General features: G+C 73.9%; 29 protein-coding genes. 17 read left to right on the top strand and 12 right to left on the bottom strand.

All coding sequences use genetic code 11. The features are described from left to right. Positions 1–179: 179 nt before the first annotated feature. Positions 180–1,148, bottom strand: coding sequence for an FKBP-type peptidyl-prolyl cis-trans isomerase (locus tag ACFVS0_RS20280; protein ID WP_430552025.1), 969 nt, complete (start codon positions 1,146–1,148; stop codon positions 180–182). 128 nt (positions 1,149–1,276) lie between these two features. On the opposite strand from ACFVS0_RS20280, the gene ACFVS0_RS20275 reads away from it, so the two are divergent. The 3 genes from ACFVS0_RS20275 to ACFVS0_RS20265 all read left to right on the top strand — a co-directional run bounded on the left by ACFVS0_RS20275 (position 1,277) and on the right by ACFVS0_RS20265 (position 3,350). Continuing rightward, on the top strand, positions 1,277–1,576 hold the full coding sequence (locus ACFVS0_RS20275; protein ID WP_430552026.1) for a hypothetical protein: 300 nt from the start codon (positions 1,277–1,279) through the stop codon (positions 1,574–1,576). A 50-nt stretch (positions 1,577–1,626) separates the two neighbouring features. Next, positions 1,627–2,388 carry an alpha/beta hydrolase gene (locus ACFVS0_RS20270; RefSeq protein ID WP_430588973.1) on the top strand — a complete coding sequence of 254 codons (762 nt, stop codon included), beginning with the start codon at positions 1,627–1,629 and terminating at the stop codon, positions 2,386–2,388. A gap of 116 nt (positions 2,389–2,504) precedes the next feature. Then, positions 2,505–3,350: an alpha/beta fold hydrolase gene (locus ACFVS0_RS20265; RefSeq protein WP_430588972.1), complete on the top strand. Its 846-nt coding sequence runs from the start codon at positions 2,505–2,507 to the stop codon at positions 3,348–3,350. Between the two features lie 127 nt (positions 3,351–3,477). Here the strand turns inward: ACFVS0_RS20265 and ACFVS0_RS20260 are convergent, their stop codons facing one another. Beyond that, positions 3,478–4,983: a hypothetical protein gene (locus tag ACFVS0_RS20260; RefSeq protein WP_430588971.1), complete on the bottom strand. Its 1,506-nt coding sequence runs from the start codon at positions 4,981–4,983 to the stop codon at positions 3,478–3,480. Between the two features lie 307 nt (positions 4,984–5,290). Between ACFVS0_RS20260 and ACFVS0_RS20255 the strand changes: the two genes are divergently transcribed. Genes ACFVS0_RS20255 through ACFVS0_RS20245 form a run of 3 tightly spaced genes read left to right on the top strand, consistent with a single transcriptional unit; the run spans position 5,291 to position 8,691 of the window. After that, on the top strand, positions 5,291–6,703 hold the full coding sequence (locus ACFVS0_RS20255; protein ID WP_430588970.1) for a hypothetical protein: 1,413 nt from the start codon (positions 5,291–5,293) through the stop codon (positions 6,701–6,703). Beyond that, a complete protein-coding gene (locus ACFVS0_RS20250; RefSeq protein WP_430552031.1) occupies positions 6,700–7,713 on the top strand; it encodes a hypothetical protein in 1,014 nt (337 codons plus the stop codon). The genes ACFVS0_RS20255 and ACFVS0_RS20250 overlap by 4 nt, the downstream gene beginning before the upstream one ends. A 24-nt stretch (positions 7,714–7,737) precedes the next feature. Then, positions 7,738–8,691 (top strand): co-chaperone YbbN, encoded by a 954-nt coding sequence (locus ACFVS0_RS20245; RefSeq protein ID WP_430552032.1) that lies wholly within the window; start codon positions 7,738–7,740, stop codon positions 8,689–8,691. Positions 8,692–8,713: 22 nt separating this feature from the next. On the opposite strand, the gene glgB is transcribed toward ACFVS0_RS20245, so the two are convergent. Then, positions 8,714–10,933: a 1,4-alpha-glucan branching protein GlgB gene (glgB, locus tag ACFVS0_RS20240; protein WP_430588969.1), complete on the bottom strand. Its 2,220-nt coding sequence runs from the start codon at positions 10,931–10,933 to the stop codon at positions 8,714–8,716. Between the two features lie 103 nt (positions 10,934–11,036). Here glgB and ACFVS0_RS20235 point away from each other — a divergent pair, with 103 nt between their 5' ends. Further along, positions 11,037–12,050 (top strand): LacI family DNA-binding transcriptional regulator, encoded by a 1,014-nt coding sequence (locus ACFVS0_RS20235; RefSeq protein WP_430562805.1) that lies wholly within the window; start codon positions 11,037–11,039, stop codon positions 12,048–12,050. Here ACFVS0_RS20235 and ACFVS0_RS20230 read toward each other — a convergent pair. Beyond that, on the bottom strand, positions 12,047–14,179 hold the full coding sequence (locus ACFVS0_RS20230) for an alpha-galactosidase (protein ID WP_430588968.1): 2,133 nt from the start codon (positions 14,177–14,179) through the stop codon (positions 12,047–12,049). The two genes, ACFVS0_RS20235 and ACFVS0_RS20230, sit on opposite strands and share 4 nt — an antisense overlap. Then, the gene (locus tag ACFVS0_RS20225; protein WP_430562807.1) at positions 14,176–15,444 is read right to left on the bottom strand and encodes an ROK family protein; all 1,269 of its coding nucleotides are present in this window, start codon (positions 15,442–15,444) and stop codon (positions 14,176–14,178) included. Before ACFVS0_RS20225 ends, ACFVS0_RS20230 begins: the two co-directional genes overlap by 4 nt. Positions 15,445–15,573: 129 nt before the next feature. Here ACFVS0_RS20225 and ACFVS0_RS20220 point away from each other — a divergent pair, with 129 nt between their 5' ends. The 7 genes from ACFVS0_RS20220 (at position 15,574) to ACFVS0_RS20190 (ending at position 25,900) form a co-directional block, all read left to right on the top strand. Beyond that, positions 15,574–17,268: an ABC transporter substrate-binding protein gene (locus tag ACFVS0_RS20220; RefSeq protein WP_430562808.1), complete on the top strand. Its 1,695-nt coding sequence runs from the start codon at positions 15,574–15,576 to the stop codon at positions 17,266–17,268. Between the two features lie 39 nt (positions 17,269–17,307). Then, entirely contained in the window at positions 17,308–18,297 is a 990-nt protein-coding gene (locus ACFVS0_RS20215) for an ABC transporter permease (protein ID WP_429735193.1), read from the top strand. A 14-nt stretch (positions 18,298–18,311) separates the two neighbouring features. Then, positions 18,312–19,379 (top strand): ABC transporter permease, encoded by a 1,068-nt coding sequence (locus tag ACFVS0_RS20210; protein ID WP_430562809.1) that lies wholly within the window; start codon positions 18,312–18,314, stop codon positions 19,377–19,379. Continuing rightward, positions 19,376–20,302 carry an ABC transporter ATP-binding protein gene (locus ACFVS0_RS20205; protein WP_430562810.1) on the top strand — a complete coding sequence of 309 codons (927 nt, stop codon included), beginning with the start codon at positions 19,376–19,378 and terminating at the stop codon, positions 20,300–20,302. Before ACFVS0_RS20210 ends, ACFVS0_RS20205 begins: the two co-directional genes overlap by 4 nt. After that, positions 20,299–21,225, top strand: coding sequence for an ABC transporter ATP-binding protein (locus ACFVS0_RS20200; RefSeq protein ID WP_430588967.1), 927 nt, complete (start codon positions 20,299–20,301; stop codon positions 21,223–21,225). Before ACFVS0_RS20205 ends, ACFVS0_RS20200 begins: the two co-directional genes overlap by 4 nt. Then, positions 21,222–23,261 (top strand): beta-galactosidase, encoded by a 2,040-nt coding sequence (locus tag ACFVS0_RS20195; RefSeq protein ID WP_430588966.1) that lies wholly within the window; start codon positions 21,222–21,224, stop codon positions 23,259–23,261. Before ACFVS0_RS20200 ends, ACFVS0_RS20195 begins: the two co-directional genes overlap by 4 nt. A 65-nt stretch (positions 23,262–23,326) precedes the next feature. Continuing rightward, a complete protein-coding gene (locus ACFVS0_RS20190; protein WP_430588965.1) occupies positions 23,327–25,900 on the top strand; it encodes a glycoside hydrolase family 2 protein in 2,574 nt (857 codons plus the stop codon). Here the strand turns inward: ACFVS0_RS20190 and ACFVS0_RS20185 are convergent. The 7 genes from ACFVS0_RS20185 to ACFVS0_RS20155 all read right to left on the bottom strand — a co-directional run bounded on the left by ACFVS0_RS20185 (position 25,884) and on the right by ACFVS0_RS20155 (position 37,247). After that, a complete protein-coding gene (locus ACFVS0_RS20185) occupies positions 25,884–27,284 on the bottom strand; it encodes an aminoglycoside phosphotransferase (RefSeq protein WP_430586082.1) in 1,401 nt (466 codons plus the stop codon). The two genes, ACFVS0_RS20190 and ACFVS0_RS20185, sit on opposite strands and share 17 nt — an antisense overlap. Continuing rightward, positions 27,281–29,056, bottom strand: a complete 1,776-nt coding sequence (gene treS, locus ACFVS0_RS20180; protein WP_430588964.1) for a maltose alpha-D-glucosyltransferase — start codon at positions 29,054–29,056, stop codon at positions 27,281–27,283. Before treS ends, ACFVS0_RS20185 begins: the two co-directional genes overlap by 4 nt. 24 nt (positions 29,057–29,080) lie before the next feature. Then, positions 29,081–31,156, bottom strand: a complete 2,076-nt coding sequence (locus ACFVS0_RS20175; protein WP_430552045.1) for a maltotransferase domain-containing protein — start codon at positions 31,154–31,156, stop codon at positions 29,081–29,083. 83 nt (positions 31,157–31,239) lie between these two features. Next, on the bottom strand, positions 31,240–32,187 hold the full coding sequence (locus ACFVS0_RS20170) for a hypothetical protein (RefSeq protein WP_430562816.1): 948 nt from the start codon (positions 32,185–32,187) through the stop codon (positions 31,240–31,242). 138 nt (positions 32,188–32,325) lie between these two features. Further along, positions 32,326–34,041 carry an FAD-binding dehydrogenase gene (locus ACFVS0_RS20165; protein ID WP_430588963.1) on the bottom strand — a complete coding sequence of 572 codons (1,716 nt, stop codon included), beginning with the start codon at positions 34,039–34,041 and terminating at the stop codon, positions 32,326–32,328. 54 nt (positions 34,042–34,095) lie between these two features. Beyond that, positions 34,096–36,384, bottom strand: a complete 2,289-nt coding sequence (gene glgX / locus ACFVS0_RS20160) for a glycogen debranching protein GlgX (RefSeq protein WP_430588962.1) — start codon at positions 36,382–36,384, stop codon at positions 34,096–34,098. A gap of 68 nt (positions 36,385–36,452) precedes the next feature. After that, on the bottom strand, positions 36,453–37,247 hold the full coding sequence (locus ACFVS0_RS20155; RefSeq protein ID WP_430588961.1) for an SDR family NAD(P)-dependent oxidoreductase: 795 nt from the start codon (positions 37,245–37,247) through the stop codon (positions 36,453–36,455). A gap of 136 nt (positions 37,248–37,383) precedes the next feature. On the opposite strand from ACFVS0_RS20155, the gene ACFVS0_RS20150 reads away from it, so the two are divergent. From ACFVS0_RS20150 to ACFVS0_RS20140, 3 genes are all read left to right on the top strand, one after another. Further along, positions 37,384–38,190, top strand: a complete 807-nt coding sequence (locus tag ACFVS0_RS20150; RefSeq protein ID WP_430588960.1) for an electron transfer flavoprotein subunit beta/FixA family protein — start codon at positions 37,384–37,386, stop codon at positions 38,188–38,190. Positions 38,191–38,202: 12 nt separating this feature from the next. Then, complete coding sequence (locus tag ACFVS0_RS20145; protein ID WP_430588959.1) at positions 38,203–39,216, top strand: electron transfer flavoprotein subunit alpha/FixB family protein; 1,014 nt, start codon at positions 38,203–38,205, stop codon at positions 39,214–39,216. A 213-nt stretch (positions 39,217–39,429) separates the two neighbouring features. After that, positions 39,430–45,504 (top strand): Ig-like domain-containing protein, encoded by a 6,075-nt coding sequence (locus ACFVS0_RS20140; RefSeq protein ID WP_430588958.1) that lies wholly within the window; start codon positions 39,430–39,432, stop codon positions 45,502–45,504. The last annotated feature ends 76 nt before the right edge of the window (positions 45,505–45,580 follow it).

Genomic DNA, 45,580 nt, shown 5'->3' with positions numbered 1-45,580 from the left:
GTTTTGGTGGGGGTGGGTTTTTTACTCGTGGCACCCGAGACACCCCGCGACGGCGGCCCCTTGTGACCGGGGGCCCGCCGTCGTGGTGGGGCCGACCTGCGGCCGACCTGCAGCCGACCTGCGGCCGACCTGCACGGCCGTCGTCGTGACGTGCTCGACGTCACGACGACGGCGGGAGGTCACTGCGCGTCGAGGATGTCCACGACGAAGACCAGCGGCTGGCCGGCGAGCTCGTTGTCGTCGCTCTTCTCGGCGCCGTACGCCTGGTCGGCGGGGATGACGAGCAGCACCTGGCTGCCGACGGTCTGCCCGGCGAGGCCGTCCGTCCAGCCGGCGATGACCTGCTGGAGCGAGAACGAGCTCGGGGTGCCGCGGTCCCACGACGAGTCGAACGACTCGCCGTCGAGCGTCCAGCCCGTGTACTGCGCGGTGACCGTCTGGTCCTTCTCGACCTTGGCGCCGTCGCCCTTGATCAGGGTCTGCGCGACGAGGTCCTTGGGCGCCTCGTAGCCGTCCGGGATCTCCACCGAGGGCTTGCCGGAGTCGTCCAGCGTGACCGCCGGCAGGCCCTTCTCGGGCTCGACGGCCGTGCCCTCGGCGCGCGTCGGGATCTTCGTCGCGTCCGTGATCTCGACGAGGTTGACCATGGTCGCCGTCGAGCCGTCCTGGCCCTGCACGGGGTTGGCCACGAGGAGGCGCGTCCCGACCTTCTGCCCGGTCAGCGGCTCGGTCAGCACGCCGTAGTTCGCGTCGCCGAGGATGAAGCTCTGCGGGGTCTTCTGCTCCCAGGTGGAGCCCTGGGTGGAGCCGTCGGTGCCGAGGAAGGCGACGGTGTCCATGGTGATCTTCATGCCCTCGGTGAGGTCGGCGCCGTCGCCCTCGTCGATCACGCGCGACGTGGGCACCGAGACCTCGAGCGGGGTCTTGAAGGTCACCTTCGGCTCCGCACCGGCCTTGCCCTCGACCTTCACGGTCTCGAGCGCGGCGACGTCCTCCTTCGTCGGCTCCGGAGCCTCGGTGGCCGGGGACGACGACGCGGAGGCGGACGGCGTGGCGCCGTCACCGGAGGAGTCGTCGGCGCAGGCGGTCAGGGTCAGGGCCGCGGCCAGCGCCAGCGCGGCAGCGGCGGCGGACGTGCGGAGCTTCACGGGGAGTCCTTCGGTCGGCGGGGACGAACCGGGCCACTGTAACGGCACGACCTGACCGCGCCGTCCAGGGTCCGCCGGGACCACCGCCGTGCGGACCGGCCGGCCCTCGCCGGGCGACAATGGGTGCCATGCCGTCCCGCCGACCCTCCCGCAAGCGCCCCTGGGGCGCCGAGACCCCGCCGCTCGACCTCGACCGTGCCCTCGGCGGCGTGCGGCGGGAGAGCGCGGCGGACGGCGAGTGGACGGTGCGGCGGCTGCGCGGCGGGGACAAGGCGTACCGGTGCCCCGCGTGCCGGCAGGAGATCCCGGCGGGCACCCCGCACGTCGTCGCGTGGCAGCGCGACGCGGTCGGGGGAGAGGCCGCGGGCCTCGAGGACCGCCGGCACTGGCACTCCTCCTGCTGGGAGCGGCGCGCCCGGCTGCGCTGAACGCCCCGCAGGACCGGCCTGGAACGCCCGGCCGAACTACGCTGGAGGCGATGAACGACGACGCCACCGGCCACCAGATCCGCTCCCTCACGATGCTCCCCGCCCGCCGTGAGGACGTCGAGCTGCACACCGCGGACGGGCTCACGCTCGTCGGCGAGCTCGCCCTCCCGGCCGACCGGGACCCGGTCGCGACCCTCCTCACGTTCCACCCCCTGCCCACGCACGGCGGTTACATGGACTCGCACGTGTACCGCAAGGCGGCCTGGCGGCTCCCCGCGCTCGCGGACCTCGCCGTCCTGCGCTTCAACACCCGTGGCACGTCCTCGCCGCGCGGCACGTCCGACGGCGCGTTCGACGGCGGCGAGGCGGAGCGCTACGACGTCGCCGCCGCGATCGAGCTCGCAGAGTTCCGCGAGCTGCCGCGGCCGTGGCTCGTCGGGTGGTCGTTCGGCACGGAGCTGGTGCTCAAGCACGGCACCGACCCGGCCGTCGAGGGCGCGATCCTGCTGTCGCCGCCGCTGCACCGCGCCACGGACGCCGACCTCGACCGCTGGGCCTCCTTCGGCCGCCCGCTGGTCGTGCTGGTGCCCGAGCACGACGACTACCTGCGTCCCGACGAGGCCCGCCGGCGGTTCGTGCGCGTCCCGCAGGCCGAGGTGATCGGCGTCGACGGCGCGAAGCACCTGTGGGTCGGGGAGCCGGCGGTGCGCCGGGTCCTCGACGAGATCGTCGGGCACGTGCTGCCCGGCCACGCCCCGCTGCCCACGCACTACGACGGCGAGGCGCAGCAGGCAGAGACGGTGCCGCGGTGACACGGCACACCACCCGCAGCGGCCGGCTCGGCCCGCCGAGGTGAACCGCTGACGACACCCCTGACGACACCCCTGACGACATCCCTGACGACACTGCTGACGACGAGGAGTCGACGATGACCACCCCCTCCGCGCTCCTGGCGACCTACCCGCTCCACGACGGGGCGGGCACGCCGGTCCTGCTGCTGCACGGCTTCCCGCTGGACCACCGCATGTGGGCGGCCGCGGCGCAGGCCCTGCCCGAGGGGGTGCGCGCCCTCGGCGTGGACCTGCCCGGTCAGGGGCACTCCGACCTCGGCGGCATCCCGGCGCGGCTCGAGGACGTCGCCGACGCCGTGCACCGCACCATGCGGGAGCAGGGCGAGGGCAACGCGGTCGTGGTCGGTCTGTCGATGGGCGGCTACGTGGCGCTCGCCCTGGCGGAGCGCCATCCGGGGTTCGTCGTCGGGCTCGGGCTCGTCGACACCAAGTCGACCGCCGACCTCGACGCCGCGCGCGCCAACCGGCTGCGGATCGCCGACGCCGTCACCGCGGGGCAGACGCTCGACCCGGTGCTCAGCATGCCCGGCGCGCTGCTCGGGCCGACGAGCGTGGAGCGGCGGCGGAACCTCTTCCCGCTGCTGGAGTCCTGGATCCGTGCGCAGTCGCCGTCGGGCGTCGCCTGGGCGCAGCGCGCGATGGCGGCCCGTCCGGACCGCACCGACGTGCTGCGCACGTTCGACGGCCCCGTCTCCGTGGTGGTCGGGGCGGAGGACCAGGTGACCCCGCTCGTCGAGGCCGAGCACATGGTGCACGCCGCGCGGGACGGCGCGCTCACCGTCGTCCCGGCCGCCGGTCACATGAGCGCGGTCGAGGACCCGGCGACCGTCGCCGCCGCGATCGCGCTGCTGCACCGGCGCGTGGCCGAGCGCACCAACCCGCCCCGCTGGCCCTGGCAGTACCGCCCGGCCCCGACCAGCTGACGCGCCGGGCGGACGAGACGCCGCGGGCCCGCCACCGAACGGGGGGGGGGGCGGGGGGTGGGGGGGGGGCCAACGGGTGCCGCTCGAGGCGAACGGTGGCGGGCCCGCGGCGTCGGGGCGTGGTCGCTCAGGCCTTGGACGGGGCCGGAGACTCCTCCTCGACGTCGGCCTCGGCCTCGGTCGTCGCCTCGGTCTCGGTCTTCGCGGCGGTGTCGTCGCCGTCGGCGGTGTCCTGGGGCGCCGCGTCGTCCGGCTGCGCGTCGAGGGCCTCGGCTCCCTGCTCGTCCGCCTGCTCGTCGGCCTCCGGCTCGACGTCGGCGGTCTCGTCGACCGTCTTCGCCTGCGGGGCCGGGGGTGCCGGGACGGCCTTCTGCACGAGGGCGACGGGCTGGCCCGCGCCGGCCGGGGTCTCGGACTTCTCCGTGCCGAGCAGGCCGCGGAGCTCCTCGAGGTAGGAGTTGATCGAGTCGTGCCGGCGGGTGAGGTCCTCGAGCTGGCGGGTGGCCGTGGAGCGGTGGTTCTCCGCCTCGACGCGCGCGTCGTTGACCATCTGCTCGGTGAACTCCCGCGCCTCGGCGACGATCCCGTCCGCGGTGCGGCGGGCGTCCGCGACCAGGGACTTCACGTACGCGTCGGACTCCGCGCGGACCTTCTCCGCCTGCTGCAGGGCCAGGGCGACGCGCTGCTCGGCCTCCGCCGCGTGCTCCTCGGCGGCGCGGACGAGCAGGTCCGTCTCCTGGCGTGCGGTCTCGTGCCGCGCGGCGGCCTCGTGCTCCACCTGCTCGCGGCGCTGCGCGATCTCGAGCTCGGCGTCGGCCAGCGCGGCACGGGCCTGCTCGCGCAGCTGCTCGAGCTCGGTCGTCACGGCGTCGGACGCCTCGGCGGCCTGGTGCTTGGCCTCGGCGACGATGCGGGCGGCCTCGCGGCGGGTGCGCTCCAGGAGATCGCTCGACTCGCGGTCGGCCTCCTCGCGCTGCGCCGCGGCCTCGGCGGCGGCCTGGGCCCGCTGCTGCGCGGTGTCCCGCTCGGCGGCGACCCGCAGCTCGGTGGTCTCGCGCTCCGCGGTGGAACGCTGGACGCCGATCTCGCGCTCGAGGGTGGCGCGCCGCTCGCTCTCCTCCGCGGACAGGGTGCTGGTGATGAGGGCGGCCTCGCGCTCGGCGGAGCCCACGAGCTCCTCGGCGCGGCGCTGGGCGGCGAGCAGGGTGCCCTCCGCCTCGGCGGCCGTGGTGGACCGGATCTCCTCCGCCTCGCGGCGGGCGCTGCCCAGCAGCTCGGAGGCCTCGGACTCCGCGCGGGCGCGCACCTGGCCCGCGGACAGCTTGGCGCGCGCCATGATGTCGGCGGCCTGCTGGTTCGCCTGCGTGAGGACCTCGGTGGACTGCTCCTCCGCGGACCGCAGGAGCCGCTCGACGCGCGAGCCGAGCCCGGCGTACGAGGGCTTCTCGTTCTCCCGCAGCTGGCGCTGCGCGAGCGCGAGCTCCGAGGAGATCTGCATGGCGCGCGCGTCGGTGCTCTCGACGTTCCGGCGGGCCTCCTCGAGCGCCTGCTCGAGTCGGGCGATGTGACCGTCCACCTGCGGGCGGTCGTAACCGCGCATGGTGATCGGGAAGAGCGTGCGCTCGTCGGACACGTGCAGACCTCCGTACATGGTGGGTGCCCCGGCGTCGCCAGGATAGTGGCGGGGGCAGGGCGCCGATACTCGGGACATTCTGGCCCTCGCGGGACGAGTCGGACATCCTCCCACGCCGGGTCGGTGCGGCGCCACGGCGTCGCCACGGCAGTGTTCCACGGGTCGTGACGACGCGCAGGAGCCCGGGCGCGTCGGTCGTACGCGAGTCGTGAAGGGTTGGTGAACCGCACCCTGCCAGGGCGGTCACGTGGACGGAGCCCGCCGCGCCGTCCCTATGCTGGACTGTCCACGTCGAAGGGAAAGCTCGGTGCTGCAACGCATTCTGGGCGGTGTCCTGGTCCTGGTCGGACTGGCAGCCGCCGCGCTCGGTGTCGCCTCGGCCACGGTCTGGCGCGACACCGACACGGTGGTCGCCACGGCCAAGCCGACCGGTGACGGCACGCTCGTCGTCACCGACCCCGGTGTCCTCGGGCTCGTCGGTGGCGACGTCACCGTGAGCGCGTCCGTCCCCGAGGGTCAGAAGGTCACCCTCGCCGTCGGTCGCGACGTCGACGTCAAGGGGTGGGTCGGCAACGACCCGTACTCGCGCGTGACGGGTCTGAGCGACTGGGAGAACCTCTCCGTCGCGGCGGGCGAGCCGGCCGACGCCGACGCCGAGACCAACGAGGCGCCGGAGTCCGGCCCCGACCCGGCAGGGTCGGACATGTGGGTGGCCGAGGCCTCCGACGAGAACAGCGTCACGCTGCGCTGGAGCGACCGCCCCGGCAGCTGGACGCTCCTCGCCGCCGGCGTCGGCAAGGGCGCGCAGGCGCCGACCCTCGAGCTCAGCTGGCCGCGCACCGTGAGCACGCCCTACCTGTGGCCCGGCGTCGGGGTGGGCGCCGTGCTGGTGCTCGCCGGGGCCCTGCTGCTCGTGCTGGGGGGACGGCGTACCCGCGCCCGCCAGGCCGACCTCGCCGAGCAGGGCGCGGGCGACGAGACCGCCACCGACCTCCACGACGGGCCGTCGGCAGGTGGCCTCGGGGCGCCGTTCGCCCCGGTGCGCCCGTCGACCGAGTCCGCCGGCCCCTGGTCGCCGGCGACACCCGCCGGGCCGTCGGTGGACGACGTCCCGCCCGTCGAGCCCGCGCCGGACGGCGAGAGCGAGGACGACTCCCGGGAGGACGGCACCGCCCGCGACTCGGCCTCCGGCACGGCCGAGGTACCGCTCGCCGGCCGGCTCCTGCGCCGGTCGCGACGCCGCCAGCGCGAGGAGACCGCCGACGCGGCTGTCGACGCACCGGCGTCGTCGGCCGACCCGGCGCCCGAGGCGACGCCGGTCGGCGTCGACGCGGCGGCGCCCGCGCCGTTCGGCAGCCTGCCCGCCCCGGCGGTGCCGGTGCCGGCGGAGGCGTCCGTGCACGAGCCCGTGCCGGCCGAGCCGACGACCGCCACCGGCGCCCTGCGCATGACGCGGCGGGAGCTGCGTGCCCAGGAGGAGGCCCGGCGGGCCGCGGAGCAGGGCGGGATGACCCGCATGCTGCGCGCCATCACGGGCTCGATCCCCACGGTGCGCCCGGCGCAGCCCGACCAGGCGTCCGAGCAGGGCGCACCCCGACCCGACACCTCCACGCCCGCGGGGCGCGCCGCTGCCTGGCGCGCTACCTGGGGCTTCGGCGACGCCACCCGCACCGGGCAGGCCGCCGGCCCGACGACCGACGACGACGGGGAGAACCGATGAACCGCCGTACCACCCGCGGCCTGGCCGTGGCGAGCGCCCTCGTCGTGTCGACGACGCTGCTCGCCGGCTGCGCCGACGAGCTGCCCCAGCCCCAGCCCGGCGAGGCCGTCGGCGGGCCCGTGCTGACCGAGGAGCAGGACACCCAGGTGTTCACCGCGGTCGCGGACACGGTCGCGAAGGCCGACAAGGCCCTCAAGGGCAAGGATCTCAAGGCGCGCGTGACCGGCCCGGCGTACGAGGTGCGCACCAGCCAGCTCGCGGTCGCGAAGAAGCGGGACAACGCGGAGTTCGTCACGGACATCCCGAGCGAGTCCCAGCAGATGATCATCCCCACCACCGAGGGGTGGCCGCGCACGAGCTTCTCCATCACGGCCAGCACCGAGGACCTCGAGACGCCGCGCCTCGTCGCGTTCGAGCAGGGGTCCGCGCGCGCCGACTACAAGATGTGGTCGTGGGTGCAGCTCATCCCGGGGCAGAGCATGCCGTACTTCGCCGACTCGGCCGTGGGCTCGGCCGCCGTCGCGGGGGACGACGACTCCCTGGCGGCGTCCCCGGTCGACGCCCTCGCGCAGTACGCGGACCTCGTCACCCTCGGGGCCAAGAAGTCGTCCTTCGCGAAGGGCTTCGAGCTGCCCGACGGCGACCTGGTCGCGGCCGTCGCGGCCGACGCGGCGGCGTGGAAGGAGGTCGACGGCTTCGAGGAGTCCGGGACCGAGTACACGCAGAAGTACAAGGCGCGCAAGGACGAGGTCCGTGCCGTCCGCACGGCCGACGGCGGGGCGCTCGTCATGGGCGTCCTCGACGGCACGACCACGGTCAAGGCCGAGGACGAGGCCAAGGTGCCCGCCCTCTCCGAGACGCAGAAGGCGCTGCTCGGCGACGCCGCGCAGACCAACGTGCTGAAGACCGAGTACACGGACATGGTCGCGCTGTACGTCCCGGCCAAGGGCTCGGACGAGAAGATCCGGCCGCTCGGGTACTCGCACGTGGCGACGGCGGCCTCGAACTGACGCTCCGCTCGTAGGATGGCGCCCATGACCAACCCCACGCCCGACCCGACCTTCAGCACGCGTGGCGCCGTCGACCTGTCGGCGCTCAACCGCCCGCAGTCGCCGCCCCCGGGGGAGCCCGGTGGGGCGCCGTCGGCGGGCGGCTACGTGCTGGACGTCACTGACGCGAACTTCCAGCAGGTGGTGCAGGACTCGACCACGTACCCCGTGGTCATGCTGCTGTGGATCCCCACCGACAAGGCCAACGCCGACCTCGGCGAGCTGCTGGGTCGGCTCGCGGAGGAGTACGCCGGCAGGTTCCTGCTCGGCCGTCTCGACGCGCAGGCGTACCCCCAGGTGGCCGCGGCCTTCCAGGTGCAGGGCGTGCCGACCGTCGTCGCGGTGCTGCAGGGCCAGCCGCTCCCGCTGTTCCAGGGCGCGGCGCCCGAGGAGCAGGTGCGCGGCGTGCTGGACCAGGTGCTGGCCGCGGCCGAGCAGAACGGCGTCACGGGACGCGCCCCGGCCCAGGGCGCCGAGGGCGAGGAGCCCGCCGAGGCCGCCGACCAGGAGCCGGTCGAGGAGCCGCTGCCGCCGCTGCACCAGGAGGCGTACGACGCGATCGAGCGCGACGACCTCGACACCGCCGTCGCCGCGTACGAGAAGGCGATCAAGCAGGACCCGAAGGATGCCCTCGCGGTGGCCGGGCTCGCGCAGGTGCGCCTGCTGCAGCGCACGCGCGGCGTCGACCTCCAGACGGCCCGGACCGCGGCGGCCGACGCCCCGGCCGACCTCGACGCGCAGCTGGGCGTGGCCGACATGGACATGCTCGGCGGCAAGGTGGAGGACGCCTTCGCCCGGCTGCTCGAGCTGCTCCCCGGTGCCGACGCGGACGCCAAGGAGAAGCTGCGCGTGCGGCTGGTCGAGTACTTCGAGATCGTCGGCCCCACCGACCCCCGCGTGGTCAAGGCCCGTCAGCGCCTGGCGATCAGCCTCTACTGACGGCTCTACCTGACCGGCGGCTCTACCGATCGGCGGGTCGCAGCACCAGCGCGCCGAGCGGCGGCACCCGCAGCGTGACGGAGTGCCGCCGCCCCTTCCACGGCACGTCCTGGGCGTGCACGCGGCCGAGGTTGCCGACGCCGGAGCCGCCGTAGACCTCGGCGTCCGTGTTGAGGACCTCGTCCCAGGCGCCGCCGTCGGGCAGTGCGAGCCGGTAGCCCTCGTGCGGGACGCCCGCGAAGTTCACGACCACGACGACGGGGGCGCCGTCGGCGGACCGGCGCACCCACGAGAGCGTGTCGTGGTCGGCGTCGTCGGCGTCGAGCCACTCGAAGCCGGCGGCGTCGAAGTCCCGCTCCCAGAGGGCGGGCGTGGCGCGGTAGACCGCGTTGAGGTCGCGCACCAGGCGCTGCACGCCGGCGTGGCCCGGGGTCTCGAGCAGCCACCAGTCGAGGCCGGAGCCCTCGTCCCACTCGGCGTCCTGCGCGAACTCCTGCCCCATGAACAGCAGCTGCTTGCCCGGGTGGGTCCACTGGTAGGCGAGGAAGGCGCGCACCCCGGCGAGCTGCTTCCACCGGTCGCCCGGCATGCGGCGCAGCAGCGAGCCCTTGCCGTGCACCACCTCGTCGTGGCTGATCGGCAGCACGTACTGCTCCGAGAACGCGTAGACCAGCGAGAACGTCAGCTCGTGGTGGTGGTAGCGCCGGTACATCGGGTCGTGCGCGACGTATCGCAGGCCGTCGTTCATCCAGCCCATGTTCCACTTCAGCCCGAAACCGAGCCCGCCCGCGTCGGTGGGCCGGGTGACGCCGGGGAAGGCCGTGGACTCCTCGGCGATCATCATGACGCCGGGGGAGCGGCGGTAGGCGGTGGCGTTGGCCTCCTGCAGGAACGCGATGGCCTCGAGGTTCTCCCGCCCGCCGCGGACGTTCGGCTCCCACTCGCCGGGCTTGCGCGAGTAGTCGAGGTAGAGCATCGACGCCACGGCGTCCACGCGCAGGCCGTCGGCGTGGAACTCCTCGAACCAGTACGTCGCGTTGGCGACGAGGAAGTTGCGCACCTCGCGGCGGCCGAAGTCGAAGACGAGCGTGCCCCAGTCGGGCTGCTCCCCGCGGCGGGAGTCCGGGTGCTCGTACAGCGGGCCGCCGTCGAACCGCGCGAGCGCGAACTCGTCACGGGGGAAGTGGCCGGGCACCCAGTCGAGGATGACGCCGACGCCGGCCCGGTGCAGGCGGTCCACGAGGTAGCGGAAGTCGTCGGGGTGCCCGAACCGCGCCGTCGGCGCGTAGTAGCCGGTCACCTGGTAGCCCCACGACCCGCCGAAGGGGTGCTCCGCCACGGGCAGCAGCTCGACGTGGGTGAAGCCCTGCTCGACGACGTACGCGGTGAGCTCCTCCGCGAGCTCCCGGTAGCCGAGACCCGGCCGCCACGAGCCCAGGTGCACCTCGTAGACGCTCACCGGGCCGGAGTGCGGGTCGGTCGCCGCGCGGCGTGCCATCCACTCGCCGTCCGACCACTCGTACGCCGAGTCGACGACGACCGACGCCGTCGCGGGCGGCACCTGGGTGCCCTTGGCGAGCGGGTCGGCCTTGGCCCGCCACACGCGGTCGGCGCCCAGCACCTCGAACTTGTACCGGGTGCCCTCGCCCACGCCGGGCACGAACAGCTCCCAGACCCCGCTCGCGCCGAGCGAGCGCATCGGGTGCACCGTGGTCCAGCGGTTGTGGTCGCCCACCAGCCGCACGCCCCGGGCGTTCGGTGCCCAGACGGCGAACGCCGTCCCGTCGACGTCGCCCAGCGCGCTCGGGAACCGGCGGGGGTTGGCGCCGAGCGCCCGCCACAGCTCCTCGTGCCGGCCCTCGGCGATCAGGTGCAGGTCCACCTCGCCCAGCGTGGGCAGGAAGCGGTACGGGTCGTCGACGGTCTGCACGTCGTCGTCGTACCGCGTGCGGACCCGGTAGTCCGGCGCGTGGCGCCCGCCGCCGGCGTCCACGCCCGCCGGCACCACCGACTCCCACACCCCCGCGGCCACGTGCCCGGCCGGGTGCTCGCCGTCCGTGGTCACGACGGTCACCTCGTCGGCCAGCGGCCGCAGCACGCGCACGACCGCCCAGGCCCGGTCGGCCGGCGTCCCCGGGTCGTCCAGCAGGTGCGGACCGAGCACGGTGTGCGGGTCGTGCAGGGTGCCCTGCGCGAGGGCGGTCAGCACCTCGGGGTCGACGGGCGGTGGCGACGGCGTCATGCGCCCACGATTCCACGGACGTATGTCGGGCGCGTTCCGACGCGCGGCCCGGCGCGGGCAGCGGCCCGGCGAGGCATACCATCCTGCTCGGGAAGGAGAGCGGATGGCTCGGATCACGATCGCGGACATCGCCCGACGGGCCGGTGTGTCCACGGGCGCGGTGTCCTACGCCCTCAACGACCGCCCGGGCGTCTCCGACGAGACCAGGGCACGGATCCTCGGGGTCGCGGCGGAGCTCGGGTGGGTGCCGAGCCAGGCGGCCCGGGCGCTGTCCGGCGCCCGGGTGGAGACGATCGGCCTGGTGCTCGCCCGCGCTCCGGAGACCCTGGGCTTCGAGTCGTTCTACATGCAGTTCATCGCGGGCATCGAGCAGGTGCTCACGGAGCGCTCGTACGGGCTGCTGCTGCAGGTCGTGCCGGACATGGAGGCCGAGACCCAGGCGCACCGGCGCTGGCACGCCGCCCGCCGCGTCGACGGCGTGATCGTGGTCGACCCCCGCAAGGACGACCCCCGGATCGCGGCGCTGTCGGAGCGCGACGCCCTGCCCGCCGTCGTCGTGGGCGACCCCGAGTTCGCGGGGAACCTGCCCGCCGTGTACACCGACGACGCCACGGCCCTCCGCGAGTGCGTGCGCTATCTCGCCGGGCTGGGGCACCGCAGGATCGGCCGCGTGTCCGGCACGGAGGGCTTCGGGCACACGACCATCCGTGACGTGGCGTTCGAGGACGAGGCGAGGCGCGCGGACGTGGACGCCCGGGTGGCGCGGGCGGACTTCACGCCGGACTCCGGCGCGGCCGCCACCCGCTCCCTGCTGGAGGCGGACGACCCCGTGACGGCCGTGATCTACGACAACGACGTCATGGCGTTCGCCGGCCTCGGGGTCGCCCACGGGCTCGGGGCACGTGTGCCCGAGGACGTCTCGCTGGTGGCCTGGGACGACTCGCCGCTGTGCCAGGCGGCCTACCCCCAGCTCACCGCGCTCAGCCACGACGTGACGAGCTACGGGGCGCACGTGGCCCGGCGGCTGTTCGAGCGGATGGCCGGGGCCGAGGCGCGGGCGTACCGCGACTCGACCCCGACGCTCACGGTGCGAGGGAGCACCGGCCCGCCGGCCTAGGCCGGCGCGAGGTGCAGCACGAGCGCCTGGACGGGCCACAGCGTCGGCAGCTGCAGCCCGACCTCGGTGAGCACCCGGCCGGGGAGGGTGACCGGCCCGTCGCCGAGCCAGCCCGGCGTGACCCAGCCCCAGCGCGACTCCCCGACCTCGTCCCGCAGCCGCACCGTGTACCGCCGCTCCGGGTCGAGACCGTCGATCCGCAGCCGCTCCGCGAGCGCCTCCTCGGGCGACGCGACGGTCGCGACGGTGACGACGGCCTCCGACCGGTCCTGGGCGACCACGGTGCGGACCCGGAGGGCGGGGTCGGCGGTGTCGGGGTGCCGCACGGTGCCCGTGTGGAGAAGGCCTCGGAGCTCCTTGTAGAGCGCCGAGAACGCGGTGATCCGGGCGGTCTCCTCCGGGGTGCAGCCGAGGATGTCCCACTCGAATCCGGCCGAGCCCTGCAGCGACGTGGCGATCCGGTACGACAGGTCGGTGGCCCGTCCGGAGGAGTGCGCGGGCGAGGGCCCGACGTGCGCGCCGACAAGCTCGGGGGGCAGCACCAGCTCGGTCCAGCGCTGGATGTCCTGCCGCTCCACCGGGTCGTTGGAGTCGGAGGCCCAGACCCGGTCGGTGCGGGCGAGGATGCCGAGGTCGGTGCGCGCCCCGCCGGAGGAGCAGGACTCGATCTCCAGGGCGGGGTGGTCCTGCCGGAGCCGGTCCAGGAGCCGGTACGCGGCGAGCGTCTGGGCGTGCGTGCCGGGCGCGCCGTCGTGGACCGGCTCGACCAGGTCCCGGTTGTGGTCCCACTTGACGAAGTCGACGCCGAGATCCGTCACGAGCGCGGAGATCTGCCCCCGGACGTGCTCCCACGCGTCGGGGTTCGCCAGGTCGAGCACGTACTGGGTACGGAACGACAGGCCGTCGGGGGACGGCACGGAGGCGGGGTTGGCCAGGATCCACTCGGGATGGCGGCGCGCGAGGTCCGAGTCGAGGTTGACCATCTCCGGCTCGAACCACAGGCCGAGCTGCATCCCCAGGCCGTGCACCAGCTCGGCGAGCGGCTCGAGGCCGTCGGGCCACGCGCCGCGGTCGACCACCCAGTCGCCGAGACCCTTGGTGTCGTCCCGGCGCGCGGGGAACCAGCCGTCGTCGAGGACGAAGCGCTCGACCCCCACCTCCGCCGCCCGCCGGGCGAGCGCGAAGAGGCGCTCGGGGTCGTGGTCGAAGTACACCGCCTCCCAGGTGTTGAGCACGAGCGGCCGGGGCGAGCGCGGGTGCCGGGGGCGGGCGCGCAGCCAGGTGTGGAACCGTGCCGCGACGCCGTCGAGGCCCTCGTCCGACCAGGCGAAGTACGCCGTCGGCGCGCGGTACGACTCGCCGGGCGCCAGGACGAGCTCGCCGGGCCGGAGGAGCTCTCCCGCGCCGAGCAGCGAGACGTGCTCGGTGACCCGGTCGACGCGGTGGCGCACGTCGGCGCTCCAGCCCAGGTGGATGGCCCACACCCGGCCCGTCCCGGCGCGGGGCGCGCCCTCGGAGGCGATCGTCACCCACGGGGCGTCGTGGCCGCCGCGACCCCGGCGGGACTCGCGCACCGTGGTCCCGCGCGGCATCGGGGTCGTGAGCGGAGACTTCTCGCGCGTCCACCGCCCGCCGAACGTGGTGAGGTGGTCGGCCGTCTTCGGCACGGTCAGGGTCGCCTCGAGCCAGGCGACCTCGAGCCGGTCGGCGCCGTCGTTGACGAGCTCGTGGTCGAGCGTGACCAGTCCCCCCGGGCCGACCTCCACGCGGGTGCGCAGGGTGAGGTTGCCGGCCGCGTCGGTGGCCGTGACGACGGCGGTCGTCTCGTCTGGGCGGTCCACGGAGGACTCCCACCGCGGGTACACGGGGAGGCCGGCACGCGTGACGAGCAGGCCGGGGCGGCCGGACCAGCCGTCGGACTCCTGCGGCAGGAGCGGCAGACGCCAGGCGGCGTCGAGGGTGCCGGGCGGCGTCTGGCGGCTGGTGGCCCGGAGGAGGGCCTCGGCGGCGGCGTCGTCGAGCGGACCGAGGTCCGCGCCCCAGTGCACGACGGCGGGCAGGCCGCGCGCGGGCAGATGGAGGACGAGGGCGGTCCCGTCGCGGTGCAGGACGTGGTGGGCGGTGGTCACAGGGCTCCGATCGTGGCGGGCTGGTCGGGTTCGAGGTCGGTCGAGGGTCGGGGTCGGGCGCGCCCCAGGGGCAGGCCCGCGTCGGGTGCGCCGCGCAGCACGGTGAGGGCGCCGCCGACGGCGGCGACGGTGGCGACCTGCCCGGAGAGCGCGACCCGAGGCGGGCTGAGGGTGCGGCTGAGGGCGTGCTCGGACAGCGCCGCGCCGACGACGTGGCGGTACAGGGGGCCGGCCGTCGCGAACGCCGGGCCGGCGAGCAGCACGGTGTCCACGTCGAAGAGGTTGACGAGGACGGTGGCCGCCTGGCCGACCCTGCGGGCGGACCGGGTGAGCAGGTCGGTGGCGTCCGCGTCGCCGTCGCGCGCGGCACGGGCCACGCGCTCGAAGTCGGCGAGCGCGTCCTCGGCGGGTCCCCGCACGCCCCAGCGCTCGGCGACACCGCCGTGGGCCAGGGCCTGGGTGACGACGGCCGCCGGGCCCGCCTCCGCCTGCGTGCACCCACGGTTGCCGCAGACGCAGGCGGACCGCGCGTCCGGGAGGGGGACGTGGCCGATCTCGACCGCGTTCGAGGCGCGCCCCCGGTAGGCGACGCCGTCCACGACGACGGCCCCGCCGATCCCCGAGGCCATGTAGACGAGCCCGAACGTCTCGGTGTCGAGGTCTCGCGTCCACAGCTCGCCCACGGCCGCCGCGGTCGCGTCGTTCTCCAGCAGGACGGGCAGCCCCAGCCCGGCGGCCAGCCGCGCCGTCAGCGGGAACCTCTCCCAGGCTGGCGTGGGCTGTGCGGTGAGCAGCATGCCCCGCTCCCGGTCCTGCGGACCGTGGGTCACGAGGCCGACGCCGAGCACACGGTCGCGCGGGACGCCGGCGCTGGTGAGCAGGTCGCCCACGTGGTCGACGAGCGCCCCCACGGTCCGGTCGGGCGAGCGCCGCCCGGAGCCCCGCAGCCCGGCGCTCGCGACCGTCGCGCCGGCGAAGTCGACGACCACCGCCGTCGTGGTGGTGAGGTCGACCTGGATGCCGACGGCGTACCCGGCGTCCGCCGTGACGCTCAGCAGGCGGCGCGGCTGGCCCCTGCCGCGATGCTGGACACCGGTCTCGTGCACCAGCCCGAGGTCCAGGAGCCCCCGGACCACGTGCGTGACGGTCGGGGAGGTGAGCCCGGAGAGCCGGGCCAGCTCCACGCGGCTGATCGACCCGCGGGTCCGCACGAGATCGAGCAGACGGCGCGACGAGACGACCTGCGCGACGCCGTCCAGCAGCATGTATCGCCTCCTTGCGTGAGTGACCTACGGCACTTGACCGCTTAAGTTAACCATGGCAAGAATACCCACGAGCGCCGACGACGGCGCCGCTGGAGCCGGCTCTGGTGCCGGCACGAGAAAGGACCGCAGATGTTCCTCAGGACAGGAATCCGTCGGCGTGGCGCGGTGCTCGCCGGCGTCGCGGCCCTCGGTCTCGCCCTCGCGGCGTGCTCCGGGGGCGGCTCGGACGGCAGCTCGGGCGGCTCGGGAGGTGGCGCGAGCAGCACGCTCGTCGCGTACACCGGCCAGGCCGGCGACTACCAGATCAACTTCAACCCGTTCTCGCCCTCGAAGATCGGTGGCCTCGGGACCATCTACGAGCCCCTCTTCTTCTACAACAAGGCGGAGGTGCGGGACCCGGTGCCCCTGCTGGGCACCGAGCAGGCATGGAACGACGACGGCACGGAGCTGTCCGTCACGCTGCGCGAGGGTGTCACCTGGAGCGACGGCGAGCCGTTCACCGCCAAGGACGTGGAGTTCACCTTCACCCTCCTCAAGGACAACCCGTCGATCAACAGCGGCGGCTTCGACGGGACGGCGAAGGCCGTCGACGACACGCACGTGACGTTCACGTTCGAGCAGCCGGCGTTCGTCAAGGGGCCGGACGTGATGAACACGCCGATCGTGCCCCAGCACCTGTGGAAGGACATCAACCCCGTCGAGGACGTCATCGAGGAGCCCGTGGGCACCGGCGCCTACCTGCTCGACGACTTCAAGCCGCAGGCCTTCACCTACAAGGCGAACCCCGACTACTGGGGCGGCGAGCCCGAGCTGAAGAACATCCGCTTCCTGGCGCTGTCGGGCAACCAGGCGGGCGCCGACGCGATCGCGGCCGGCACGGTCGACTGGCAGACGGGACCCATCCCCGACATCCAGAACACGAACAAGAACTTCCCCAGCTACGACGCGTTCACGCAGTGGCAGAACCAGATGGTGCTGTCCACCTGCTCGAGCACCGAGATGGGTTGCGAAGGACCGCAGACGGATCCCGCCGTCCGCAAGGCGCTGTACTACGCGATGGACCGCACCCAGCTCAACAAGCTGGCCTTCATGGAGACCGCGAACGAGATGTCCCCGGTCTTCACGCTGACCCCCAGCCAGGACGCGTTCGTCTCGGACGCGGTCACCGAGAAGACCGCCCCGATGTCCGCGGAGCCCGACAAGGCGGCACAGCTGCTCGAGGACGCGGGCTGGGCGAAGGGCTCCGACGGCATCTACGCGAAGGACGGCGAGAAGCTCACGCTGACGGTCGAGGTCGTGACCGGGTGGACGGACTACATCACCGCCCTGGACACGATGGCCTCCCAGGCGAAGGCGGTCGGGATCGACCTGCAGACGGCGCAGTCGTCGTGGAACGAGTGGACGGAGAAGAAGGGGTCGGGCAAGTTCGAGCTCGCCATCGACTCCCTCTGGCAGGGGCCGGCGCCCGACCCGTTCTACCTCTACAACTACTTCTTCGACTCCGGCTCGGGGGCGAAGGTCGGAAAGTCCGCGGGGAACAACTACTCGCGGTACTCGAACCCCGAGGTCGACAAGGCGCTCGACGAGCTGGCGAAGCTCCCGCTCGACGACGCGGCCGCACGGCAGCCGTACTTCGACACGATCCAGGCGCAGATCCTCGAGGACATGCCGTACGTGCCGATCCTCACCGGCGGCACCACCAGCGTGTGGAACACCGCGAAGTTCACCGGTTGGCCCTCCGAGGACGACCTGTACGCGTTCCCGGCCGTGTGGTCCGCGATGGACGCCGCCGAGATCTTCAAGAAGATCCAGCCGGCCGGCTGACATGACCCGAGACGTCGTCCCCGAGGAAAGCACCCTGCCGTGAACTACTTCCTGCGCAAGATGGGCTTCTACGTCGTGGCGCTGTGGGCCGCGCTGACGTTGAACTTCGCGATCCCCCGGCTTCTCCCGGGCAATCCGGTCGACATCCTGCTCGCCAAGCTGCAGCAGCGTGGCGGGACGGTCACGCCCGAGACCCGCGAGGCATACGCGCTCCTCCTCGGGGGCGACGACTCCCAACCGTTGTGGAACCAGTACGTCGACTACCTGAACAACCTCGTCCACGGCGACCTGGGCGTGTCGGTCAGCTACTACCCGGCGCAGGTCACGGACGTCATCGCGCAGTCGCTGCCGTGGACGGTGGTCCTGGTGGGCATCGCCACCGTGATGGCCGCCGTCCTGGGCGTGACGCTCGGGGCGTTCGTCGGGTGGAAGCCCGGCACCTGGCTGGACTCGCTGATCCCGGCGACCACCCTCCTGGCCGCGGTGCCGTACTTCTGGCTGGCGCTGATCCTGGCGTACTTCCTGGCCCGCGTGCTCGGCTGGTTCCCGCTGCAGGGCGGCTACGACGTCGTCCTGGACCCCGGCTGGAACGCCGAGTTCATCCTCTCCGCCATCCACTACGGCGCCCTGCCGGCGCTGACCATCGTGCTCGCCTCCGTGGGCGGCTGGTTGCTCGGGATGCGCAACATGATGGTCTCCACCCTGTCCGAGGACTACGTGCTCACGGCCGAGGCCAAGGGTCTGTCGCCCCGCAAGGTGCTGCGCTCGTACGCGTCGCGCAACGCGGTGCTGCCGTCGGTCGCCGGCTTCGCGATCTCGCTCGGCTTCGTGGTCTCCGGGTCGGTGATCACCGAGCAGGTGTTCTCCTACCCGGGCATCGGCGGCCGGCTGCTGGGGGCCGTGACCAACAACGACTACGCGCTCATGCAGGGGCTGTTCCTCGTCATCACGCTCGCCGTGCTCGGCGCGAACCTCGTGGTCGACCTGCTGTACGGCCTGATCGACCCGCGCACCCGAGCCCGGTCCTGAGAGGAGGCACCGTCATGACGAACCTGAGTCCTGCGAACGAACCGTCCCTCGTGGACGAGGCCGAGGCCGAGGAGGTGGCGCGCGACCGCGCCGGCGGCGCGCCGCGCTCCGGCTGGCGCATGCTCCTGCCCACGATGACGCCCTGGCTGGCCGTCGGCCTGGTGCTGGTCGGCGTCATCACGCTCTTCGGCATCTTCGGCCCGTACCTGGTGGGCGACCCGCGGCAGATCCGCGACATCGGGCTGACGCCGCCGTCGGCCGACTTCCTGCTCGGCACCACGCAGACCGGCCAGGACGTGCTCGCCCAGCTGGCGTACGCGACCCGCGGCTCGCTGCAGATCGGCCTGCTGGTCGGCGTGCTGGCCACCGCCCTGTCCGCGTTCTTCGGCATCTACGGCGCCTACCGCGGCGGCTTCGCCGACGAGGCGTTCTCGCTGCTGTCGAACGTCTTCCTGGTCATCCCTGGGCTGCCGCTCGTGATCGTCATCTCCGGCTTCGTGCCGCGCGAGAGCCGCGGGCTGTGGACCATCGCGATCGTGCTGGCGGTGACGAGCTGGGCCGCGTCGGCGCGGGTGCTGAGAGCCCAGACCCTGTCCGTGCGCCACCGTGACTACGTGGCGGCGTCGAAGGTCTCGGGCGAGAAGCCGTGGCGCGTCATCGTCGTCGAGATCCTGCCGAACCTCCTTCCGGTGATCGCGTCGCAGTTCGTCTTCGCGGTGATCGCGGCGATCCTCGGCGAGGCCGGGCTGTCGTTCATCGGCCTGGGGGCGTCGAACTCCTCGACGCTCGGCACGATGCTCTTCTACGCGCAGAACGGCTTCGCCCTCTCGCTCGGGGCGTGGTGGTGGTTCGTGCCGCCGGGCCTGATGATCGCCCTGTTCGGCATGGGCCTGTCGCTCATCAACTTCTCGATCGACGAGATCATCAACCCCAAGCTCAAGAACCTGCGCCAGCACCGCAGGCGGGCCCGCAAGGCCGCCCGCCTCGAGCGCGAGCTGGCCCGCGCGCACCGCCGGTCGCGCCCGCAGGAGCCGGACGCGGTCCGCGAGTCGGACGGCGCGAAGGAGGTGTCCGCGCGATGACGACGACCCTGGTGAAGGACGAAGGGACCGCCGCCCGCGGCGGCCGGACGGAGCCGGTCCTCACGGTCTCGGACCTCACGGTGGTCTACGAGGTGGAGCAGCCGGTCACGGCGGTGAAGGACGCGAGCCTCACGCTGCACCGCGGGGAGATCCTCGGCCTCGCCGGCGAGTCCGGCTGCGGCAAGACGACGCTCGCCTACGCGGTCAACCGGCTGCACCGGCCCCCGGCGCGGATCGCGTCCGGGAGCATCACCTTCCACGACCGCGACGGCACGGACGTCGACGTGCTCGCCCTGGAGGACTCCGCGCTGCGCGCGTTCCGCTGGGACAAGCTGTCGATGGTGTTCCAGGGCGCGATGAACGCCCTCAACCCGGTGACGACCGTGCGGGCACAGTTGCGGGACACGCTGCTGGCCCACCGGCCGGGCACGCCGCGGGCCGAGGTGCGCCGCCGGTCGGAGGAGGTGCTGACCCGCGTCGGCGTGGACCCGCGGCGCCTCGGGTCGTACGCGCACGAGCTGTCCGGCGGGATGCGCCAGCGCGTCATGATCGCGATGGCGATGCTGCTGGAGCCCCAGATCATGATCATGGACGAGCCGACGACGGCGCTCGACGTCGTCGTGCAGCGCGACATCCTGCGCGAGATCGTGCGGCTGCGCGACGAGCTCGACTTCGCGGTCGTGTTCATCACCCACGACCTGCCCCTGCTGCTCGAGATCAGCGACCGGATCGCGGTCATGCTGGAGGGCGAGATCGTCGAGCTCGACACCGCGCAGCGCCTGTACCGCGAGGCGCGCCACCCGTACACCCGCAAGCTCCTCGGCTCGTTCCCGAGCCTGTCGGGGGAGCGGGGCGGCTTCATCCGCAGCGGCGTCGACGACTTCGCCGAGCCCGCCGCCACCCCCGAGGAGGACCGCGCATGACCCGTGTCCACGTGTCCGACCTGGTCAAGGACTACTCGATCCGCTCGGGGCTGCGCCGGTCGCGGCTGCGCGCCGTCGACCACGTGAGCCTCGACCTGGTTCCCGGGCGCACGGTCGCCCTGGTGGGGGAGTCGGGCTCCGGCAAGTCCACGATCGCGAAGATCCTCACGCGCATGGAGAAGCCGACGTCGGGGACGGTCGACGTCCGCCTCGACGACGACACGCCGGTCCAGGGGTCGCTGTACCGGCGCCAGGTGCAGATGGTCTTCCAGGACCCGTTCGCCTCGCTCAACCCGTTCCACTCGATCGAGCACCACGTCGCCCGTCCGCTGCGGATCCACCAGCGCACGCGCACGGCGCAGGAGACGCACGAGCGCGTGGTCGAGATGCTCGAGCGGGTCAACCTCACGCCCGCCGAGGACATCGCCTCGCGCCGGCCCCACGAGCTGTCCGGGGGCCAGCGCCAGCGTGTCGCCATCGCCCGGGCGCTCGCCCCGGGCGCCCAGGTGCTCATCGCCGACGAGCCCGTGTCGATGCTCGACGTGTCGATCCGGCTCGGCGTCCTCAACCTGCTCGGGCGCCTGCAGCGCGAGGACCGCCTGGCCGTCCTCTACATCACGCACGACCTGGCCACCGCCCGGCACTTCTCCGACGAGATCGTCGTGCTGTACCGGGGCCGGGTCGTCGAACGTGGACCGGCGGACGCGGTGATCCTCGACCCGCACCACGACTACACCAAGCTGCTCGCGATGGCGGCGCCGGACCCCGAGCGGGTCGACCGCGTGACCCTCACCCAGGAGGGCACGGACCGCGGCGCGATCGACAACAGCGTGTGCTTCGACCACTTCGCTGGTGAGTGGCAGGAGGCCGGTGTGCCCGCGGCGCAGGCGCGCGGCGGCGCGGCCGCGCGGGGCACGTCGTGACGGCTGCGCCCCCCGGGGCCCAGACGCGCTGGCCCACGGACGGCCTGGCCTACGGCGGCGACTACAACCCCGAGCAGTGGCCGCGGGAGGTGTGGGACGAGGACGTGCGCCTCATGCGCGTGGCCGGGGTCAACCTCGTGACCCTCGGGGTCTTCGCCTGGGGGACCGTCGAGGTCGCCGACGACGTCCGGGACTGGTCGTGGCTCGACGACGCGATCGAGCTGCTGCACGCCCACGGGATCGCCGTGGACCTGGCCACCCCCACGGCGGCGCCGCCGAGCTGGCTGCTCGCCGCGCACCCCGACATCGCGCCCGTGCTCGTCGACGGGTACCGGGAGCCGGCCGGAGGGCGCAACGCCTGGTGCCCCGAGTCGACCGTGTACCGCCGGTACGCGCTGCGGCACGTCGACGCCCTCGCCCGCCGCTACGGAGACCACCCGGCCGTGCGCCTGTGGCACGTGGGGAACGAGCTCGGCGGCGGCAACGCCCGCTGCTACTGCGACGGCTCCGCGGCAGGGTTCCGGCGGTGGCTGCGCGACAGGCACGGCAGCCTCGACGCCGTGAACGCGGCCTGGGGCACGGCGCAGTGGGGGCACCGCTACGGGACGTGGGACGAGATCATGCCGCCGCGCGGCCGCCACGGCGCCCCGAACCCCGGGCTCTTCCTCGACTACGAGCGGTACTCCTCGGACGCGCTGCTGGCGCACTACCTGGCGGAGAAGGAGGTCCTCGAGCGGCACTCGTCCGCGCCCGTCACGACCAACCTCATGGTCGGTGCCGGCGCGCAGGTCGTCGACTACGCGTCGTGGGCCCCGCACACGGCCGTCGTCTCCAACGACCACTACACGCTCGTCGGTGACCTTCCGGCCGGAGACCGCGAGCACGACCTCGCCTTCGCCGCCGACCGGATGCGCGGGATGTCCCCGGGGCGACCGTGGCTCCTGATGGAGAGCTCCACCGGTGGCCCGAGCTGGCAGCGCCGCAACCGTGCCAAGGACCCCGGGGAGATCGTGCGCCACTCCCTCGGTCACGTGGCCAGGGGGTCGGACGGCGCGATGTTCTTCCAGTGGAGGGCCTCGCGGGCCGGCGCCGAGCAGTTCCACTCGGCGATGCTCCCGCACAGCGGCACCCGGTCGCGGGTGTGGCAGGAGGTCGTGGAGCTGGGTGGCCACCTGCGCTCGCTCGCGGAGGTCGCCGGGACGGTCGTCGAACCCGCCCGCGCCGCGATGGTGGTCGACGACCCCGCCGGGTGGGCGCTCCAGCACGGCCTGATGCCGCATCGCGAGCTGTCCTACGGCCGGGAGCTCCGGGCGTGGCACCGGGCCCTGTGGGACCGGCAGGTGGTGTGCGACGTCGTTCCGCCCGGAGTGCCGCTCGACGGCTACGACCTCGTCGTCGTGCCGACCCTCCTGGTCGTCGACGACGACGCAGCGGCACGGCTCGCCTCCGTCCCCGCGCGTGGCGGCACCCTGCTGGTGACCTATCTGTCCGGCGTCTGCGACGACGACGGACAGGTCCGCACCGGCGGGTTCCCCGGCGCGTTCGCCGACGTGCTCGGCGCCTGGAGCGACGAGCTCTACCCGCTCCAGGAGGGACAGGCCGTCCGCCTGGACGACGGCGGCGAGGCGACCGAGTGGACCGAGCGTGTCCACCTCGACGGGGCGGAGGCCGTGGTCCGGTACTCCTCGAGCTCGCTCGCGGGCGGGCCGGCCGTGACCCGGCGCGAGATCGGCGACGGCGCCGCCTGGTACGTCTCGGCGGCCCTCGGCGCCGACGGCGTGGGCCGCGTCGTCGACCGGCTCGTCGCGGACACCGGGGTGCCGCGCGTCCTCGACGCGGCGCCCGGGCTCGAGGCGGTGCGCCGCCGGGGCGACGACCGCTCCTACCTCTTCCTCCTCAACCACACGGGCGACGAACAGAAGGTCGCCGCCGCCGGGCACGACCTGCTGACCGGGGCGGAGGTCGGGCCGCTGACCACCGTGCCCGCCGGCGGCGTGCGCGTGCTGCGCGAGCCGCGCCGTCCGGCGTCCGACTGAGCCACCTGCGACCCTGACCGGGTCGGCACCCAGCGAACTCCCTGCGAACCACGAAGGACTCCGCCATGACGCACCTCCCCACGACCTTCCGCGCCCTGCACCAGGGGTGGAGCCTGACCGCCGCCGAGCTCGCGGCCGACGCGCCCGACGGCGTGGCATCGGCGCTCGCGGGCGGGATCCCGGCAGCCGTGCCCGGCGAGGCGCACCTCGACCTGCACCGCGAAGGACTGATCGACGAGCCGTTCGACGGCGACAACGAGGCGGCGCAGCAGTGGATCGGCGACACCTCGTGGCGGTTCGCGACGACGTTCGAGTGGCAGCCGGGAGACGCGGCGCGGCACGACCTCGTCGCGCTCGGCCTCGACACCGTGGCATCGGTGGAGCTGAACGGGGTCGAGCTCGGGCGGACCGAGAACATGTTCCGGTCCTTCCGGTGGGACGCCCGTGGCGCGCTGCGCGAGGGCGACAACTCCTTGGCCGTCACGTTCGCCGCGCCCGTGCCCGAGGCGCTGGCCCGCGCCGAGCGCGACGGGGTGCTGCCGTCGACCAACCATCACGAGTACAACCAGCTGCGGAAGATGGCCTGCTCGTTCGGATGGGACTGGGGCATCGACGTCGCCGGCGCGGGCATCTGGAAGCCGATCGGCCTCGACTCCTGGTCGGGCGTGCGCGTCGTGTCGGTCCGTCCGCTCGTCGACGTCGTGGCAGGGTCGGACGGCAGCCCGGAGGGCGTCCTGACGACGCACGTCGAGATCGAGCGCGACGGCACGAAGGCTGCCGGCGACGTGCCCGTGCGTGTGCTGCTCACCGACCCCGAGGGCCGGTCGACGGAGGCGGAGGGCGTCGTGCCGGCGGGGGAGACCACCGCCGTGGTGACCGTCCGCGTGCCGGACGTGCGTCTCTGGTGGCCGCTGGGTCACGGCGACCAGCCCCTGTACGGCGTGGAGGTGTCCGCGTCGAACGGGACCGACGTCGCGGAGTGGGCCGGGCGGGTCGGGTTCCGTACCGTCGAGCTGGACACGACGCCCGACGACTCCGGCGCGCCGTTCCTGCTCAAGGTCAACGGCGAGACGGTGCTCGTCCGCGGGGCGAACTGGATCCCCGACCACGCGTTCCTCACGGAGGTCGACCGCGGCCGGTACGCGCGCCGGGTGGACGACGCCCTCGAGGCGAACGTCAACCTGCTGCGGGTGTGGGGCGGCGGCATCTACGAGTCGGACGACCTGTACGACCTCGCCGACGAGCACGGCCTGCTCATGTGGCAGGACTTCCCGTTCGCCTGCGCGGCGTACAGCGAGGACGAGCCGATGCGCGCCGAGGTGGAGGCCGAGGCCCGCGAGAACGTCACGCGGCTCAGCCCGCACCCGTCGCTCGTGATCTGGAACGGCAACAACGAGAACACCTGGGGCTCGGTCGACTGGGGCTGGGCCGGCCGGCTGGGCGGCCGCGCGTGGGGCGACCTGTACTACCGCGAGCTGCTGCCGGGCGTGCTCGCGGAGCTGGACCCCACGCGCCCGTACTCGCCGGCGAGCCCGTACTCGTTCGGCGACTACCGGCACCCGAACGACGAGCGTTACGGCACCATGCACATCTGGGACGTGTGGAACCGGGAGGACTACTCGGTCTACGCCCGCTACCGGCCCCGGTTCCTGTCGGAGTTCGGCTTCCAGGGGCCGCCCGCCTGGTCGACGCTCACGCGCGTGGTCCACGACGAGCCGCTCGACCCGTTCGGCCACCAGATGCTCGTGCACCAGAAGGCACACCTGGGCAACGCCAAGCTCGAGCGCGGCTGGCAGGGGCACCTGCCCGACCCGGCGACGATCGAGGACTGGCACTGGACGACCCAGCTCAACCAGGCGCACGCCGTGCGCTTCGGGATCGAGCACGTGCGGTCCCTCACGCCGCACAACACCGGCGCGATCATGTGGCAGCTCAACGACAACTGGCCGGTGGTGTCGTGGGCTGCGGTCGACCACGACGAGCACCGCAAGCCGCTGTGGCACGCCCTGCGCGCCGCGTACGCGCCCCGGCTGGCCACCTTCCAGCCGCGGGCGTCCGAGGCGGCGCGGGCCGCCACGTGGGAGGGGCTGGAGCCGGCGCCCGACACCGTCGCGCTGGTCGTCGTCAACGACACCGGCGAGCGCCTGGCCGGGACCTGGACGGTCACGCGCGAGGCGCTGGACGGGTCGGTCCTGGCCAAGGCGACCGTCGAGGTCGACGCGCCCGCCCGCGGCGCGGCGACGGTGACGGTCCCCGTCGAGGTCGCCACGTTCGACGACGCGGCTGCCGAGGTGCTCGTGGCGACGGCCGACGACCCTGAGTCCGGCGTGGCGACGGCCCTGCGGCACGGGGCCGAGGTCGTGGACCAGCGGCTCGACCCGAACCCGCTGCGGATCGAGTCGTCGCCTGCCCCCGGGGGCTGCGAGCTGCGGCTGACCGCGACGTCGCTCGCCCGTGACATCTTCTGCCCGGTCGACGTGGTGGACCCGGCGGCACGCGTCGACGTCGGGCTCGTCACGCTGCGTGCGGGCCAGAGCGTGACGCTCCGGATCACCTCGCCCGGGGGCGACCCGGAGGAGTTCGCCGCCGCCGTGCGCACGGCGAACGACCTGCTGGGTGGGGTCAGCGCGGCCGGGTGAGCACGCGGTCGACGGCCGACAGGGGGATGTGCACCCAGGTCGGCCGTTGCCGCGTCTCGTACACCACCTCGTAGAGCGCCTTGTCCAGCACGAGGGCGGCGAGGACGGCGTCGGCGGTGGGCGGGTCGAGCTCCGGCGGGCGGCGGGTGGTCAGGCCGCTCACGGCCGCGGAGGTGTCCGCCGACTGGCGGTAGCGGGCGAGGAAGGCGTGCACGGCCTCCGCCTCCCACCACGGGTCGGGCGCGCCGCCGACCGCGGCGGCGTACGCGAACGAGCGGACCATGCCCGCGACGTCGCGGAGCGGGAGGTCGGGGGCGGTGCGCTCGGCGGCGGGTCGCTGCGGCTCGCCCTCGAAGTCGAGGAGCTTCCACCCGGTCTCGCCGTGCAGGGCCTGGCCGAGGTGCAGGTCGCCGTGCACGGTCTGCAGGCGCAGCCGCGGCAGGCGGGCCTGCAGGTCGTCGAGGAGCGCGTCGATCGCGGGGGCCCGGACCGCCAGGCCCGGCGCCTCGGAGACGGCGAGCGCCGCCCGGTCGCGCAGGCCCCCGACGAACGTCGCCGGGTCGAGCAGCGGACCGGGCGGCATCGCCTGGCGCAGCACCGCGTGCAGCTCCGCCACGACGCGGCCCAGGTCGGCGGCGAGGTGCGCGAACGACTCGCCGCGGCCGGCGTGCTCGCAGGCCAGCTCGAACCCGTCGCGGGCGCGCGGCACCAGCTCGCCGACCACGGCGAGGGCGGTGGTCGTGCCGGGGGCGGTGGCCACCTGGAGGGCGCCGAGGAAGCGCGGCACGCCGTCCCAGCCGGCGCGGGTCAGGGCGCGGGGCACGACGACGTCGGGGTGCGGCCCGGGGGCCACGGTGCGCAGGATCTTGAGCATCCCGCCGGTGCCGTCGGGCGAGGGCACGCCCGGCAGCACGACGCTCGTGTTCGACTGCTCGCCGGCGACCACGCGCCCGCCCGCGACGAGCGCGTCGGCCGCCACGCCGTCGCCCACGCCGGCCGCCCGCAGCAGGGCGAGCCAGCAGGCGGGGTGCGCGCCGCCGTCGTGCACGGCGACGTCGCCCGCGGCGGTGCGGACGTCGGCGACGAAACCCGGGCCGCGCGCGGCCGGGTCGGTGAGCACGAGCGGCACCTGCGCGACCACCTCGCCGCCCGGCACGCCCGGGCCGCGCAGGCGCACGAGGAGGACGACGACGTCCGCCCCGTCGGGCTCGTCGAGGTCACCCGGGGTGTCGTCGTCGAACGTCACCGCGAGCCACGGCTCGACCCGCACGCCGGCGGCGCTCGCGCCGCCCGCGGGGAACCACCGTCGGCCGGGCAGCCAGGCCGCGAGGAGCTCCCCGACGCTCGGGTCGGGCACTCCCGCGGCCGGCCGCACGGCGGTCATGCCGGCTCGTCCCCGACGGTCTGCGGTGCGGGCGGGGTGAGGAGCAGCCAGTAGAAGTCGCGCGACCCCCACGTCATCGACACGGTGCCGTCCGGGCCGACGTCGGGGAAGCGGGCGCCGCCGAACAGGTCGGTGAGCGTCCAGCCGGCCCGCCCCGGCACCCGCACGAGGGACGACCGCGCCGTCGCGGACAGGTTCGCCGCCACGAGCAGCGTCTCGTCCGCCGAGGTCCGGGTGAACGCGATCACGGCGTCGTCGTCGGCCTCGAGAGGCGCGAACGCCCCGGTGCCGAACGCGGGGTGCAGCCGCCGCACCGCGAGCATGCCGTGCACCCAGTGCAGCAGCGAGGACGGCTGCGCGAGCTGCGCCTCGACGTTGACGTGCTGGTAGTGGTGCACCAGCGACTGCACGAGCGGCAGGTACAGCTTGCCCGGGTCGGCGGTGGAGAAGCCGGAGTTGCGGTCGGGCGTCCACTGCATCGGCGTGCGCACGGCGTCCCGGTCGGGCAGCCAGATGTTGTCGCCCATGCCGATCTCGTCGCCGTAGTACAGGCACGGGCTGCCCGGCAGGCTGAGCAGGAGCGCGTGCGCCAGCTCCACCTCCTTGCGCGAGTTGTCGAGCAGCGGCGCCAGGCGGCGTCGGATGCCGATGTTGGCGCGCATGCGCGGGTCCGGCGCGAACCACCCGTACATCGCCGCCCGCTCCTCGGTCGAGACCATCTCGAGGGTGAGCTCGTCGTGGTTGCGCAGGAACGTGGACCACTGCCCGCCCGGCGCGGGGATGTCCGGCGTGTCGGCGAGGATGTCGAGCAGGGGCCGCGCGCGCTGGTCCCGCATGGCGTAGTACACCCGCGGCATGACGGGGAAGTGGAAGCACATGTGGCACTCGGGCTCGTCCGCCGTGCCGAAGTAGTCCACCACGTCCTGCGGCCACTGGTTCGCCTCGGCCAGCATGATGCGGCCGGGGAACTCGTCGTCGATCATGCGGCGCACCCGGCGCAGGAACGCGTGCGTCTCCGGCAGGTTCTCGCAGTTGGTGCCCTCGGCCTCGAACAGGTACGGCACCGCGTCGAGGCGGAAGCCGTCCACCCCGACCCCCAGCCAGAACCGCGCCACGTCGAGCATCGCGTCGACCACGCGGGGGTTCTCGAAGTTGAGGTCCGGCTGGTGGTGGAAGAACCGGTGCCAGAAGTACTGCCGCCGCACCGGGTCGAACGTCCAGTTCGACGTCTCCGTGTCGACGAAGATGATGCGCGCGTCCTCGTAGCGCGTGTCGTCGTCGGACCACACGTAGAAGTCGCCGTACGGGCCCGCCGGGTCCGACCGCGACGCCTGGAACCACGGGTGCTGGTCGCTGGTGTGGTTCATCACGAGGTCCACCACCACGCGGATGCCGCGCGCGTGCGCCGCCTCGATGAGCTCCGTGAAGTCCGAGATCGTGCCGTACTGGCTCGCGATCGACGTGTAGTCGGCGACGTCGTACCCGCCGTCGCGCAGCGGCGACGGGTAGAACGGCGGCAGCCACAGGCAGTCCACGCCCAACCACTGGAGGTAGTCGAGCCGCTCCGTGACGCCGCGCAGGTCGCCGGTCCCCGCCCCGCCCGTGTCCGAGAAGGCCCGGACGATGACCTCGTAGAACACGGCCGTGCGGTACCACTCCGGGTCCTCGGACAGGCCCGGCTTGTCCAGGGGCGGCGGCGCGGGCTGCGGCCGGGTGGGCAGCGCCTGCACCGGCACCTGGCGCGTGACCGGGCGCGGCACCTGGGGCGTCATCGGGGCCTGCTCATGTCGGCCCCGTCATGCCAGCCCGATCGTCAGGACGTGGGCCACCTGCTCGCGCGGGTCGAGGCGGACGTACGGGTGGGCGCCCCACGGGAAGGTGGCGCCGGACAGCTCGTCGTGGGCGACGAAGAACGGCTGGTCCTCGACGCCGTCCGGCCGCGTGAGCCCCAGCGCCTCCAGGTCGAGGAACAGCGTGGACTCCTGCGTCGTCCACGGGTCGAGGTTGAGCACGACCAGCACGACGTCGTCCTGCGTGGCGCCCGGTCGGCCCGCGGCGGGCAGGTGCTCGGCCCGCACGCGCCGCGAGAACGCGACGACCTGGTCGTTCGTCGTCGGGTGCACCGTGAGGTCGCGCAGCTGCCGCAGCGCCGGGTGGGCGCGCCGGACCTCGTTCAGCCGCCGCAGCAGCGTCGAGACGCCGACGACGTCGGCCTGCGACCAGTCCCGCGGCTTGAACTCGTACTTCTCGTTGTCGATCTGCTCCTCGACGCCCGGGCGGGGCACGTTCTCCACCAGCTCGTACCCGGAGTAGACGCCCCACGTGGGGCTGCCGAGCGCCGCCAGCACGGCGCGCACCGCGAAGCCGGCCACGCCCCCGTGCTGCAGGTACGGGGGCAGGATGTCGTGCGTCGTGGGCCAGAACGACGGGCGCAGCACGGAGCCCTGCGGCCCCGAGACCTCCTGGAGGTACTCCTCGACCTCCTCCTTGGTGTTGCGCCAGGTGAAGTACGTGTACGACTGGTGGAAGCCGATCCGCGCCAGGGTCTGCATCATCGCGGGCCGCGTGAACGCCTCCGACAGGAAGATGACCTCGGGGTGCGCGGCGTGCACCTGCGCGAGCAGCCACTCCCAGAAGTCCAGCGGCTTGGTGTGCGGGTTGTCGACGCGGAACGCGCTCACCCCGCGGTCGATCCACAGCAGCACGATCCGCAGGATCTCCTCCGACAGCCCCTGGGGATCGCGGTCGAAGTTCAGCGGATAGATGTCCTGGTACTTCTTCGGCGGGTTCTCGGCGTACGCGATGGTGCCGTCCGCGCGCACGGAGAACCACTCGGGGTGCTCCGTGACCCACGGGTGGTCGGGCGAGCACTGCAGCGCGAGGTCCAGCGCCACCTCCAGGCCCTCGGCGCGGGCGGCCGCCACGAAGGCCCGGAAGTCCCGCTCCGTGCCCAGGTCGGGGTGGATCGCGTCGTGCCCGCCGTCGGGGGAGCCGATCGCGTACGGGCTGCCGGGGTCGCCCGGCTGCGGGTCCAGGGTGTTGTTGCGGCCCTTGCGGAACGTCGTGCCGATCGGGTGCACGGGCGTGAGGTAGACGACGTCGAAGCCCATCTCCGCGATCGCGGGCAGCCGCTTCGCCGCCGTGGCGAACGTGCCCGACCGCCAGGTCCCGTCCTTGCGGCGCTTCGCGCCCTCCGAGCGGGGGAACATCTCGTACCAGCTCGCCGCCAGCGCCAGGGGACGGCTCACGCGCAGCGGGTACGCGGCGCTCGCGGTCACCAGGTCGCGCAGCGGCGCGCGGCGCAGGGCGTCCTTGACCGCGGCCGTCATCGCCATCGCGAGGCGGGCCTCGGGCGGGCGCGTGGCGTCGGCCAGCTCGCGGGCCGCGGCCTCCAGGACGGCGGCGTCCGCGGCGGAGCGGGTCGCCTGCAGCCCCGGCGCGACGATCCGCTCGAACAGCAGCCGCCCCTCCGCGAGCACGAGGTCGACGTCCTGACCGGCGTCGAACTTGATCACCGCGTCGTGGGACCAGGTGCCGTACGGGTCCGACCACGCCTCGACGCGGAACGACCAGTCGCCCGTGGGGTCCGACGGAGCGTCGGGCTGGAGGAACCCGCGGAACCGGTCCAGCCCGGGCGCGACGTCGGACATCGGCGCGGTGGAGTGCACCGTGCCGTCCGGCGCGAGCAGGACGGCGGTCGCCCCGACGGCGTCGTGCCCCTCCCGGAACACCGTCGCCTCGACGGGCACCACCTCGCCGACCGCCGCCTTCGCCGGCCAGCGCCCTCCCTCGACGACGGGGGAGAGCTGCAGGACGGGGATCCGTCCGATGGGCGCGTGCGGCGTGGGCTGCGGAGACGTCACGGCCTCCACGCTAGCCAGACGGTCAGCCCGGCGCGCGCCCAGGTCGCGGCGAGGGCTCGAGGTCGATGTCCCGGACCTCGATCTCGGACGCTTTACCTCGACCTGGCGACACGCAGGGCGTGCTCGACCCTCGCGACGAGGCGGCGGACGTCCCGCAGGTCGGCGAACGTGACCCGCAGGATCGTCCACCCCGCCTCGACGAGGGCGTCGTGCCGGCGCTTCTCCGCCAGGAGCACCTGCTGCGGGTCGCCCGCCCTTCCGTCGTACTTGACCGCGCCGTCGACCTCGAGCGCGACCTTGAGGTCGGGCCAGGCGAGATCGACCCAGAACGTGCCGGCCCAGGTGTCGACCGGGGTCGCGTGGACGGGACGCGGCAGCCCCGCGGCGAGCAGGTGCCAGCGGACGAGCGACTCCAGGGGCGACTCCGACGCGCCGTCCGCCGCGGCGAGCACGCGCCGCGCACGTCGTACGCCGCGCGCGCCGCGGGACCGGTCGAGCCGTCCCGTGAGCTCGTCCGGGTCGACGCCCAGCGCGAGAGCGGAGTCGGCCACGACGATGGACGACGGCTCCGCGAGCGTGCGCGCGCAGTCGACGACCGTGCGGCCCAGCGACGTCACGGGGACGCCGTCGAGGTCGCCGCGATCATGCTCGGGCACGGGGGAGACGTGGCGCCGGAGGACGTCGTCGGCCGGCCCGGGTGCGGGGCGGGTCAGCTGGGTCACGTGCACCTGGGGCCCGAGCTGCCAGGTCCAGCACCCCCACGCGACCGCGGCACTCGCATGGCTGAACCAGAACGTCGTGGTCAGACGCTCGGCCACGGCCGTCATATGGGCCAGCACCTGCGCTCGGCGGCGGACGGCGGTGGTGAACGACGGGTCGACGGACGGCAGGTAGACGCCGCGCCGGAGCCGCACCAGGTCGTCGTCCCGGGTCCGTTCCCGCAGCTCGGCCCTCCGCTCGGGGTCGTACCGCACGGCGGCCGGCAACAGGGGGCGGTCGGGGGTCGGTGCGCCTGGCCGGCGCGTCGCGGTCCTGGACATGGGTCGATCGTGGGGGCCGCGGCCGCCGCGCTGGGCCGTGGGTGCAGATCTGTGGACGACGGTGCCGCGAGGTCGCGGCGAGGGCTCGAGGTCGATGTCCCGGACCTCGACCTCGAGCGCTCCGCTTCGATCTCGGCGTCAGGCGTCCGCGGCGAGTGCCCGGCCGGTGGTGCGGCCGGTGTGCAGGCAGCCGCCGAGGAAGGTGCCCTCCAGCGCGCGGTGGCCGTGCACCCCGCCGCCGCCGAACCCGGCGGCCTCGCCCACGGCCCACAGGCCGTCCAGCACCGACCCGTCGGCGCGCAGCACGCGGCCGGACGGGTCGCACCACAGGCCGCCGAGGGTCTTGCGGGTCAGCACCGACAGCCGGACGGCGAGCAGCGGGCCGTCCTTCGGCGTCGTGAGGGGCCGGGGCCTGGCGACCCGGATGAGCTTGTCGACGCGGTAGTCCCGGGCGGCCCGCGTCGCGACCACCTGCGGGTCCTTGCCGAGGCCGGACGCCACCTGCGCGTCGCGCGCGGCGACGACGGCGGCGAGCGCACCCGGGTCCACGTGTCCCTTCGAGCCGGGCGTGGCGTCCACCAGCGCGTTCATCTTCGCGGCGAGCTCGTCGGTGGTGTCGGCCCAGAGGAACTCGGGCGACTCGTTCGCGAACCGTTCCACCGGCCCGACGGCGCGCGGCAGCACCCGCTGCGCGAGGAGCTTGACGTCCTTGCCGGTGAGGTCGGGGTTCTGCTCCGAGCCCGAGAGGGCGAACTCGGACTCCATGATCGCCTTGTTGAGCACGAACCAGGAGTGGTCGTCGCCCCGGCGGGTCACGTGCTGCAGCGCACCGAGCGCGTCGAAGCCCGGGAACAGCGGGGCGGGCAGGCGGCCGCCGTCGGCGTCGAGCCACAGCGACGACGGGCCGGGCAGGATGCGGATGCCGTGGTTCGTCCAGACGGGCGAGTGGTTGGCGATGCCCTCCGGGTAGTGCCACATCCGGTCCTCGTGCACGAGCGCGGCGCCGGCGTCCGCCGCGATCCCGAGCATGAGGCCGTCGGTCGAGTCGGGGACGCCGGAGAGCATGCGCTCGGGCAGGGTGCCGGCCTCGGGGTCCCAGTGCGCGCGCGCCAGGTCGTGGTTGGCGCCGATGCCGCCGGTCGCGACGACGACGGCGCCCGCAGAGATCTCCTCGGTGCCCACCACGTCCCGGTTCGACGGCGCGCCCCGGCCGCCGAACGGCAGCCCGGCGAGCGGCTGGTCGGCCAGCACGTCGGCCCGGACCCCGGTCACGCGGCCGTCCGTGGTGACCAGCCCGGTGACGCGGCGGCGGAACCGCAGGTCGAGCAGGCCGGCGTCGCGGGCGGCCAGCGCGGCGGCGACGAACGGCGCGACGATGCCGGGGCCCGTACCCCACGTGACGTGGAAGCGGGGCACGGAGTTGCCGTGCTCCACCCTCCCGTCGTCGTGCCCCACGGTGTACCCGCCGCGCTCGGCCCACTGCACCAGCGGGAACCACCGCACGCCCTTGCCGCGCAGCCAGGACCGCAGGTCGCCGGCAGCGAACTCCACGAAGCGGCGGGCCCACGCGTACCCGTGCCGGTCGGGGCCCTCGCCGCGGTCGGCGCCGGGTGCGAACTGCGCGGAGCCGAGCCAGTCGGACCACGCCAGGTCGGCCGAGTCGTGCACGCCCATCGCGCGCTGCTCCGGGGAGCCGACGAGGAACAGCCCGCCGAACGACCACCACGCCTGGCCGCCGAACGACGCCTCCGGCTCCTGGTCAAGCAGCACCACCCGGCGGCCCGCGGCGGTCAGCTCCGTGGCCGTGACGAGTCCCGACAGGCCTCCACCGATGACGACGACGTCAGCATCCATGCGCGCAGTCTGGCAGAGGAGCGGCTCGGGGAGAACGGTCCGCGGACGGCGGCTTCACCGCCCGAGGAAGACCTGCACGCTCAGCGACTCGAGCACGGCGTCCTCGGCCTCGTCGTCGGGGGCCTCGGGACGGTCCCACGCCGAGCTCCAGACCCGCTCCCACGCCCCGCCGCCGGGCGTGGCGGGAAGGGTGACGTCGACGTCGTCGAGCCCGCCGTTGAGCACGAGCAGCACGGCCGCGTCGCCGTCGTCCGGCCCGGGCCGCAGCATCTGCACGACGCGGCGCCCCGCGACAGCCCAGGCGTCGCGGTCCATGGGGGCGCCGTCGACGGCGAACCACAGCAGGTCGGTCTCGTCCTCGCCGGGGCGGGGCGAGCCGAGGAAGAACGAGTCGGCCCGCAGCGCGGGGTGCTCGGCGCGCAGCGCCAGGAGGAAGCGCGTGGTGTCCAGGAGGTCGCGGGCGGCGTCCTCGAGGTCCCAGCCGACCCACGAGATCGGGTTGTCCTGGGCGTACGCGTTGTTGTTGCCGCGCTGGGTGCGGCCGAGCTCGTCGCCGGCGGTGAGCATGGGCGTGCCCGCGGACAGCAGCAGCGTCGCGAGCAGGTTGCGCTGCGAGCGCCGCCGCAGCGGCACGACGGCGGACCAGGGCTCGGTGCCCGTGTCGCCCGCCCCCTCCCCGTCCTCGGCGCCGGGCGCGTGCCCCTCGACGCCGTGGTTCCACGACAGGTTGTGGTCCGAGCCGTCGCGGTTCTCCTCGCCGTTGGCCTCGTTGTGCTTGTGGTCGTAGGCGACCAGGTCGGCGAGGGTGAACCCGTCGTGGGCGGTCACGTAGTTGACGGACGCGACCGGCCCGCGCACCAGCGGCGGGTCGGAGTGCCCGAACAGGTCGGCCGAGCCCGCGAGGCGGGTGGTGAGCTCGCGCAGGCCGTGCATGGGCCGGCCGTGCGAGCCCTCGCGCGCGGCGTCCAGCCAGAACCCGCGCGCGGCGTCGCGGAAGCGGTCGTTCCACTCGGCCATGGGCGGCGGGAAGTTGCCGGTCTGCCAGCCTCCCGGCCCGACGTCCCACGGCTCCGCGACCAGCTTGAGGTTGTTCAGCACGGGGTCGGTCTGCAGCGCCACGAGGAACGGGTGGTCGGGGGAGAAGCCGTGCTGGCCCCGGCCCAGCGTCACCGCCAGGTCGAAGCGGAACCCGTCCACACCCACCACCTCGGCCCAGTAGCGCAGCGAGTCCAGCGCGAGCTGCACCACCCGCGGGCGGCGGAAGTCGAGCGAGTTCCCCGTGCCGGTCACGTCGGCCAGCGCGGCCGGCGACGCGCCGTCGTGCAGGTAGTAGCCCGCGTTGTCGAGGCCGCGCCAGGCCACGTGCAGCGCGTCGTCGCCGCCCTCGCAGGTGTGGTTGTAGACGACGTCGAGCAGCACCTCGATGCCCGCGTCGTGCAGCAGGTGCACCATGCCGCGGACCTCGTCGAGCACGGCCGCCGGCCCCGCCTCGCGCGCCGCCCGCGTCGCGTACGCCGCGTGCGGGGCGAAGAACCCGAGCGTCTGGTAGCCCCAGTAGTTGGTGAGGCCGCGGGCCACGAGGTGCGGCTCGCTGGCGAACGCGTGGATCGGCAGCAGCTCGAGCGTGGTGACGCCCAGGCTCGTCAGGTGCGCGATCGTCGCCGGGTGCGCGACCCCCGCGTACGTGCCCCGCAGCTCCGGGGGGACGTCCGGGTGGGTCGCCGTGAGGCCTCTGACGTGCGCCTCGTAGACGACGGTGTCCGCCCACGGCACGCGCGGGCGGCTCAGCGGCGGCGGCCCCGGGTGCGACGCCACGACGACCGAGTGCGGCACGAAGGCGAGCGAGTCGCGGTCGTCCGGGGCGCCGTACCGCTCGGCCACCCACGAGCGCCCCTCCGGGGAGTCGGGGTCGTCCGGGTCGAGCGGCGCGCTCACCGCCCCCAGCGTCTCCGGGCCGTAGGTGAGGTCGCCCGCCAGCCCCCGGGCGTACGGGTCGACGAGCAGCTTGGCCGGGTTGTGCCGGTGCCCGGCCTCCGGGTCCCACGCGCCGTGCGTCCGGAAGCCGTACCGCTGGCCGGGCCGCACGTGGGGCACGTGGGCGTGCCACACGCCGTACACCGGCCCGTCGAGCGGGACCCTCCGCTCCGCGTACCGCGCCGGGTCGTGCGCGTCGCGGTGCGGCTCGACGACGTCGATCAGGCAGAGCTCCACCGCGTCCGCGTGCGCCGCGGCGACGGCGACGTCGATCCCGCCGTCCGGTGTCGGGTGCACCCCGAGCGGGGGGACGTGGCTGCGGCGCGCCGTCGGGCGCGTCAGCGGCGTGACCTTGGGTCGCGACTCCATGGGGGACATGGTGCCCGGGGTCGCCGACAGGCGCGCGGGCGCAGGTGGGGGAGGGTGCGGATCGGGTCTCAGGGGAGGATCGAGTCGACGTAGCCGCCGTCGACGCGGACGGCGCCTCCGGTGGTGGCGGACGCGAGCGGCGAGGCGAGGTAGGCCACCAGGTTCGCGATCTCCTCGGGCTCGATGAGGCGCTGGAGCAGCGACTGCGGCCGGTACCGCACCATGAACTCGCGCTGCGCCTCGTCCCACGGCAGGTCACGGTCCACCAGCTGGTGGACGAAGTCCTCCACGCCGCCGGTGTGCGTGGGACCGGCGATGACGGAGTTCACCGTGACGCCGGTACCGGCCGCCTCCTTGGCGAAGCCGCGCGAGACCGCGAGCAGCGCCGTCTTGGACGCGCCGTAGTGGATCATCTCCGCCGGGATGACGACGGCGGAGTCGCTCGCGATGTCGAGCACCCGGCCCCAGCCGCGAGCGATCATGCGGGGCAGGTGGTGGCGGATCAGGCGGATAGCGGCCAGCACGTTCACCTCGAAGTAGCGCCGCCACTCCGCGTCGGTGATCTCCAGCGCGGGACGGGACTCGAAGATGCCGAGGTTGTTGACCAGCACGTCCACGTCGGGCAGCGCGTCGACGGCGGCGGCGAACCCGTCGTCGGTGGCGACGTCGGCCACCACCGCCACCCCCTCGAAGCCCTCGACGTCCCGGGCGAGCTCGTCGAGCGCGCGGCCCACGGACTCCTCCGAGCGGCCGTTGATCCCGACGCGGGCCCCCGCGGACGCGAGCCCACGCGCGATGGCGAGGCCGATGCCCTGCGTCGATCCGGTCACGAGCGCCGTCCTGCCGGCGAGGTCGATCCGCATCCCCCGACCGTAGGCCGCGTCACACCCGTCCGCCCCTGGACACAGGGTCGGACCCGGGAGGGCCGCGGGTAGGCTCGGCACCGTCGGCCGCAGCGCGTGCGGCCGCCGTCACCACCGTGAGCTGGAGGTCGCGCCCGTGCGCATCGTCGTCGCCGTGAAGTACGTGCCGGACATCAACGCGGACCGACGCTTCGTGGACTGTCGCGTGGACCGCGACCCGGGCGTCGGCACCCTCAACGAGCTGGACGAGAACGCCCTCGAGGCGGCGCTGCGGATCCTCGACGCCCTGCCCGAGGACGAGCGCGCGGCCAGCGAGGTCGTCGCCCTCACGGTCGCGCCGGCCGACGGCGACGTCGCGCTGCGCAAGTCGTTCCAGATGGGCGTGGACCGCGCGGTCCGCGTCACCGACGACGCCCTGGCCGGCTCGGACTACTTCGGCACCGCCGCGGCGCTCGCTGCCGGCGTGCGGAGGCTCGAGGCCGACGGCGCGCCCGTCGACCTCGTGATCACCGGGATGGCGGCGCTCGACGGCCTCGGCTCGGTGGTCCCGGCGCTCGTCGCGGCCGAGCTCGGCCGCCCGGCCCTCACGCTGGCGAAGAAGATCGCCGTCGCCGACGGCACGCTCACCGTCACGCGCGAGACCGACGAGGCCACCGAGACGCTCGCCGCGCCGCTGCCGGCGGTCCTGTCCGTCGCGGACACCGCGAACACGCCGCGCATGCCGAACTTCAAGCTGATCATGGCGGCGCGCACCAAGCAGACCGAGGCATGGTCGGCCGCCGACCTCGGCCTCGACCCCGCCGCCGTCGGCACGGCCGGGGCACGCACCGAGGCGGTCTCCGCCACCCCGCGCCCCGCCCGTCCCGAGGTCGAGCTGGTGGTCGACAAGGGCGAGGGCGGCACCGCGCTGGCCGAGTACCTCATCCGCAACGAGCTGGTCTGAGAGGACGCGACCGTGACGACATCGACCGAGCCCACCCGCAACCGCACCGTCCTCGTCCTGCTGGACCCGGCCACCGAGGTGCGCTCCGGCGCGCTCGAGCTGCTCACCATCGCGCGCGGCCTCGGTCGCGTCGAGGCCGTCACGCTCGAGGCGCCGACCGTCGAGGCGCTCGCCCAGCTCGGGGCGTACGGCGTCGAGACCGTGCACCAGGCCGAGGTGCCCACCGACGTGCTCGCCGCCGCCGGGGGCGACGGCGCCCGCCACCTGCCCTCCGTCGTCGCGGCGACGCTCGCCGCCGCCGTGCGGCGCACCGACGCGGACGTCGTCCTGGCGCCCGCCACGTTCGGCGCGAAGGAGGCCGCCGCGCTGGCCGCCCACGCGCTCGGCGCCGGGCTGGTCATCGACGCCGCCGCCGTGGGGGAGGACGCCGACGGCCGGATCGTGGCCGGCAAGCGGGTCTTCGCCGGCGCCTGGGACACCCGGTGCGTGGTGACCGCCGAGGTCGCCGTGCTCACGGTGCGGGCCAACGCCGTCGTGCCGGAGCCGGCCGACGCGGCCGTGGCGACCGAGATCGACGCGCTGCCCGTGGCGCCGGCCGGCACGGCCGGGGTGGTCGTCACGTCCCGCGAGGTCAAGGAGCGTGCGCCCGGCCGCCCGACGCTCGAGGAGGCGGCCGTCGTCGTGGCCGGCGGCCGCGGCACCGGTGGCGACTTCGGCCCCGTCGAGGAGTTCGCCGACGCCGTCGGCGCCGCGATCGGCGCGTCGCGCGACGCCGTCTTCGAGGGCTGGTTCGACCGCTACATCGGCCAGACCGGCGTCACCATCGCCCCGCGCCTGTACGTGGGCGCGGGCATCTCCGGTGCCCCGCACCACCGCGGCGGGATGCAGGCGGCGCAGGTGATCGTGGCCGTCAACTCCGACCCGGAGGCACCGATCTTCGAGATCTGCGACTTCGCCGTCGTCGGCGACCTCGCGGACGTGCTGCCGCAGGCCGCCGCCGCTCTCCGCGCCCGCCGGGACGGCTGAGGCAGCCCGCCCTCGCCTGACCCGTCGCGCCGATGGGGAGTACTGCCCATCGGTCCGGGCAGCCTCGCGCCGGTCCGAGTCGGTATGCTCCGGCGAGGAAAGCATCGTGCTGTTCCCCATCACCGCCCCCAGATGGGTCACGCCGTGCCTCCGTCCACGTCGCCAGGTGGCGCGCGGGCTGTCGCACCTGGTCAGGGGGCCGAGGGGTAAGGCATGAGCTTCGTCTCGCGCGTCCTGGAGAACCGCCGCTCCATCGCGTCCGCAGGCGTCGTCGCCCTGTTCGGCGCGGGGCTGACCGGCTTCGCGCTCTGGTACGACGGCGAGGCGACGGTGGACGTCGACCTCAACGACTCGGGCGTGTGGGTGACGCAGACGTCCACGGGCACCCTCGGCCGGTTCAACTACCAGGCCCGGGCCCTCGACGGCACGCTCCTCGCCAACTCGGTGAGCTTCGACGTCGAGCAGGACGCGCAGCACGTGCTGCTCGAGAGCTCCGTCGACTCCTCCGCGAGCCCGGTCGACCCCGCGCAGCTCGCCCTGCGGAGCACGCTCAAGCTGCCCGCCGGGTCCGAGGTCGCGACCGGCGGCAACACCGCGGCCGTGCTCGACGGCGAGACGGGGCGGGTCTGGGTCGTGCCGTTCGACGGCGCGATGGCGTTCGACGCCGAGGAGACGGAGCCCGAGCTCGAGGACGTGGGCGCGGGCGCCCAGGTCGAGGTGAGCACCGGTGGCACGGTCGTCGTCGCGGCCCCCGGCGTGGGCACCGTCTATACCGTCGAGACGGGCCCCCGGGGCACGGCGGAGTCCACCACGGAGGAGCGGCTGTCGGTCTCGAAGGACGCCGAGGTGCAGGTGACCACGGTGGGCGACGCCGCGGTCGTGCTGGACCGGTCGACGGGCAAGGTCGTGCTGCCGGGCGGTGACGCGGTGGAGATCGACGGCGGCGCGGCCGCGCAGCTGCAGCAGCCGTCGGCCGACTCCGACGTCGTCGTCCTGGCCACGTCCCGCGGCCTGGTCTCGCAGCCGCTGGACGGCAAGGCCGCCGTGAAGCGCACCGCGAACGGCACCCCCTCCCGCCCGGTCCAGCTGGGCGAGTGCGTCTACGGCGCCTGGTCGGTGTCCGGGCAGGTCGTGCGCGACTGCCCCGGCACGGACGCCGACGAGGACACCGTGCTCGAGGGCGTCGGCACCGACACCCACCTCGTCTACCGCGTGAACCGCGACGTCATCGTGCTCAACGACGTCGTCAACGGAACGCTCTGGATGGCGGCGGACGAGTTCCAGAAGGTCGACGACTGGGACCTGACCATCCCGGAGAACGACGAGGGCGAGAAGACCGAGTCCGAGGAGACGACGCCGGAGCAGGTCGACCAGTTCGTCGCCGACCGGGACAAGAAGAACCGGCCGCCGCAGGCGAAGGACGACCGCTTCGGGGTCCGCGCCGGGGGCACCACGGTGCTCAACGTGCTGGGCAACGACGTCGACCCCGACGGCGACGTGATGACGGCGTCGGTCGACGGCGAGCCCGAGGGGGACATCGCCGTGGACCGGGTGCTGGACGGCGCCGCGCTGCAGGCCGACGTGCCCGCGGACGCGAGCGGGAGCACGACGTTCACCTACCAGGTCGACGACGGCCGGGAGGGCGGCACGGACACGGCGAAGGTCACGGTCTCGGTGGTGCCGGAGTCCGAGAACGACCCGCCGACGCAGTCGGGCGAGCCGGTGCTGCGGGTCGGCCAGGGCGGCACCGCCGACATCAAGGTGCTGCCCTACTTCAAGGACCCGGACGGCGACGACCTCTTCCTGTCCCACGCGGGGACGAACGACCCGAACGACGAGGTCCGGTTCCGTCCGGACGGGACCGTCGAGTTCCGCGACGGCGGGGCGGCCACCGGCCGCAAGATCGTCGACGTCACGGTCTCCGACTCCTACGGCGAGCCGGTCGAGGGCCGGCTGCTCGTCGACGTGCTGGCCACGAACGAGCCGCCGGTCGCGGTGCAGGACCACGTCACGGTGCTCGCCGGCCAGCCGATGACGATCGAGCCGCTGGCCAACGACTCCGACCCGAACGGGGACGAGCTGCGCCTCGTGCACGTCACGGAGCAGAAGGGCCTCAAGGTCACGAACAACCTGTCCGCCGGGGTGTTCTCCGTCCAGGGGCAGGAGCCGGGCTCCTTCGACATCACCTACCAGGTGAGCGACGGCCCCAACGTGGCCCTCGGCCTGGTCCGCGTGGACGTCGTCGCGCCGCCGGAGGACGCGGCCCCGCCGGTGGTGGTCTCCGACCAGGTGCTGCTGCCGTCGGACGGCTCCGCGCTGCTCGACGTGCTCGCGAACGACACCGACCCGGCGGGCGGCGTGCTCGTCGTGCAGTCGGTCACCGTGCCGGACGACTCGCCCGTCGACGTGGCGGTGCTCAACCACGAGATCCTCAAGGTCACGGAGAAGCGCCGCCTCAGCGAGCCGGTGACCTTCGAGTACACGGTCGCGAACGGCACCGGCTCCGCCACCGGCCAGGTGCGCGTCGTGCCGATCCCCGCGCCCGACCGGCTGCGTCCCCCGGAGGCCGGCGCGGACAAGACGCTGGTGCACGCGGGCGACGTCGTGACGATCCCGGTGCTGAAGAACGACTCGCACCCCGACGGCCTCGAGATCGTCCTCAACGACGAGCTGCAGGAGGAGCCCGAGGCGGAGCTCGGCGAGGCGTTCGTCTCCGAGGACACGGTGCGCTTCCGGGCCGGCGCCGACGCTGGCACCGCCCACCTCGTCTACGAGGTCCGGGACAGCAACGGGCAGAAGGACTCCGCGCAGGTCACCATCACGATCAAGGACGACGAGGAGAACGCGGCGCCCCAGGTGCCCGACACCGAGACGCGGGTGCTCAGCGGCAAGACGGTGCGCATCCCGCTCGCCCTCGACGGCACCGACCCCGACGGCGACCAGGTCACCCTCAGCGCCATCGCGGACGCGCCGAGCCAGGGCACGGCGACGATCGTCGACGGCTTCGTGGACTACACGGCGGAGCAGGGCGCGGCGGGCTTCGACTCGTTCGCCTACGAGGTGATCGACACGCGCGGCGCCGTGGGCCGCGGCGTCGTCCGGGTGGGCATCGCGGTGCCCCCGGAGACCAACCAGGCGCCGCAGGTCGTCGACGACGAGAGCACCGTGCGGCCCGGGCGCACGGTGGCCGTGCGCGCGCTGGAGAACGACAACGACCCCGACGGCGACGAGATCGGCCTCGTCAAGGACGGCTTCAGCGGCATGCCCGAGGGCGTCGAGCCCGAGGTCGTGGAGGACGAGGTCGTGCTCACGGCTCCTGACAAGGACGGGGCGTACTCCTTCTACTACACGGTCCAGGACGCGTTCAAGGCGCGCGCGACCGGCGCGATCACGGTGACCGTGGACGCCGAGGCGCCGCTGCTCCGGCCGGTCGCGCACGACGACGTCGTCACGGCCGACCAGATCCGCGACACGTCCACGGTGACCGTGGACGTGCTCGCCAACGACGTCGACCCCGACGGCGTGGCGTCCGACCTCGAGGTGTCGGTGGACCAGGCGTCCGAGGGCGTCACGGTCGGCGAGGACGGCACGATCCAGGTCGCGGTGGGTGCGAGCGCGCAGGTCGTCACCTACACGGTCACCGACGTGGACGGGCTGCAGGCCAAGGCGTTCGTGCGCGTGCCGGGCGACCAGTCGCGTCCCTACCTCAAGCCGGGCTCGACCCCGCTCCAGGCCGTCAGCGGCGAGCCGCTGCCGGTCGAGCTGGGCGACCTCGTCGTGGTGCGGGAGAACCGCACCCCGCGCGTCACCGAGGAGAAGACGGTCAAGGCCACCGGCGGCGCGGCCGAGGTCCAGGACCGCGACACCATCGAGTTCACCTCCGCCGAGGACTTCGCCGGCGGCGCGTCGGTGAGCTTCGAGGTGACCGACGGCAAGGGGCCCGACGACGAGGAGGGGCTGACGGCCGTTCTCACGGTCCCGATCGACGTCGTGCCGTCCAAGAACCAGCCGCCGGAGGTGGTCGGTTCGCCGACGCTCCAGGTGGCTGCGGGCGAGGAGAACGTCGTCGACCTGTCGCGGTACGCCCAGGACCCCGACAAGGACGAGCTGACCTTCGACGTCGAGGGCGCCGAGGGCATCTCGACGTCCGTGTCGGGCGGCACCGTGACCGCGCAGGTCGAGCCGTCGGTGCCCAAGGGCACCGCCGCGGACGTCGCGTTCACCGTGTCGGACGGCAAGAACCCGCCGGTCGCCGGCACGCTGAAGGTGACCGTCGTGGGTTCCACGCGCCCGCTCGTGCAGACGACGCCGGACAAGGTGCCCGACGCCCACCAGGGGCAGCCGGTGACGGTCCCGGTGCTCGAGAACGACACCAACCCGTTCCCGGGCGAGGACCTGACCGTGGTGGGTGCCGTGGGCGAGACCGGCTCCGGCGACGTCGCGTTCGACGGCTCGCTCGTCACGATCACCCCGGACGCCGACTTCCACGGCGTGCTCACCGCGCGCTACACGGTCGAGGACGTCACGCAGGACCCGGACCGCCAGGTGGACGGCACGGTGTCCGTGACGGTGCTGGGCCGGCCGGAGCCCCCGTCGGCGCCGACGGTCGAGGAGGTGCGGTCCGGCACGGTGGTGCTGAGCTGGGAGCAGCCGAACGACAACGGCGCACCCATCACCGGCTACACGCTGCACGCCACCGACGGCAAGACCAAGGAGTGCACCACCACGACCTGCACGTTCGACGGGCTGACCAACAACGTGGAGTACACGTTCACGGTCACCGCGACGAACGACGTGGGCGAGTCCGACCCGTCGGCGGCGTCCGAGATGGCCCGCCCCGACGAGAAGCCGGACCCGCCGGCGGCCCCGACGCTGACCTTCGGCGACCAGCAGCTCACGGTCGACTGGACGAACAAGACGTACACCGACCGGTCCCCGATCGAGTGCGTCAACCTGGAGATCAGCCCCGCCCCCACGAGCGGCGCGATCCAGCAGCAGTGCGTCACGGGCGGCACGTACGTGTGGGAGGGCCTGACCAACGGCACCCCCTACACGGTGCGCCTGCAGGCCGTGAACGCCGCGCCGGACCCGTCCGACTGGGGCGACACCTCCGCGCCGGAGACCCCGGCCGGCCCGCCGGCCGCGCCCGCCGCGCCGTCGGCGACCCGGGTCGACACCGCCTTGGGCGGCCAGACCACCGTGTCGTGGCAGCAGCCCGACACCAACGGCGCCCCGATCGAGATGTACTACCTCGACGTCTACGAGGACGGGACGAAGGTCCGGACCATCGAGGCCGGCACGGCGCTCTCCCAGACGGTGGAGGGGCTCAAGACGACCGCCTCGTACACCTTCCAGGTGCGCGCCCAGAACAAGGCGGCGATCTCCGAGGCCAGCCCCTCGTCCAACGCCGTCGTGCCCTACGGCACGCCGGGCGTGCCGGGCAACGTCAGGGCAGAGCTGGGTTCCGACACGAACGGCAAGGCGAACGTGAGCTGGAGCGGCACGGACGACTACCGCGGGACCGGTGGCTACTACCAGGTGCAGGCCAACGGCGGCGGCGCGACGAGCGTCGGGAACCAGACCTCGTACACGTACGGGGGGCTGTCCAACGGCACCGCGTACACGTTCCAGGTCCGGGCCTGCAACGCGTACACCTGCTCCGCCTGGTCGGGGAGCTCGAACTCCGTGACGCCGTTCACGACGCCGGGTGCCCCGGGCATCTCCGCCTCCAAGGTGTCCGCGACGCAGGGACGGTTCACCATCTCGGCCCCGAGCAACAACGGCGGGCGGAACGTCCAGAAGATCGAGTGGCAGCGGAACTGGAGCTCGGGCAGCGGCTCGTCGACGTCGTTCCCCTTCTCGATGGACACCGGGTCCGCGTACTCGACCACCTACACGGTCCAGGCACGGGCGTGCAACGAGGCGGGCTGCGGCGCGTGGGCGAACGCGAGCCACACCACGGACGCCCCGCCGAACCCGAAGGCGGTGGTCTCGCGCGGCGGCTCGGTCAGCAACAGCCAGTGCGACGACGGCACCTGCGCCAAGCTGGTCGTCACCACGTCCGACTTCCAGGACACGGGCAACCAGACCATCGCCTGCTGGACCGACTTCGACACGGGGCCGCACCAGTTCTACGGGTCCTCGACGTACACCCGCAACATCCCCGCCAACGGGCGTCTCGAGCTGCCGTGCTTCATCGGTAGCGCGGCTCCGCAGTACGGCGGGCACAACGTGTGGGTCCGGATCGCGGGCAAGGACTACCAGAAGACCTGGTGGAGCACGAACTAGCGCGGCGACGGGGTCCTGGGGAGGGGGGGGGGGGGGGGGCAAGAAGGAGGGCGCGGCGGAACCAGAAAAAGGGGGA

The sequence above is a fragment of the Isoptericola sp. NPDC058082 genome (assembly GCF_042885055.1).
GTDB lineage: Bacteria > Actinomycetota > Actinomycetes > Actinomycetales > Cellulomonadaceae > Isoptericola.
The sequence above is the reverse complement of the archived record's forward strand: the minus strand, read 5'-3'. Positions and strand labels throughout refer to the sequence as shown.

What these genes read in the sequence shown, in the direction of transcription:
- ACFVS0_RS20275 (WP_430552026.1), top strand. Translation starts at nt 1,277, where the DNA reads ATGCCGTCCCGCCGACCCTCCCGCAAGCGCCCCTGGGGCGCCGAGACC.
- ACFVS0_RS20270 (WP_430588973.1), top strand. Translation starts at nt 1,627, where the DNA reads ATGAACGACGACGCCACCGGCCACCAGATCCGCTCCCTCACGATGCTC.
- ACFVS0_RS20265 (WP_430588972.1), top strand. Translation starts at nt 2,505, where the DNA reads ATGACCACCCCCTCCGCGCTCCTGGCGACCTACCCGCTCCACGACGGG.
- ACFVS0_RS20250 (WP_430552031.1), top strand. Translation starts at nt 6,700, where the DNA reads ATGAACCGCCGTACCACCCGCGGCCTGGCCGTGGCGAGCGCCCTCGTC.
- ACFVS0_RS20245 (WP_430552032.1), top strand. Translation starts at nt 7,738, where the DNA reads ATGACCAACCCCACGCCCGACCCGACCTTCAGCACGCGTGGCGCCGTC.
- glgB (WP_430588969.1), bottom strand. Translation starts at nt 10,933, where the DNA reads ATGACGCCGTCGCCACCGCCCGTCGACCCCGAGGTGCTGACCGCCCTC.
- ACFVS0_RS20235 (WP_430562805.1), top strand. Translation starts at nt 11,037, where the DNA reads ATGGCTCGGATCACGATCGCGGACATCGCCCGACGGGCCGGTGTGTCC.
- ACFVS0_RS20225 (WP_430562807.1), bottom strand. Translation starts at nt 15,444, where the DNA reads ATGCTGCTGGACGGCGTCGCGCAGGTCGTCTCGTCGCGCCGTCTGCTC.
- ACFVS0_RS20220 (WP_430562808.1), top strand. Translation starts at nt 15,574, where the DNA reads ATGTTCCTCAGGACAGGAATCCGTCGGCGTGGCGCGGTGCTCGCCGGC.
- ACFVS0_RS20210 (WP_430562809.1), top strand. Translation starts at nt 18,312, where the DNA reads ATGACGAACCTGAGTCCTGCGAACGAACCGTCCCTCGTGGACGAGGCC.
- ACFVS0_RS20205 (WP_430562810.1), top strand. Translation starts at nt 19,376, where the DNA reads ATGACGACGACCCTGGTGAAGGACGAAGGGACCGCCGCCCGCGGCGGC.
- ACFVS0_RS20200 (WP_430588967.1), top strand. Translation starts at nt 20,299, where the DNA reads ATGACCCGTGTCCACGTGTCCGACCTGGTCAAGGACTACTCGATCCGC.
- ACFVS0_RS20190 (WP_430588965.1), top strand. Translation starts at nt 23,327, where the DNA reads ATGACGCACCTCCCCACGACCTTCCGCGCCCTGCACCAGGGGTGGAGC.
- ACFVS0_RS20185 (WP_430586082.1), bottom strand. Translation starts at nt 27,284, where the DNA reads ATGACCGCCGTGCGGCCGGCCGCGGGAGTGCCCGACCCGAGCGTCGGG.
- treS (WP_430588964.1), bottom strand. Translation starts at nt 29,056, where the DNA reads ATGACGCCCCAGGTGCCGCGCCCGGTCACGCGCCAGGTGCCGGTGCAG.
- ACFVS0_RS20170 (WP_430562816.1), bottom strand. Translation starts at nt 32,187, where the DNA reads ATGTCCAGGACCGCGACGCGCCGGCCAGGCGCACCGACCCCCGACCGC.
- ACFVS0_RS20165 (WP_430588963.1), bottom strand. Translation starts at nt 34,041, where the DNA reads ATGGATGCTGACGTCGTCGTCATCGGTGGAGGCCTGTCGGGACTCGTC.
- glgX (WP_430588962.1), bottom strand. Translation starts at nt 36,384, where the DNA reads ATGGAGTCGCGACCCAAGGTCACGCCGCTGACGCGCCCGACGGCGCGC.
- ACFVS0_RS20155 (WP_430588961.1), bottom strand. Translation starts at nt 37,247, where the DNA reads ATGCGGATCGACCTCGCCGGCAGGACGGCGCTCGTGACCGGATCGACG.
- ACFVS0_RS20140 (WP_430588958.1), top strand. Translation starts at nt 39,430, where the DNA reads ATGAGCTTCGTCTCGCGCGTCCTGGAGAACCGCCGCTCCATCGCGTCC.